Source organism: uncultured Methanobrevibacter sp. (assembly GCF_902784195.1).
Taxonomy (GTDB): domain Archaea; phylum Methanobacteriota; class Methanobacteria; order Methanobacteriales; family Methanobacteriaceae; genus Methanobrevibacter.
In genome coordinates this window covers 173,015-230,685 of the sequence record NZ_CACZTX010000001.1, presented here as the reverse complement: position 1 = coordinate 230,685, position 57,671 = coordinate 173,015, and the positions used below count along the sequence as shown (strand labels likewise).

Genomic DNA, 57,671 nt, shown 5'->3' with positions numbered 1-57,671 from the left:
ATTAATAAAAGATTCATAGTTTCACCTACGATAATTTGTTATATAATTATTACAATCATTTGATTTATATTTGAAAATCATTCAATTAATTGAAAAGATTTGGGTCCAATAAATCAAGATTATAATTACTATGAAAATATTTATTTTCATTTAAATATTTATTCTTTTGTATTTAAATTTAATGATAATTAATATTTCTTTAAAAAGTAAAGTATACTTGATTAAAAATTGATATAAAAAAAGGACAATTTATTAAACTATTTTTTAAGTGCAAAGAATGCTATTGGCAATGCAAGCAATGTAATGAATGATGATATGAAGTAAACGGGAGCATATCCGCTTGCAGCACTTACAAAAGATCCGAGCAATGCAGGGCCAAATCCCATAGTTCCATCACAGAATATGAAGAATGTGGATATTGCATATGGACGGCGATTTGCTGATGTGTCCCTTGTTACAATGGCTGTGCAAGCTGAATTCAATGTACCGAAACCAAGTGCAGCACAAACTGCACAAATGAAAACAGTTATGGCAGAAGGCATCCAAGCGATTAGAAAGAGCCCGATGGCTTGTGCAATGATTCCAGTGAAACAGACAATCTTATCACCATAATTATCCTGAATTCTCCCTGCAATAGGTCTTGAAGCGACAAGAACAATGGAATAGATTATAAAGAATAGTGAGAATGCACCTACCAAATCAACTTCAACAGCATACAATCTGTAAAATGACAATATGGAAACATATCCAAGGCTTGTAAGTCCTGTAAATAAGGAAACAGGTATAGCCGGAACTTCAAATATCTTATCTATAACCCCTCTGATTCTTCCTTTTTCTTCTAAAATAGCATTATTAGGAGTTTTATCTCTGTCCATGCTATTTTCAATCTCACTATTATGCTTAATTTCATATTTGCTTATATCCAAAAGAAGTATGCATAACAATCCAAGAAAAGCAAAGGCGGTTGCAAGAGAGAAAGAGCCAAAGGAACCCCAATTGTCATAGAAAAATCCTGAAATGTAAGGGCCTAGTCCAACAGCAATTGTAGTTCCAAGCATAAAGTATCCAAAAGCCTCTCCAAAGCGTTTCTTAGGCAATATTGCACTTGCTATAGTAACAATAGCATTTGCAGAAGCACCAAATCCAAGCCCATGAATGAATCTTACAATCAAAAGCAAGCTTACATTATTTGCAAAAAAGTAGAAAATGCATGCTAAAAAGTGAATGCTTAAGAAAATAATGGCTAATTTCTTCCAATCCCTTCTCTCAAGTGCATTTGCAGAGTAAATTCTTGAACAAAGTCCTCCAAAGATGTATATTCCAGATACAAGACCTGCTATGGTAGCGCTTGTTCCCATAGAAGTTGCATACTCAGTAACTGTAGACATCAATGCATACATTACAAGAGCTGAAAATAGCAATGCACCGAAGATTAAAAAGAAGTCTATGGTGAATATCTTATCCCCGTTTTGATTGGAAGTTTTTATAGCGTTCATTAAATATTATTTATATTTTTATTTATTTAAAACTTTTAATTATCTTTTAAAAAATTTTTAAATTAAAAATTAATTTCATAAAAATGCTTTATTTAATTATTTTTTAATTAAATAATTATAATATTATATTTAAAGTGTAAATTATACCTTAAATGAAAAATTAACATCGTATAGAAGATTAATTAAATATATAAACGAAAAATCATAATATTAACTTATGGATTATATTTATATTGATGAAAGCGGGGATCTAGGGGAAGATTCAAAGTATTTTATTATTTCTGCAATAATTTCATCCAATAAAACCGATTTAGAAAGGATAATCAATAAAATTAATAGAATATTTAAAAAACAACTACGTAATTCTAATGAAATTAAAGGAAATAATACGCCTAATTATATTATTAAAAAAATTTTAAAAAGACTTGAAAATATTGACTATGAAGCCGTGATAATAGTATTTAATAAAGAAAATAAAGATAAAATTAAATATTCAAATAATAATGAATTATATGATATAATTGCATCAGAATTGGCTAAAATGATTACTATTAAGCAAAAGACCAGCATTATAATCGATAAATCAAAAACTAAACATAGTGATATTAAACTTTTTGACAAGTATTTTATTGAAAACTTAAATAATAACTTAAATTTTCCTATTGAAATTTCTCATCTTTCATCAACTAATTCAAAAGGATTACAAATTATTGATATAATTTCATGGTCTTATTTTCAAAATTATGAAAAAAACAATGAAGAATTTATAAAATTAATTAAAAATAGTAATGTGAAAATTTTATTTGAAAGATAAAAATAAAAGAAAAGAAGAACCTATAGGGAATTTACTCGCCCCAATTGGGACAATCCCTAATAGGGATACGTTTACCTTTCAAATCTTATAAAATATTATTTGTACTTCATTACTTAAATATTTTATTTTCTATTAAATTAAAAAGACTAACTTTCATCTTCTCTTGGGCTTAATCTAGTTAAAATGATACTGAATGCTAAAACAGCCACCATAATGATTGAATCAACAATCAACTCGAATGCCGCTGCACTCATGAAAAGATCATACATACCGTAAATCCACATTGCAAAGAGAACAAAAGGCAATAGGTACTTGATTATGAATTTCCAGATTTTGCCTACTTTCAAGTGTCCATTCTCATTCAATACAGGAACCAAATCATCAAGCTTATAGAACCAAGCGAATATTACACATTGGACTCCAATCAATAGAAGGATACCGAATTGGTTTACAAATGAGTCAATGATTCCAACAAGATAACTGCTGATTCCAGTAGTCAAGAGGACTGAAAATGCACATCCAACTATTGAAAGAATAGCTGCAGTCTTTTTTCTGCCTAAATTAAACTTAGCGCTTGTAGAAGAGAGCATTGGTTCAAAGAATCCTAATGCAGAGGTTATTCCTGCAAATAAAATAGCCAAGAACAGCAATGGTGCTAAAATCCTACCGATTGGACCCATGATATTAAAGATCATTGGGAAAACAACAAATACAAGCCCAGTTCCTTCAGTAACCAATTTGGTCATTGCCATACCTGAATGGAGTGACATGTAACCAAGAATTGAGAATACACCAAATGCAGTGAATATCTCAAACAAGGAGTTTGAAGCAACTACAATAAGCACATTGTCTGTTAATTTTGAAGCCTTTGGCAAGTAGCTTGCATAAGTCAAAGCGATTGCCTGACCCATACTTAAAGAGAAAATAATTTGAGCAAATGCCGCTAGCCAAATATTGATATCCAAAAGCATTGACCATCTTGGCCTTAAAAGAGCATCAACACCTATCATATGTCCAGGCAATGTCAATGCATAAAAAACAATTATTCCCATTATGACAAATAAGGATGGAATCAAGACTTTTGAAACCTTACCGATACCTTTGTCAACATCCTTATGTGAAATGTACCATAAAACAATCCACATCAGGATTACACAAATGGTTGTAGGGACAAGCAAGAATCCTGCACTAGCCAAATCAGAGCTTCCACCTACAGTGGTTGTGAAGTAAGCTGCTGTATCAGCACCCCAACTGAATGTGAAACTGCTTAGAAGATATACCATATCCCAACTCAGGATAACCATATAATAAATTGTAACAATGAAAACAAAGAGAACAAGAGCCCAAGCTATATACTCGAACCGCTCATTGATATCCTTTAAAATCTTCGAAAAGGATTCCTTAAAACTGAATCCCACACCATATTCAAGTATTAAAAAAGGGATTCCCATAATTGCTATAGCAGTGAAATAAGGAATAAAGAATGATCCTCCACCGTTGGAATACAATACATAACTGAATCTCCAAATGTTTCCAAGACCAACGGCAGCTCCAATCATAGCAAATATAAATGATAGGGAACTATCCCACTCTAATTTTTCACTCATGTTATTAAATCCTAAAATCAATTATTAATATTTTTATAAATATAAATATAAAAACTTAACTTCATTATTTTAATAATTATCAAAAATAAGAAAAATTGATAAAATTTTTAGAAATAAAATTAAAAGAATAAAAAAAGTAAAAAAATAGATAAAAATTCTTAAAAATAGATAAAAAGAATAAAAGAAGTTAAAAAATAGATAAAAATTCTTAAAAATAGATAAAAAGAATAAAAGAAGTTAAAAAATAGATAAAAATTCTTAAAAATAGATAAAAAGAATAAAAAAAGTTAAAAAATAGATAAAAATTCTTAAAAATAGATAAAAAGAATAAAAAAAGTAAAAAAATAAAAAATGTAAGGTACTACCAACTGAGGATAGAATTTTGGTCCAGGTTTTCGCTCCGAAGGAGCGGAAAAGCTGGGATTAGTAGTTAGAAATAAGATGTGATATCCTATCAGTTGTAATGAGACCTTTTAAGTCATCTCCATCAACAACAGGCAAGCATGAAATATTGTATTTCTTCATCAATCTTGCGATATCCTCAATCTCATCTGTTGATTTACAGGTTCTGACATCCTTAGTCATTACTTCTCTCAATTCACTGCAATCCTCTACAATGGATTTGGACAAGTCCCATGCAGTAACGATTCCTGCTAAAGTCTTATCATCGTTTACAACAGGCAAATGAGTGATCTCATTGTCAAACATGATAATTGCAGCTTCCTTAACGGTTGAATCAATGCAAATTGTAGGAACTTCTGTTTTCATAACATCTCCAACATTATGCTCAGATAGGAAATTAGATAAAAGGAAGTTCATTTGACCGTTTTCAAGCAAGAATGCATCGTGACCATAGTCAGACTTGACTTCATTATAGATTACATCCACATCATTGGTTTGAAGTGCAGCCAAAAGGTCTTTAGACTGGTCTACAGGATATAACCAATCAGAATCTACAGCAATGACCTGTATCTTAGCCTCAACATCCTTTAAACCTTCAGCCAAGTTACCGTCTACTGCCAAATCAAAGTAATCAACTGCTTTTGTAATGTATAAATAGGAATTAGCATCAAAGCGTCTTACAAAAGTCTCACCTTGGTGGTGCAAGTAACTTTCAACCTCAAAATCAACAGTGAAGTCATAACTGAGTTCTGTCTTGTCCTGCAAGTCTCTTCCAAACTTCTGATACATTGAAGCATCACTGAGATATGTGATGTGTCCTATCATACGTGCCACTGCAAGACCTGATCTTGGAGCATATTCCTGATCATAGTAATTTCCCTTATTCCAGTTATTGTCTAGAATAATGGATTGCCTACCTACCTCATTAAAAGCGATTTGCTGAGGGGAAGACCTTGCAGTTGTAGCAATTATACTTGCCTTTTTCATCATATTAGGATAAGAGACAGTCCATTGCAAAGCCTGCATTCCACCCATAGAACCTCCAATAACTGCATATAATTTGTCTATGCCTAAATGTTCTATAAGCTTTTTCTGTGCATGAACCATATCTTCAATGGTGATTATTGGGAAGTCAAGCGCATATTTCTTTTCGGTTACAGGGTTGATTGATGCAGGACCGGTTGAACCTTTACATCCACCTAAAACATTTGAACAGATTACAAAGTATTTATCTGTATCTAATGCCTTTCCAGGACCAATAACCATCTCCCACCATCCTGGCTTCTCATTCTTGTTGCCAGTGTACTTACCTGCAGCATGTGCATCTCCAGTAAGTGCATGGCAGACTAAAATAGCATTTGATTTAGCGGAATTCAATTCACCATAAGTTTCATAAGCAAGTTCTACATTGCTAAGGGTCTTGCCAGAGCTTAACTTCAAATCCTCTTCAATAGAGAAGTATTTTGTTATAACTCTACCAACAGTATTTTGTTTCATTTTCAATTACCTTTAAAGTTTAAGAATACTGAATTTTAAATAATTCAGCATACTATTCAACAGCTAGCTAGTATTTATAAATTGAATAAATATTATTTCAGTTTTGTATAGTTAGTTCATAATAACTGAATATTTTCTTAAAGTATATAAGTATTATGCATTATTAATATATATTCTAATACTATTTATATTTACTTATAAATGTTTTATATAAAAAATAGCAAATATTAATATATATAACCCATATATAATCATTTAACAATAAAAATAAGGAATTATCTCATGACAAAAGAAAATCCAATTGAATTTGACAATACTGATTTATTGATTGAATTATATGAACTCTTGTTCAATGATGGAATTACCGTTGAAACAAGCAAGATAGTGTCTAAAATCATCATGGACCTAATTGATAATCATGAAATAGATGAGAATAAAGTCATAAATCACTTCAATGAAAAAAATCCGGAAAACATTAAATTCGATATAAAAGAAGATTTGAAAACAATCTATGAGATTTGTCTTGAGATATACGAGGAATAGTTTAACTATTTTAACAATCTATTCTTTAATAATCTTTTTTTAATAAACTATTCTTTAATAATCTATTTTTTAAAAAATATGTTCTTTAATAATCTATTTAACAAGTTATTTTTCTATTTTTAGCTTATCAATAGCTTTACATGCAGCCAATTGCTCTGCATCTTTTTTGCTTTTACCCACACCATGACCGTAATCAACGCCATCAATCAAGATCCTCATTACGAATGTCTTGTCATGTGGTGCACCATGCTCTTCAAGCAATTCATAGCTAACCTCTACACCTTCAGCATCTCCATACTCCTTGATAGTGGATTTGTAATCATAGAAGAATATGGTTTTTTTCTCAATATATGGGAAAACTGTTTTTTCCAGGAATTCCTTCGCCTTGTCTATTCCTTGATCAAGATAAATGGCTCCTAAAAAAGACTCAAAAACGTCGGCAGTTATTGAAATTACCTCATTGTCAGTGAGCGCATTGTCTTCCAGGTTCAATCTGATGCATTTATCCAAGTTATTTTCATGGGAATATACAATCAAAGCGTTCTGACAGACATAATTAGCTCGAAGCTTAGTCAATTTCCCTTCACTAAAACTAGGATGCATATTCTGGAGGAATTCTGAAGTGAGCATATTCAAAACGGAATCTCCAAGAAACTCAAGTCTTTCATAATCATAATCCAAGTCATGTTTGGCACTGTATGAAGAATGAGTAAATGCAATTACATATAAATCTTCGTTATTAGGTACAATATTAAACTTTTCCAATAATTTCATTTTAATTCACTCAATGATTAATTTATTTAATATAGTTTTAAAAATAGCGTTTAGTGAATTTAGATGAATTATTATAATAATTTAATATTACCCCATATATCATTCAATAAATTAATATTAAATTATCATAACAGCACTATCATTTATCTGCATAAAACTATACTTAACTAATTATTTGTTATCCTTAATATATAAATCTTAAACAATTGTTATGTAAGATTAACTATTTCTAAACAAAAATTAAACATATTTGTCAAAATATTAGTTTTCAAATGCTCTCGAATAATCCATTTATAAATAAACTAATATAATATAATCCAACAAGCATAAAACCTATTTTTAAATAATGTTAAATTGCTGAAAATCAGGTTTAAGTTTCGGCTTAAAGATTTAAATCAGAATTTAAAGAACATTAGCATTTTATGTTTTTTTTAAATAATATATTTTTAATCCCTTTTTAAACGAACAAGGCAAAATTATAGCTAATTTCAATATTAATATAATTTTTATCTTGGATTTTATTAAAATTAAAAGACATATTATAACAAAAAATCAATTAAAATAAAATAAAATAAAATAAATTTAATATTATGCTTTTGGAGAATGAATATGCTTCTTAATTGGTGTGAAGAGATAACAAATATAGACCCTTCAATAAACTTTAGAGCTATAGGCGGATGGGTAAAAACCGTCACAGGATTAGATAAAAGTGTGTTGAATGGATTTTCCCTTGTAGGGGAATTTGTTAAGGCAGGAGACTATAAAACCGAGTTTTCAGATGGATTATATCTTGACTGCAATAAGGAAGGAAAGAAATCCAATCCAAAACAAGACTTTAGATTGTTTAGACTTAAAAACGGCAAATTGACACTGATTGATCAAGTCTACAACGGCAAGAAAAACTGGGCTGTAGAGCTATGGGATAGTGTCAGTGAAGAGATAGATCCAAACTATCAAGAGAATGAAGTTGATAAGATAATGACCATTATCCTGGATAAGACTGGAAAAAATGTGAAATTGTTAAAAAAGCTTCAACTGGAGTTAGATCAGGTCATTGCTGATTTTCAATAATCATTAAAACTACTTTTTTTAAATAATTCTTAATCTAAAAACTCTTCTTTTAAAATATTTTAAAATTAATTTGATGTAAATCTACTTTTTTTATAAAAACTATTAGTTAGTTAAAAATACCTCAAATAAGCTAAATAGATTAAAAAATAAGATATGAAATACCTAAAATAGGCTAAAAAGATTAAAAAATATAATATAAAATACCTAAAATAGACTAAATGAAATAAAAATAATAAAAATAGTAAGTGGTTTTGAGATAATTAGCTTTAATAAAAAAGTTTTGATCAAACTTTTTTAAAAGTTTGATTGGATAATTCGCTTTTATTATCTCAAATAAATTTTATATGCTTAAAAACTTTGGCAAACCTATACTAATCTTTGACGAGTGGTAGGTTTTTTGTTTTGCCAACTGTATCTTCTTATTTTACTGGATTTACCGAATCCACAAGAAGCACAAACTTTCTTACGTACGTGGTATGAGTTTTTACCACATCTTCTACATCTAATATGGGTCTTTTTATTCTTTTTACCCATTGATGGAGTTCCTTTCACTTCTATCTCCTCCTAAATTAATAACAACAATAATCGTAAATTTTATCGAATTCCGTAGAATTCATAAATGGTCTATAAAACAGTCTTATTTGAAATAAGAACATAAAATAGATAATTAATTAAATTAATTCATAAAACAAACTAATTTAACTAATAAATAATAATTCAATAATCTTTATTGAGTAGAACAAAGAAAAACTAATAGAAAAAATAAGAAACTAAGTTTCTATGGAGAAATGTATACAATATTGTCTCCTCTAATGAGAACAGTACCTAATCTTCTCATTATTTCTCCTTTTTCTAATTCTTCAGCATCATTAAGTACTAAGTTCATGTGTAAGTCAAAACTTTTTAAGATACCTCTGAATTCTCTTTCTCCTTTGAGTTTAATCAAAACTGGAGAGTTTACTGCTTTTCCTAATGCGTCAAGTGGTCTTTGAACATTTTGTTGTCCGCTCATGATTATCACCTATACTATATTAAATATGTTCGTATAATATATAAACTTAACTATTTTTCCTATTCAAATAAGGAAAAAAAGCCTCTTTTTAAAACAAATATCAAGCTATAATATTTATTTTAAGATATTATACCAGTAGTTAAGGAATTTTTTAGAAAAAATAAAAGACAATATGTTTTAGACACAAAATCTCTATTATTAGAATTTTTCTAAAAATTAATAAATTAATAAGATCAACTATAAAATTAAAAAACCAAAATTATCTTAAAAATTATTAAAAATTATTAAATTCCAATAAGATTTGAAAATAATCAATAATAATATAGCTAAACCAAATTAATATTAATATAATATATATTTTAAATAGTATATAAAGGTTTTTACCTAAATAGCCCAAATAGTTAATATTTATCCCTATTTTCAAATGAAAATAAATAAAATTATTCAATATGGAAAAAAGAATAAAAAATAATTAGTAAATTAAGAAAAGAATAAGAAATAAGAAAATAAAAAAAGATTAGGATAATAAAAATATGAAATAATTGATAAAAAATTAGAAAAATTATAAAATATCCTTTATGTCAAGAACAGGAGTTCCATTAAGCATGTCAACTCCAGTGAACTTAATTACATTACCATCAATTTCTGTTATCCTTATTGTAGAGACTCCAATTGGATTTGGCCTATTAGGGGCATGAGTTGAAAACAATCCCTTTATTGGACCGTCTCCCCTAAATGGGACTCTTTGCTTAAATCCTTCTGACTTATGGAAATGGAATAATACCATATACTCCTCACCGACTTCCATGCTGGACATGCTTTCAAGATACTCTTCATTTATGATCATTTCAGCTTCCACATCACCTGACTCCCTAGTGGATTTAGGCATATTCTTCACATCTTCATATGGAGACTTGATGTATCCAATCGGCTTAAAAATAATTTCTTCATCCATATAATCAATCCTAAAAATAATTTACAATGTCTAATTTAAAAAATAAAAAAAAATAAAAAAGAATAGAAAACTAATTAAAAATCAATCAAAATCAGTATCCATAATGGGAATCCAATTGCTTTTCAACATCAAGCAATACAGAGTTAATTGCTAACTTCAAGAGTTCATTTCCATAAACTTCATCAACATAAACGCCGTTTTCTTCAATGTCCATTGCACCTTCTTCAATGTTAGGGTCATTTTTTCTTGCTTGGCCAAACATGTATAGGCCAACTTCACCATATTCGCTTAAATCAGTCTGATTCTTGACTTCATCCTCATTGATGATACCTAAAACCTTTGCCATGGACAATTCACCGGAACCTCCATGTGGCCCTTCAGATTCAATGATCTTGCTGTTTAATGTAATGAGAAGGCCTGTTTGCTCTTCAATATCATATAATTTAGTAACTATAGGCAAATTGCCACCATGACCATTTACAATCACTACACTGCTGATTCCCAAATGCTTCCTTGCTGATTTCAATACATTAACGATTTCATCTGTCAAGTCATCTAAGGAAACATGTATTCCATGATTGATCTCCTTTATCTCATGAGCAGGATAAATTACTCCCAAGAACTTGGCTCCGCTTTCCAAAGCAGCATGGAAAGCTATATATGAAGCTATCTTAGCATCTGTATCAATAGGAAGTGCAGGACCATGATTTTCAAGATGTGATCCAAGTGCAATTATTCCAATCTTATGAACATTTGGATTCTTAACATTTCCAGCGTTTACTCTCAATTCAACCATATTATCACTTAAATAAATAAAATTAACATTAATAGCTAAGGATTAACTCTTAAATAGTCAAATAGCTATAAAAATATTTTACACTTCCAAATTCCAAATTGCATCTCCAACATAATGAAGTGATTTGATAGCTTTTCCTTCAGAATTTTCAACCATTTCAGGACCAGTTATCAATGCGATTCCCATTGCTAAAGGCTTATTATGTGTTTCCTCAACAATGATTACAACATCATCTTCCACAATGGATTCGTCCGCATCAACAATACCAGGGCTCATTACATCTGCACCCTTGGTTACAAACCTTACTGCACCCATATCCACTACAACCACCTTGCTGTCCAATTCTATATTCAATGCAGCCTTAAGTGTAGGATATGGCTTGCCGTTAATCATAATGATGTAAGGCTCTCCATTGACTAGAATGAAATCATAATCCTCTGCTTCCAACATCTCAAGAGTGTCCTTGTTGTTGATGAAGGACCCGTAATCTCCAAGCTCTTCCTTAATGGCTTTCACTTTCTTTTTCTTTAGGAAATATCTTTTTTTTATTTTCAAAACCAGCACCTTAAAATTTTATAGTAGTTAATTTCATTAAAAAAATCTTATGATTATTTATGTACTTTATTTTAATAATATTTTACTAAAATTCAATAAAATCATTCAATGAAAAATACAAATTAACATAGTATAGTTTTTATATTTTGGAATACAATATAGTAATATTAAATTAATTTAGAAATAATCTTTAAATAAGTTAAAATGATTATTTAGAAGATTAAAGTGTTCTATTTTTCAATTTAATCAATTAATTTATTAAACAATTTTGTGATTTTTTATGAGTGATAAAAACGAATGGGGCAGTAATCTATCATTTGTTTTGGCAATGGTAGGTTCTGCTGTAGGACTTGGAAACATATGGAGATACCCATACGTTTTATACAGCAATGGTGGAGGAGCATTCTACATTCCATATATCGTTGCTATATTGCTGATGGGAGTTCCATTTTTAATCTTGGAATATGGTGTTGGATATAATTTCAAATCATCCTTTCCAAAGGCTATTCGTAAAATACATGCAAATTATGAATTTTTAGGATGGCTCTTGCCTATTTCCGTATTCATAATTATGATCTATTATTCATGTATACTTGGATGGGATGGAATATATGTAATTTTGAGTTTCTTTAAGGGATGGGGAGCAGACCCTAATACCTACTTTGCAACAACCTTGCTTCAATCTCAGGAAACCTTTAGCGGAATAACTAACTTCATTCCAATCATTGCTACAGCAATGCTTGCAAGTTGGGCAATTATATGGTACATTTCCCACAAGGACCTTGAGGAAGGGCTTGGAAAGGTAAGTAAAGTTCTTGTTCCTTTATTGTTTATAATCATGATTGTGATTGTAGCTTTCTCCTTAACCTTACCTGGTGCAATGATAGGATTGAATGAGCTCTTTTCACCTGATTGGAGCTTGCTCTTGGACTTTGACATATGGATGGCCGCATTCGGTCAGATAATCTTCTCATTAAGCCTTGGTATGAGTATTGCATTCACTTATGCAAGCTATACCGGAGAGGAAGGGGACTTGATTACAAACACATTATCCATTGCATTTGCAAATTGCGCATTTGAAAACTTCTGTGCATTAGGGGTTTTCTCAATCCTAGGATACATGTCACTTCAAAGCGGTACAGCAGTTGCAGACCTTGTAGCACAAGGTACAGGATTGGTATTCGTAGCTTATCCAACTGTTTTGAATGTATTAGGCCAATATGCAATCATCATTGGCCCTTTGTTCTTCTTGACAATTTACCTTGCAGGACTTACAAGTATCTTGTCCACTATCGAGCCATTGGCATTCAGTATTCAAAACAAGTTCACATGGTCCCGTAAGAAGACCATGACCGTCCTTTGTATAATAGGAGCTGCCTTATCCATGATGTATGCAACCTCCTACGGTGGAACACTCCTTGGATACGTTGATGCATATATCAATCAAATAGCTATTCTCTTCGGAGTATTATTGGAATGTAACCTATTTGCATGGACTTTCAATTGTGAAGAGCTTATTCCAACTTTAAATGCACGTAGTAAAACCATTAAATTAGGCAAATGGTGGATTTATATAGTTAAATATATTTTGCCATTAGTGATAGCAATTGTATGGATTGGTGGAGTATTGGACATTATAAATACCGGTTCAATGCATGAATTGATCGTATTTGGTGTTCTTACTGTCATATTGATTGCATTAACTGCAATATTCACCAAAATGCCTGCTACTAACGAAGACTGGGATAAGACTGAATATAGATTATAATTTATTTTAAATTATTTTCTATTTTCTTTTTTATTTTTTTAATAATTTTTTGAAAAATTAATCTTTTTTTTCTTTTTTTAGAAATAGCTGCATAATATAATCATTAAAAATCAGAAAAAAATAGTCAATTAATTAGAATGAATTTAGAATCCAATCCATAATAATGGATTAAGATTCAAATCATCCTTCAATACCTATATTGCAAGATAAATCCTGCAATACACCCTATAGATATTGAAAAAAACATATATTAAAAGTTTGGAATAAAAAGTTCAAACAGAACTTTTTAAACTCTAATAATGATTATGAAATAAATAATATTTAAAGGTTTTTAATGATTTAAGATTGTAGGAAGTGACATTGCAAAGAAAACGAAACTCATAACAACAGGGTTTGGTTGTTAAAAAACAAAAGTTTGCAATATTGTTTTTTCCTACAATCTAAAGGAGACATTATGGCATCATAACAGTTTAACCATTACCATTATGATGATAAAGGTCATAAATCCCAAGTAAATGAGATATAAAACCAGTGCCATCCAAATCTTAGATTGGGCAGAAATAATGGCCCCTCCTTTTAATATATGTTTTACCAAGTGTGAGTTTTCATTAAAGATACAATTCTTTTTCCAACTCATGGCAATACTATAAAAATACATAATATCACCTCCTGGACTTAAAGAGTTTACGTTTTGGTATAAAAATATGTAATTCTTATTATTTATAGTTTATTTTTAATATAAAAGATTATAAATACTTATTTTTTAATAATATTTATTAAATATCGAAAAAATAAAAAAATAGTTAAAAATATTAAATTAAAACAATATTAAATAATTTAAAAAAAGAAAAAATTTTAAAAATATAAAAAATCAATCTATTTTTTCCAAGAATCTGCTTCCTAAATGCTCTATATTTACTACACCCGCTAATTTTTCCTGAATGTTTTTAATCATGTCCTCATTATTGGAAGCTACAAAATAAATCACATTTGCTTCATACTGCTTTTCAACAACAGCCAAATTCTTTGACCTGATCTCATTGTCAATTGTCTTTATATGCTGATATTCGAAGCTGAATCTGAATATCTCATAGAGTTCCATATCAACAATCTCAGCAATTGAAAGGGTTTCAAGAACTGATTTGCTGTAAGCACGAACCAAACCTCCTGCACCAAGCTTAATTCCTCCGAAATACCTTGTTACAATAGCTACAATGTTTTCCATCTCATTTTTCTTCAATACATTTAGCATAGGCCTTCCTGCAGTTCCTCCAGGCTCACCATCATCATCAAATCCTTCCCCATCGCTAACTACATATGCAGTGCAGTTATGTGTTGCATCCTTGTACTCTTCAGATATTTTATTGATGATCTCTTTTGCTTCCTGTTCATTCTGTGCAGGAAATAGTCTGCAAATGAATTGAGATTTCTTAATATCTATGGATGTTTGGAAAGGTTTAGCTATTGTTTTCATAGTATCAATGCAATATTTTGATTATTAGAAAATGTTTTATATTAATTATTTTATATTATTAACATATACATTTATATGTTTAATGATATAATATTAATTTTGATAAGATTTATATGACAACGATTATGTAAAAATAATCAAAACATAAATTAGATTAGATTAAAATCATCAAAAAGTATCAAAAAAATTATAAATCATCGAGGTGAAATCATGGAAGATAAGAAAGCGAAGTTTATAGTATACATTGTTATAGCTTTGATTGCTTTTATTGCAAGCAGTGCAGTTTATTCTATGACTGGCGGTCTTTCAGATTGGATTGCAACCAGCGATTACGATGAGGATAAAAATAATAACGGTTACTTAGACAGTTCTGAAAATGGAGGAGGATTCTTTTCACTTTTCAATTCTAATGATAAGAGCGACAATAGCGACAATTATAATGACGATGGAAGCGATTGGTCTGAACTGATTGATAAGGGAATGAACAAGATATTCAATTCAGAAGGTTCAGATTCAAGCTCAAGCTATTACTCAAGCTCAAGCTCTGATGACAATCCAGACCTCTTAGCAAGACTTTTAAGATACTTTATAAGCAATGGATAATTAGAGAAAATTCTTTAATTACTCCAATTCTCTTTTTTCACTTTTTTATTTGAATTCAAAAATTTCTTAAAAATACCCGTTTTTTCACTTTTTTATTTGAATTCAAAAATTTCTTAAAAATACCCGTTTATTTTTTTCACTTTTTTATTTTTTTAAAATTCTACTTTTCTAAAAAACCTATTTTAACTTATTTTCCAGATTCCACTATTTTCATCAATTTTTCTGAAACCTGCACTATATCCTTTTTACCAAATGCCTTAGCTATTCTCCTTATTGCATCCAGATTCCTTACATAAGCATCAAGCCAAGAGAATATGTCTCCAGGATATGTTTGGATTTGATATTCCTTAAGAAGAGAATTGGAAATGTCAATTGGATCCTTACCATTCAATCTCTGATTGATTATGTAATATGAAATACCCCTTTGCAGGCATTCACAGAATGGCCTTTCATTGCAGTCACATCTTAGGAAATCTATTTGAATCTTAAGCAATGCATCCTGGAATTTCTTGTCAATCTTTGAAATGGCCTCTCCAGATGATATGATATCCAATGTGGATTCAGCAAAGAGCCTTGTTGAGAAGTTCATCTTCAATGCACTAATGATTTGCTTATGAACAACAGGAGCCAAATAAGCGTTTTCAAACAATTCCAAATCAAGAGCTATTGATTGAACTTTCAATAAGTCATTTGAATTGACTTCATCTTTAGACATCTTTTCATGAATGTCTGCAAAGATGTTTTCCTTAAACTTGATCTGCTTGACTGCTGCAGCATTATTGTTTTTATTCTTTTTATTCTTTTTAGACTTATTTGAAGTCTTCTTATTATAGATTACATCTGACTTATTATCTTTAGATTTATCCTTTTTAGAGGATTTATAATCATTCTTTTGATTTGAAGAGCCAATATTATCACTACTTGAAGACTTATAATCCTTAGATTGATTCAATCCATTGAAATAATCAGCAATATTATCAATATACATGCTGGTCTTTGATTCCTTCTTAGTCTCTTTTTTAACAGGTTTTTCTTCTACATCCTCTTCAACAATGAACTTAATTCCAGAGCTTTGATTATTATCATTATCTTTATTCTTATTCTCATTAGTCTTAATAGGTTTTTTAGGTTTATCCTTAGATTTATCCTTATTTTTAGACTTATCTTCATTATTTTTCTTATAACCTTTTTTAGACTTATTTTTCTTCTTATTGTCCTTATTGTCTTTTTTATCTTTTTCTTTAGTCTCTTTCTTATCTTTTTTATCCTTTTTAGAACTGTCTTTAGACTTAGACTTAGATTTATTTTGAATCTTCTTATTCTTCTTTAAGGCATTCTCATTGCTTTCATCAATCTTTTCAGAAAGAAACCTCAACTCTTTAAGATTTGTCTTAAAGAACGGCTTTTTATAATAATAGCTTAAGTAATGTGGATCGTTAATGGAATCCTTAATGATAACACCATCATCCACAGATAAAAATGACATTGCAACTGCCCTACCAAATCGAGTTGTATCAATTGTATCATCCGCATGTATATTTATTGCATCCTTATCTTCAAGTTCATCAAGTGCTGTCATTATATCCATTGGAACTGGAATATTTTGATAGAATTCCTCAACATCATTCACTTTCCTTAAGGACTTTGATGATATATCGGTAAGTATCTGTTCAAGTGATCCATCCTCTGTATAATCCACGAAAATATCCTCGACATCACTTTCAAGAAGGTCAAGTGCAACTGCCTCTTCACTTTCATTATCAAACTCACTTCCAATCTCTGGAACGAGATAGATAACACCTCTGTCATGGTATGTTGGCCTACCTGCCCTACCTAACATCTGTGAAAATTCATTAGGAGTGATCCATTTGTTACCCATAAGCAATGATTCAAAGATAACTTGTGATGCTGGGAAATCCACACCTGCTGCAAGGGCTGCAGTAGTGACAACTGCTGCAATCTTGCCTTTGGAAAAGTCCTTTTCAATCTTTTCCTTCTTGAAGTATGACAATCCAGCATGATATGCTGAAGCGTTGATTCCCTTACCAGACAGGAAATTCGCTATCTTATGGGTTTTTCTTCTTGAGTTTGTAAATATCAATGTTTGACCCTTGAATCCTTTAGAGGAAGTGCTGTAATACTCCCTTTGGACCAGTTTTCTCATGATTATTCTTCTTTGAACATCTCCCCTTACAAAGACAATATGCCTTTCAAGAGGAACAGGGCGCTCCTTGTACTGAACCAGTTTCATATTGAAGTCATTTGCCAAGTCCTGAGGATTCTTTATTGTAGCGGACAAACCTATTACTTGAGTCTTAGGGAAGATATGCTCAATCCTTTTTATCAATCCATTTAACCTTAATCCCCTTTCCTCATCTGAAATGGTATGGATCTCATCTATCAAAACAAGTCCCAAGTCATTCAATGCAGCAGAATCTCCAGACCTTAGCATAAAGTCTATTCCCTCATAGGTACCTACAACAATATCTGCATCCTGAATGTTTGAATTAGGTAACTTTAGCTCTCCTTTAGCCTTGATACGGTTCATACCCACTTTAATCGCTACTTTTAGACCTAAAGGTTCATATCTCTTTTTGAAATCCCTATACTTCTGGTTTGCAAGCGCTACAAGTGGAGTTAAAAATAAGAATTTCTTGCCGTTCAATGCCTTTGGAATACCTGCAAGCTCTCCAACCAATGTCTTTCCACTACCAGTTGCTGAGACAACCAATAGGTTTTCACCTTTCAATAATCCTTCCCTAATAGCTAAATATTGGACTGGAAGGAGATAATCATTTTTCTCTTTTAATATGACTTGCTTGAACTCTTCAGGTATCTTAAGCCTTTTCATGGCTATTTTAGGAATCTTATCGTCATGGACCTTGACTCTATCAAAGAGTGTCAAGTCTGTGTGGGCCAGTGGGTCAAATCTTGGTGAAAGCATTTCCAAAACATCATCCAGACTGCCTGTCTTTTCAAGCACTCTCTTGAAGTTCCTGAATACCTTCTTGTCATATCCCCTAAGCTGAAGCTCCCTTTTAATTGTATTTTCAGCACAGGTCTTGCAGATCAATTGGTCATGATAGAGATATGAAAAGTCTGAATTGATTATGGTGACTTCCCCTTCAAAACTGCAATGCTGGCAGATATTAGTGAATCTGACCTTGATGTTGTTCTGCTTTAGGAAAGCTTCCAGCTTATCATCCTTCTCTGCCAAGAAAACAGCTTGAGAACGCAATATATTAATTGCCTTTGAAGGAGGATAGAGCTTGTCTTCCTTTTCATCCTTGATTACAAAACGGTTTATGGAAATTGAGCCTTCCTCATCTTCCTTGAATTTCAATACACCGATGAATTCAGGCTTTCGCTTTGTATTCAAAGCTCCTTTAGGGCTTCCAATAGGGTACATTTCCCAAGTCTTTTTTCTTTTGTTTAATACTATCATTGATAAAATTCCCAATTTTTATTTAAAATATTATAGTTTAAATTATATTTTTAATAGTTTAAAAAGATTAAGACAAAAAGAAGAAAATTGATTGAAGAAAATAAAAATTTGTTAAAAATAGCTAAAATTAAAAAAATTAGATAAAAAAAGAGCAATTAAACTACTCTTCCAATAAAATAATGTTTTTAGGATCTACTTTAAGATAATCAGGAATAGCAAACTCATGTTGATGGATTTGTTTGTCATATTTCCACCATAATCCATTTGCCAAGGTTATCTCCCATTCAAAAGGCATTTCTATCTTTGTTGAACCTAATGTATCAAATGCATTCAAGTCATCCTCCTTAGCAGAAGAGAAATCGTGAGCCCTTATTCCAATATGAGTGATATTAGGTGAGAGCTTTTGAGAGACTTCAAGCTCAAGTCCCCAATCCAATGACTTTACATGATAGTCATCAATTATTTCAATTCTAGAGATGTTCTTACAACCTGTAAGCCTTGCAACCTGAACCTTTCTTGGATTTTCAAAGACTTCATGAGTGTCTCCTTTCGCTATGACCTTACCCTTATCCAATATTATTAACTCATCACAGAACTGGAACGCCTCATCACGATTATGAGTGACCATGATTGAAAATCCATCAAAATCCTTTAAAGAATTGACAAGCTCAAGACGCAACTGTTCCTTTAGGAAAGTATCCATAGCACTGAAAGGCTCATCAAACAATATTACATCAGGACCATAAGCCATTATACGAGCCAATGCAACCCTTTGCTGTTGACCTCCAGACAACTCTCTAGGATATCTCTTTTCCAAACCGTTCAAGTGATAGCGCTTAATTATTTCAGACAAGTGATTCTTGTCATAATCCTTTCCCAATCCTATTGCAACGTTTTCCTCCACTGTCATATTTGGAAACAGTGCATAATTCTGGAACAGGTAACCTACATTTCTCTTTTGAGGTTTTAAGTTAGTTTTATTGCTTGAATCAAAATAAACAGTGTCATTTAAGCTTATGAAACCATTATCAGGATTTACAATACCTGCAATGGATTTCAATGTCATACTTTTTCCACAACCGGAAGGACCTAAAATACCTAAACATCCCTTTTTCAACTCAAAATCAACATCCAAATCAAATTCCTTAAGTTCCTTTTGGATATTTACCTTCAATAACTTAGTCATAATCCTTCCTCGTGAATATAAAAATAAAATTAAATTAAATAAATTACATTTTCAATCAAATAAACATAAATAAACAAATAAATAAGAATAAAAACATTATCTCCATTGCTTTTCCTTACGTAAAGTGACATAATCCATGATGAATATCACAATGAAAGCTATGAAAACAATGAATATTACATAGCCAAATGCATCTCCCATATTACCTGCAGCCACTTCTGAATAAACAGCCATTGGGAGTGTTCTAGTTTGTCCTGCTATGTTTCCTGCAAGCATAGCTGTAGCACCGAACTCACCTAATCCACGTGCATATGCAAGAATTCCACCACTGAGTATTCCAGGCAATGCGTTTGCAAATGCAACTTTCCAAAAGATCTTCCATTCAGACATCCCTAATGTACGTCCTGCATCCAATAGGTTGGAATCGATTTGCTCAAATGCACCTCTTGCGGAACGGTACATCAAAGGAAAAGACATCACTACTGCTGCAATTACAGTTGCAGGCCATGAGAAAGCTATTTTGTATGCAAAAAAGTCAATGAAAAAACTTCCTATAGGCCCTCTGACACCAAAAATCCATAATAAAAAGAAACCCACTACAGTAGGTGGCAATACGAGAGGCAATGTGAATATGCCGTCCAATACAATTTTTCCAGTGTCATTTTTCATCTTAAAAAGACCCCAAGCAACAATCAAACCTAAGAAAAAGGTTATGAAAATTGATACGCTTGCGGTTTTCATTGAGATGAAAATTGGGGACCAATCTGTCATGTAATATTCTCCTTAATTAATATTAAATCATTCATCGGTGTGATAGATAATATATTTCTTTTTAATTCTTATTAATATTTGCATAATAATTGCATAAAAATTTTAATGAATAATTTAATATTAACTAAAAATTTATAAAAAAAGTGATTATTCACATGAATAATCAAATATTAAATTTCCTTAAATCATTTCTTATTCACATGAATAATGGATACTGAATTTATTCGTGAAGAGTAAATCCGTATTCTACGAATTTGTCTTTAGCTTCTTGGGTTTGCAAGAAGTCCATGAATGCTTTTGCAGCATCTGCATTTTTAGAATCTTTGATTTGAGCTACAGGATAGATACATGGAGTGTCTAATGCATCATCAGGAGCTTCACAAATGACTTTTACATCATCAGTGGATTTAGCATCAGTAGCGTATACAATACCAGCTTCAGCAGATCCTTGACCTACTTGGTTCAATACTGCAGTTACGTCAGTACCTAAAGAGAATTTGGATTCAAGTTTGTCCCAAAGACCGAGGTTGGTTAAGATTTCTTTAGCGTATTGTCCTGCAGGTACAGATTCAGGGTCACCGATAGCAATGGTTCCATCAACATTTGCTAAATCTTCAAAGGATTTAATGTCGGAATTGGAATCAGCAGGTACAATCAATACGATTTTGTTTTCCAAGAATTGGAGGTTGGTAGTATTATCAACTATACCTTCATCAGCTAAAGCGTTCATTTGTTTGTTAGCAGCAGACATGAAAACATCTGCCTCTAAACCGTTTTCAATTTGAGTTTGCAAGTCACCGCTTGAAGCGTAAGTTGGCACTACTTTTACACCAGGATACTTTTCTTCAAACATAGGGATCAATTCATCATCATATACATTTTTTAAACTAGCTGCTGCAGCTAAATTAACAGTTTGTCCGTTTAAGTCTTGTTCACCGCCGAGGAAGTCAAACCATCCAGCAGAGCATGAACCTACACTAATAACCGCTATCAATGCTAAAACAGCAATAATCAAAGCTTTTCTATTCATTTTCATTCTCCTTTTTAATAATAAAATCACAATCACACATTAAATCAAATCAAATTAGATCATATAGCAAAACAAATTATTTCTTTATGAAATAAGTTTCATTATCGAATGATAATAAATTTCATTTTTACTTTACTTCGTTAGATAAGGATTTAATGTTTTTTGATTTGTAATTATATTTTATTTTTTACTGATATATAAATATTTTCATATCGATTTTGAGAATAATTTCATATCGATAGTTGAAAAATAAAAATGCAAAATTAGAAATAAAATTAATAAAATAATTTAGAAAAAAAGAATTATGAATAAAAAAATTAAATATAAAACAACCATTATTCACCCTTATAATGGAAAATAGACTCTAAAAATCCAGTGTTTTTATAAGTTGCATTATCACTTGAATTTGGAATTATTATTCCATAGCCGTCATATTCCCCCTTTCCAGCATAAATGAGAATTGGGTCTCCATCTGAAAGATCTGTTGAATAGACTTGCCTTTGTGAAGGAGTTTCAAATTCGCATTTGAAAATGTCCAATACATACCAGTCATCATCATCCACATTCACGTAATAGGTTTCATATTCTGTGATGTTGAATCCATCTGATTCAATGTTGTATGAATGGTTTGAATCTATAAGTTGAACCTCACCTTCACCGCTGAGATATGTATTCCTATCTACTGAAATTTTATAAGGGTCATCACCCCAAGATTCATGAGGATTGAAGCTATATTTGTTTTCATCTACAGATATGTTATCTGCACTATCCTCTATGACTGAAGTGTCATAATCGCTTGAATTGTTGTTATCATAGGAAAAAAATGTTATGATTGAAAACAATAGCAATAGAATGAAAAGAGCAATGCATACCTTTTTAAAAGGAAATTTTTCTTCATTTCCTATGCTTCCTTTATCATTTCCAGAACTCTTTGATGAATCCTTTTTGGAAGAGCTTTCAAAAGGATTTGTAGAACTTCTGTTATCAAAATCATCAAATGGCCCGTCAAACTCTTCTTTTGCTTGTGAGTTTGAATAGTGATCTGCCTTGTACCTTGGAACGTATTCCCAACCGCAATTAGGACAGAACTTTGCATTATCAGAAAGTTCCCTGCCACAGTTTCCACAATATTTTGCCATTTTCAACCCCCTTAAACAAACAATCAACAAAATACAATTAACTAATGAATATATAATTATAAAAAAAGATTTTCAAAAATATTAAAAAAAATATAAAATTAAAACAAAAAAGTAAAGAAAAGAGAATAATAAAAACTATTTATTCTCCTTAAACTTCATCATCTACTTCAATACCCATTTTAGCAGCCATTCTAGCAAGAATGATGGTTACAACAACAGCTAATATAGTTACAATAATAGCATATATGAATAATCCGCCAAGTGCATCTCCAGTACCTACTAAGGTTTCAATTAACTTTTGGATTGCATCGTTCCATGCTAAACCTGCAACTAAACCGAATGCAGTGGTTACTAAGGTAATAATAGTTTTCATAACAGTTTTTGCTACCATAATATATCTCCATAATATTTTTAAAAAAACAACTAAAATTAGCAATTAACTACAAATTTAACTTAAATAAAGAAATTCACTCATAAAATTTCAGTTAAATTGAATTGACTAATTTTTAGTTATTTAATATTATGCAATTTATCATATATAAAGTTATTACTAAAATACAGTTATAATAATACATTAAAATAAGATTTGCTTAATTTTCAGTTAAGATTTTGAAAATAAGTGAAAATTATAAACATAAATGAGAAAATAAAAACATTAACTAGGATAAATTATAAAAAATTGGTAAAAATAAAAAAAGAAAAAATAAACATTAGTCACTAAGACTAATGCTTTCATTATCAGAAGAATGTCCAGCCAAGTATTTCACTTTAGCTCTGGTAAACATCTTCTTGAACCAATCATACAATACCACTAAAAGCACTGCATTGGTTACACCGTGGGTTAAGTCATAGCTTACACCATTAAGGTATAATGCAATGATTGGAGTTATCTCCAAAGCGGTTCCTGAATAGAAAATAGCTGAAATGTCTGTAATCCAACCATAGAGGAATCCCCAAAGAAGCCCAAATACTATCCTGAATCCTACACTATCAAATCTGGAAGCGAGGAATCCTGCACTGGCTCCCATAAGCCCCCAAGCAAGCATCTGGAACAGGACCCAGTATCCCATTCCCATAAAGAGACCTGATACGAATGCAGTCAATGCTCCAACAAGGAAACCTTCCTCCTTGCCAAAGACTACACCCACCATTATTATAATGAAAGATGCCAAGTTTACAGCAGGAATTGACATGAGAATTATACGCCCTACAACAGCAATAGCTGTCAATACAGCAATCAATACGATAGATTCAACCGGTGGCTTTTTAGCCTCATACATCTTGAATATTGCATAAAACACACCTACAATGAAAAGGATTAGGAAAATCACCATAGTGATGGTAAATATCTGACTATTCACCACCGCATTTCCACTTGTAGTCATATTTGTTAACATTTGATCCATTGCACTCATTATTACACACTCTTAAATTAGAAAATAATCATAAAAAATTATCACACACTCTTAAATTAGAAAATAATCATTAAAAATTATCACACACTCTTAAATTAGAAAATAATCATTATTTATTATCACACAGTCTTAAATTAGAAAATCATTATTTATTAATTAAAACTTTTTTTTTACTCCAAATTCCATTTATCTTTCAAGTCATCCAAAGTGACTATTTCAGGAACATAATCCTTTACCATCCTATTTACAAAGGTAGTATAGAAATTATTCTCAGCAAATATCACTTTAGGATCGTCATCAATCTGGATATCCTTGTCAAATAGCATGAGACATCGCTTGCAATTGTTTGCAACAAAGTCCAGATCATGGCTTGTCATAAGGATTGTGATTCCATTGTCCCGTAGAGAATTCAATATATTTGCAAGATTCTTGCTTGATATTGGGTCAAGGCCCTTGGTAGGCTCATCCAATACCAATACATCAGCATTTTGAAGCAATGCCTTGACAATCACTATCTTTTGCTGCTCTCCTCCACTGCAATCGTAAGGATGCTTGTCAATCAAGTCGCAAATGTCAAAGAATTCAATCAGTTCCTTGAACTTGAACTCGATTGAGTCAAATTCCAAGCCATTCAAAACATCTGATTCAATGAATTCCTCATTAGACATTTTCAATAGATCGTCATAAGTTTCCTTATTGAATCCAACTGAATTATTTTGCAAAAGCTTTGATTCGAGAATTGATTCCAGAAACTCCTCCTTTACATTGTCCTTGGAAAAGTGAATCATAGGATTTTGATGAACATAAGCCCGTTTTATTCCTTTCTTATACTTCACCTTACCCTTAATCGGCTTCAATATTCCAACCAGCAATTGAAGGAATGTTGACTTCCCAACTCCATTTCCACCAATCAAGCTAACGAAATCGCCTTTTTCGAGTTCAAAATCAACATTCTTCAAAATCAGATTTCCCTTTTCATATGCAAAGTATATTCCATTCATGTTGATTAGTGCATTTTTGTTTCCACCTAATGAAATCTTATCTAAAATGCCTGATTTTTCTTGAGAATGGTATTTTTTATTTGTGATATGTAGATTATCATGATTCAAATTAATGGAATCAACATCATCATTGCTTATTTTAATTAAATCATCATGGATTGTATTAAGACAACGTCTTCCTTCACGAATGCTTAAAGGAGTATTCAATTTAATTAAACTTGGATACTTGACGGAAAGTGAGTTGTATATTTTGGTAACTGCTGGAAGGTAATTTTCAAATATCTCATCATCAATGACTTCACTGCAGATGTTATGTGCATTGTCCACAAACTCAATTTTTCCTTCCTTGAGGAACACTGCCTTGTCAATGAATGGGAATATGCTGTCTGCCTTATGCTCGCTCATGATCACTGTTATTGAAAATTCCTCATTTAACCTTCTCACGATTGATAGGAATTCATATGAAGCGATTGGATCAAGCTGTGACATAGGTTCATCTAAAAGAAGCACCTGTGGCCTTAGGACAAGGAGTGAACAAAGGTTGACTAACTGTTTCTGTCCACCGGATAGCTCATTCACATTCTTGTGAAGTATGTCGTTTATTCCAAAGAAAGCCACTATCTCGCTTATTCTGTTTCTTATCTCTTCTGTTGGAAGTCCAATGTTTTCAAGAGGAAATGCAATCTCCTGAATTACAGTGTCTGTAACTATCTGGCTGTCCGGATTTTGGAAAAGGTATCCTATATCGCAAGCAGAGGAAATCTCATCCATATCTATTATCCTTATTCCATTGAACTTGATTTCACCGGATCTTCTGCCTGCAGGCATCAATTCCTTCTTCAAGTTAGTTAGCAAAGTGGTTTTACCGCATCCTGATGGTCCGCATAACAGTACAAAGTCACCATAATCAATTTCAAGGTTAATGTTGTCCAATGACTTGACCTCTGATTCGCTTCCATCTGAATTCATGTATGCAAAGCTGAAGTTATTGAATTCAATCAATGCCATGGATTCTCCTCCATTTGGATACGCATCATCTTAATTTCTAATTTCTCCATAGGATACGCTCCTTGATTTCTAGATAAATTAAAGGTAATAAGAATACTATAAATGCCAAATAATAGATATTGATTGGCAAATTGCTGAATCTAAAGTCAATTGAAGGGTAAATGTTAATCATTCCCACTCCATGAAGCAATCCTACAATGATTATTCCAACTGTAACAATTATCAATGCTATAAAAGCATAATCCGCATTTCCAAACTTGTAGGATAAATAGCTTGTTCTCTCAGTTGCATTGTATCCTCTTGCCTTCATGGATTTTGCTGTAAACATTGATTCCTCTAAAGACCATGAAACTGTTATTCCCATGATCTTACCAAGTGTTTTTGCTTCCTTAATGATAGCTGCCACTCTCTTGTTTGATTTTAGCTTGTTTACAATCTTGGAATCATAATCAGTATTGATGTTTGAATTGAATTGATCCAAATCCAAAGAATCAGAACCATCATAACCTTCAGCATCATTAGCATCATCACTGCCCATTTCCATTTCGATTCCATTGTTCTTAAGGTTATTCAGCTTTTGAACTTCAATAGCTCTTGAATTGATGAGCGGAATGAATCTCAATGCCATAACAATAATCATGGAAATGATAGGCAATTTCTTAGAGAAAATATATAGCATTTCCTGATAGGAAACTGACCTGTTGTAGGATGAGAACACCAAAATCACTATAAGAAGAGCTAAAGTCATTAGAACCCCATATGCAATGGCTTCATAAGTTACAAAGAAGTTGGACCAAAGGTAAATCTTATGGGCTCCAGTTCTGTTAAGCAAGGGATTTAGAATCAGTATAAGAATGCTTAATGGAATATAGAACTTCAATATGTTCTTCAGTTCGGAACTTACTCCCTGAAGGGCAATCAGAACAAGTATCAAAGCAAGGAAAGTAACTACAAAATATGGATCGCTGAAAATGAATGCAAAGAGAACCATTATAAAGTAATAAAGCAAATAAACCCCTGGATGAATTGATGTAAGTTCCATAAGCAGTTCCCCATATATTTAAAATTCAAAATAGATTATTCAATAGCTAATTTCTTATATTATAAAAGAATTAATAGTTATTTCAATTGGCTTGATTTCTTATATTATATAAACAATTTATATTTTAATTTGTAATCTATATAAAGTTTTCTTTATAAAAGGTAAAATAAATTTGATTTAAAGGCTTTAAATTGCTTAAAAAAATAAAAAAAGGGGAAAAGGAGAAAAAACTTATGAAACTATTTGAAATAAAGAACAAATAGCTATGCTTTAGGAAAATAAATAGCAATTTTTTTCCTTATTTTATAATCTAGCAAATTTAAATAAGGAATCCATTACCTTAATTTTAGGATATAGTTCCCAAAGCATAGTCCTCAACATAATCCATTATTTTATAAAATATATTTTATAAAAAATAAATTATAATTGATAATAATATTATGTAATAACATGCTTATAAAATTTTTCATATTTTTGTAAAAAATTATAAAAAAATAGATAAAAAACTATTAAAAATAGAAAAAATATCGAATAAATTAAAAAAAATAGATGAAAAATAAAAAAAAGAATAAGGCAAAAATGCCTTAAAAATTATTTAAATTATTTTATGTCCCTTTTGGAACGTTTTATAAGTTCTGCCGCACATGCAAGTATAAGCAATATCAATATTATAAGCACAGGAGCATTCATTCCACCTAATGACAATGAACGAGCAGCTGCAGGATCCTCATCAACATTCAAGTTGTATGCAGTAGCTGATTCAGTTACTGGAGCAGATGAGGAAGTACCTACTGTGTTTCCATCCATCACTGTTGAATTTGACTTGATTCCTGTTCCATCCACAGTGGAATATCCAGAATTGCCGTTTCCATTTCCTTCTCCACTGCCATTTCCATTGGAACTGCTAGAGCTTGAACCGTTTCCTGAATTGCTTCCACCAGAACCGGAACCGCTTCCGCCACTTGAACCACCATCTGAACCCCTTACAACATTGTTGTCAAATGTATTGTTCTTACCGCCAATATCATCAAACAACTGATTCTCCGGAGAGATCACATCTGCGTGACTTGTAGGCTCATAGTCAAGAAGATCCAATAGATTATAGTCAGTGCCGTCCTTTCTCACAATCATAGGAGAGTTTGCACTTTTATATATGATGTCCTCTTCAGTGAATATCACTGGACTTTCAGGATATTTCATTTGCCATATTCTATTGATTTCCTTTACAATGCGAGGAATCAGTGGCTTCAATGAAGGAACGCTATTGTTTGTAACCCTGTTATTGTTGGAATTGTACAATGCAACAGCCCTTACAATCAATGCCTTATCGCCGTAATCTATATGATTGTCATAGATTCTGCTGTTATCAGCATCGTATCCTTCAACCAGGTAATTGATTCTGGAATTGCAAGTGACATTGTTCTTGTAGAACTTTGTATCATCAGCACCTTCAAGTATTGCACCATAGGACACATTATTTGACTCGCAATGAATCTTGTTTCTTGCCATTGTAGTGTTTATGGAGTTGTAACCTGCAATGATTCCTGCTGCATAATATGTTCCACTTACAGAAATATCATTATCTGTAAAGCTGTTGTTTGCAGAGACTTGGTCTCTCTTACCGGTTTCCGCTCCCAAAACACCTAATCCATAAAGATATGGGTCCTTAGCTGTAACATTGACTTTGTTGTGATGAACCTTGTTGTTATTGCTTTCATAATACAAGTCGATTCCTACAATGGAATTTGTTGATTCCTTGATAGCAGTGTAGTACTTGTCAACACCAGAAGTTGCACTTACATTATTGTATCCAATATCGTTTGAAGATGAATAGAATAAAATAATGCCGTAAGTCTTATAGACCTCTGGAATAACCATACCTTCCGCTTCATAGTCATCAACGCTTATGGAACTGTCCACCTTAATGGTTGAATCATAAAGATGAGGCTTGTTTGTACCGTTTACGAAAATATCGTTGTTTTTCAATGCATTATTGTTTGAATCGTAAAGCATTATTCCAAATGTCAATGCATTTGCCTTTGCCTTAACGGTATTGCCTGAAATATTACAATTGGATGACTCTGATACATAGATTCCATATCCATTGTCATAGCTTTCCAATTGAATATTGTTGTTTGTTACATTAACGTTCTTGACATTGTCCAACAATATTGCAAACCTATGGTTATCAGCTGCATTTCCTGGATTTGAATTGATTATTATGAATCCATCAACAACCACATTGTCAGATTCAATCTTGATTACAGAATCCAATAGCTTTGCGCCTTCAGACTTTAGGATTACAGGACGATTCAAAATGATTCTCTTGTCATTGAAGTTGCCTTTGAAGATCAGTTCATAATCCTCATAATCTGACTTAAGATAACCATTGTCATCAAAGCATGTATAGAAATTATCCTCAGTTACAATGAATTGGTTTCTTAAAACGTTTATTTTAGTTGAAACCTTGCATGGATTGAAAGTGTCATCTCCTGCATAACTTATACTCATTGCATAATTGCCAACATTTGCATTAATTTGCAAGCTTGCTTTACCTTCTCCATCAGTGGTTCTTACATAATTTTTATTCAATAATGTGAATGTAATGTTTGCTCCACTGATTGGATTTCCATTCTTATCCTTCAAGAAAACAACTAGCTCATTACCTTTGATTATGGAAGTGTCTGTAACAGTGATTGTTGTATTGACTTTGGAGTCACTATATGTTCCTTCATCAATACCTGTACCTCCACCGCTTGTACCATTATCTGTGCCATTTCCTTCATCATCCCTTTCAATCTCGGATGGATCAGTCATATTCACAACTTGACCGTTTATGGTATTGTTGTAGATTGCATTATGACTTGGAGTTATCGGATTCCTATTGGTGTATTTCAATACAGCAATGGCATCAGAGTCTCCAGAAATGCTTATCCTATTGTCACAGACCAATGTATAGCTGACATTTCCCCTTAGCACAATGGCGCTTTTATCGCTTTCAAAGTCGTTGTTCCTTATTGTTATGTTTTCTGCAAGCCTTGATGTAAAAATCATGACTCCTGTTGAATTGACTCCAATTAGAGTGTTGTTTTCGATTTTCACATTGGATTTTGTAGTGTTGATGCCGTTTGCAGATTCAGTATATATTGTATTGTTTGCAATTACTGCATTTTCACCAGTGCTCAATATTGAATCTGAACCTACAGACCTTAATGTATTGTTAGAGATTACATTGTTTTTGCCTGTATTTTGAATGGCTACCACATTTCCATCATCATTCCAATCATGGACATCTGTATGTTCAGTTGAGATGTTGTTATTTGATACAGTAATCCCTGAACCTGTAGTTAGAATAGCTGCAGGACCTCCAATGCTTGATATTGTATTGTTGTATATCAAGGTGTTCGGAGCTTCAACAATGATTCCATAGAAAGCGTTTTCTATGGTGTTGTTTGCTATCACTGCACCATTTCCGCTTGCAGTTTGCATCAGATAGATTGCATAGCAATAGGAATTGTATGTACCGTTTCGACTTTTAAGGTAATTGTTTGCTATAATGTTTCCACTGCAGACTTCATCTTCAATCGGCATGAAATCTCCATTTCCATAGGCACTTTGATAGACCATATTGGTGTATTCGGACTCTATGTAATTGTCTCTGATTTCATTGTATGATGAAGCTGTCATCGGAATTGTTGAGCTTAGACCAGATATTAGCGTATTGTTGATGATCTTGTTATAGCTTGCATTTGACATCATTATTGCAAAGCACTTATGGACACTCACATTGATTACAGAGTTCCTTATCGTGTTCTCTGATGAGTCAATTATGCTTATTCCAGACAAATAATAATTTGAACCTGCAATCTTTTCCTTTGTATTTATAATCCTGAGATTATCCAATACAGAGCCAGAACTTCCCTTTACAAGACGTATAAGACAATTTGATAAGCTTGCACCATCATCACAAATGATGTTCAATCTCTTATCTATTGTAAATATCTTGTCAGAGATGCTTTTGATTTTGATTGTATCTCCATCTTTCAATGTTCCGGATTTGATTTTTCCATTGGAATCGAAGTATTGTGAATAGCTTGAACTGTCTATAATGATTGGTCCAGCAGATAATGTATCTGGCTCTTCATAAGAGCCTCCAAGCTTTTCAGATTCCTTTGGAGAAGCAGTTTCATCATCCAAATCATTTGAATCATCAATTTCTAGATTGGAATCATTGAAACTCTCTGTTAAATCATTATTTGAACCTGATATTGCTATTGTATCATCAATTGCACTATCTGACGAGTTAGTCAAATCAGCGATACAATCCCCTGCATCACTTGCACTAACTGCACTCAAAGATAAGAATATTATCACTATTAAAGCAAGAATAGAGGGCAATTTCATTTTATTCGTCATTTCACCTCCATTCAAATTCTTATGGTTTATTTTTTATTGTACTTATTATATAAAACTATCCAAATAAGTTGAAAAAAAGTAAAATATAGTTAATTTAATTTGATAAATAATTAAAATGAGATTTAAAAAAATAAAATAGAATAGTAATTGAAAAATTAATTTATAATAAATAAAAAGAAAAAAGTAGAGAAAAAAAGATAATGATAAGAAAATATCTAATGGTTAGACATAAAGTCCAATACTGCATCAGACAATACATCCAAATTAGATAAATACTCCTCATACCATCTGTTTCTTAGCTTTGAAATAACGTAAGCCACTGCACCTGATCCAATACCTACAACAGTTGTATCGAATGCTACAATCAATGATTGTGATAAGGTGTTTACGTCCCCTGAACCAAGTGCTGCAAGACCTGTTCCAAGAGGAATCAAGGTACCCATCAAACCTAAGGTAGGTCCAATACGTGTGATGATATCAGTCACTTCAAGAGACTTGTCAGTTAGGTTTTCCTCGTTTTCAATCAATTTACGAGCAAATGCCTCTCTTGAAGCATCAGTTAAGTTTTCTGTGCTTGCTATCTTTACCAAAAGATTCTTTTGAGACTGTGGAAGTGGAGAGCCATTGATTTTTGCCTTCAATGAATCAACAGAATCTGAAGCGGAAATGCCAAGAATCAGATTGGAGACTTCATCTACAGAAACCCTTGTTCTAGAGGTGTATTCGTAAATGAGTCCACCTAATGAAACCACTACAACCACTACAAAAATCAATAGTATGATAACTACCGGTATCAAAAGACTTTGTGAAATCAAATTGAGTCCAGTGGTTAAGAAGTCACCACCGGGAATTGCCATTGCCATTAAATCACCTATAAATAAATATCGTAAATAATAAAATTTTTTTAAATAATCAACACTATAAACTTATTTTAACCTATTGTTTCTCTTTTTGAATAATGCTCCAATGCCAAGACAAATAGCCAATAGGACTATAAGGGCTATTCCTGTATTAACTGGCATTAAAGTCAATTGTGTAGATGGATACTCTAACACCTGGCTTATTGTAGGCACAAAGAATCCAAATACAACGAATATGAATGCGAAGATCACCATCATGCTTCCATAAATGATAGGATATTGAGTAATACGGTAATCTTCGATGAAATCTGAAAATCTATACGCTAAAAAGCTTATTATCATCAATAAAACCGCTATAATGATAGCCAAATGAACTGTTGAGATAGTCATTGAGAAATTGGCTGTGTCAAATACAAAGCTTGGAGACAATGCTGCAGATGACATTAGAAGCAAACCATAGGATACTGGTATGAAATCAAAGTACAATAATCCCTCTAAGAGATTATCGTATTGCTTATTCTTATCCCAATAATAGAAAGTGAATATTCCTAAAATCAATGCAATTATTGCCATGAATATATAGAAGAAGAAATTATTCACTGTCAATCCTATTAAGCTTTCATAAAATGGGCTAAATGCAATTATTATTAAAGCGATTGCTATGGAAATCATCAATGAAATTATCAAATGTTTCCTTAAGTCATTCCTAAAGAAATTGGATAACAATCCAGTTCCTATACCTAGTAATAGGATAGCTGCTAGAATAATTGCGCCAAATAGACTAACCAATAGATTCATTCTATCACAATTTTATAATGTTTTAAAGTTCAACTAGTTTTAATAAATTATTAATTCAAAAACAATAGAAAATGATAGGAAATCATCCTTCTACCATAATCAGGTTACCCGTTTTCGAATCCTTATAAACTTTACCCTGTTCTACATAACCTTCTCCAGAGCTGTTTGAAGTGTCTGGAGTTTCGTTTAACTTTTCACCTTGTGTTACATTAGTGATGTCCTTGATTGACTCCATTGTAGCCTGTCGCTCCTCTGGAGACATGTCACTGAAAATAACACTTTGCAAGTTCCAGCCTATAACGGCAAAAATCAGGAAACCAAGCGCAAGAACAAGCATTGCATCAACAAGGTTTGTTGTTCCAGCCATAGGATCCTCTTCCTGTCGTTTTCGGCGTCTAGATTTTTTTCTAACCATTAGAAAACCTTCTTTAAAGTAATAAAAGAATAATTATGAAAAATTTTTTTAATAAACCTGAATTAAAAATTTTCACTATAATATAATATATAAAAAAAGATTTATAAGTTTATCTAACCAGTTTGAGAAAATATAAAGTAAAATTTAATGAAAAATAGTGTTTTGATTAGAAAAATGCTTTTCTAATCTTCTAAAATGTAGTCTAAAATAAGCTTAGATGAATTTGGCTTAAATTCACCGAATTGGAATTTCAAGAACTCATCCATCTTCTCCAATCTGAAGTCCTCTTCCTTGATTGCTTCTATCAATTCATCGATATTGTAAACTATCTTTCCCGGAACCATTTCCTTATAGTCAAAGTAGAAACCGCGTTCCTTATTGAGATAATCCTCCAAATCATAGGTAAAGAGTATTGCAGGCTTTTTCAAGATAGTATAATCTACCATGATTGAAGAGTAATCAGCAATTAAAATGTCTGCCAATAGCAAAAGTTTTTGCTCATCCTTGAATCCGGTGAAGTTGATTATATCATACTTATGGGTCAAATCCTCCAAATCAATGTCGTGCTCCTCATCACAGAATCTCTTATAATTAGGATGAAGACGAATGGCTAAGGCATATTCATCACCTAATTCATTAAGGAACTTTTCTACATCAAAGTAATCGAAAACAGCATTGTTTTTAGGATCTTCCCTAAATGTAGGTGCATAAAGAACCAATTTCTTGCCAATTAATTGAGGATAATCCTTTTCAAATGATTTTTTTAAATTGTTAATATGCTCAATATCTAAATGCTCATCATTATAGAAATCATTACGAGGAACACCAAAAGCCTTGACTCTTGACTTATCCACAAGGAAATTCTGCGCATAGATATCAATTACATTTTCACTGCTTACAGATACCAAGTCTATTTTAGGAGCAAACATTTCCATGACTTTCTTATCTTCATCATTCAATAAATCATAACCAAATTTCTTAAATATGCCTGTGCCATGCCATAATTGCACCCATTTCATACCATCTGTGTTCATAAATGCCAAAGGGAAGAAATTATCTACTAGAATAACATACTTTGAAGATGCAAAATCATAGAGTTTCCTTAAAGACAATGAATCCTTTTCAACAAAAATGTATTCATAATCCTCCCCGTCTTTTGTCTTTCTACTATCCAATTCATTTGCAATATAAATCAAATTGCTCTCAAATGAATGATTTCTGTTTGTTAAAAGAGTTACCTTATTACCCTTTTGAGGAAATTTCCTAAATAAATTAAATATTGCAGCATAAATTTTATGTTTTAAATAAATTTTAACAACCCCTTTAACTCAAATAATAGTTTTAAAGATATAATCTAATTTTTAATATGAAGTTTTATAATCTTTTCGATTAATTAAATAAAAATTTTTGCCTTATCAAACCCTACTTTGAATTAGTAATACTTATTCAACTCTACAAGCTCTTTACAAACTCTTTTACAATTATTTCTATCAATGTATTTAAAGAAATCATCGACTCTTTCCTTATAGACATCTTCCATTTGACAATCTGAATCAACATAACTCTTAATATTGTTGATTAAGTCATCATAATCATTTACAACAGGCCCGAATCCCATTTCATCATATTTAAAGTATCCATTTTCACTGTCAAAATGATAGTCATTATCATAATGATAATAGATCAATGGCTTTTTAAGATAAGCGAAATCAAATGAAACAGAAGAGAAATCTGTAATGATTAATGAAGAATGATTAAAGATATCACTGTATCTTCTTGAAGAATATCCTTGATAATCACTATTCAGGTCATTCAAATCAAAATCCACTCTTTTATCCTTATCAAACAGCTTGATGAATTTATTTAGATTAGGATGTGGCTTAAAGACTAGTTTATAATCATTCTCTTCCAAATAATCAAGTAAATCCTTATCGTTAATTAGTTCATTAAATGTTTTAAAGAAATTAGATTCCTTAAACTCATCATCTGTAAAGTTATGATACTGTCTTCTCCAAGTAGGCATTACAATGATTTCCATTTTATCATCAAGAGACTCCAAATAATCGAATCTTGGGAATCCCAATACTTTTACAATTTCTTCATCATAACCATAATTTGAACTTAGGAATGACTCCTTTTCACTTTCAGACACTGTAACCAATAGACTTAAGTTCTTTTCATAGCTGTTTAACCATGAGGAAACGTCATCCTTTGTAACTCCATGCTGCAGGAAGACTGTCTTTGACTTGACAAGACCACAAATGTGAGGATAATTTCCCCAGAACGGATAAATGATATTATTGTCTGGATGGGAAGAGATAATCAGTTCAGCATACATTGAATAAAGCCTGTGCTTCAATGATTTATAAGGAATTACATTGCCTATCTTACTGATTTCATCATATTCCTTACTCGGCTTATCCAATCCCAATAATTTTTTAATCTTATCCCTATTGGAACTTGCCATATACTCATTTTCCAAACTTAACATATTATCATAATGACTTGAAGATTTTTCCAAAGTGAAATAAACTTTAATTTTTCTTAAATCCTTTAATTCCTCTTTGGAAATCTCTAATTTATCATATTCATTATCATCTAATCCATTAATATACTTAAATAACTGTAATCCATTGTCATCTGCAGAATATGGTAGATCCATAAATATCCATATTCTCTTGTTTCTAAGGAATGGATAGGACAATAAATACAATCCCCTTAAGAGAAAACCTGTACGCCATCCTTCCCTTTTTTGACTAAATATGTTTCTTAAGGTAAGCAATTGATTTTTAAATGAACCAGAAGAAGTTCTTTTTTTAACCAAAATAGATTTTCCTTGGTCATAGGAAATGTAATCCTTAGATAATTTGAATTCTGAAATCCTTGATAATCTTGAAGTCAGGTTATAATCTATCAACAAATCTTCATCAAATATTCCCAAATTAGAATATGAATCATTAATATCTGCTCTAAATGAAATTTTTGTATTATCATGTTTTATTGGAATTTTAACTTCAAAATTATGATTAAATCCATAATTGAAATTCAATGAATAATTGTCCCTTTGTGGGAAATTCAACTTTTCAGCTTCAATTATCGTTTCATTATCATTTATTACAGCTTGAACATTAAGTTCCTTATTAAATAAGCTTGTAATCATACCTGATATGTATAATTCATTTGGATTCTTGAATTCAAAAATATCAATATAAACTGTATTAAGAGATAATTTTTTTATTAATGAATCCAATTCTCCTTTATTAATTTTTGGAACTATATTATTTTCATTTTTCAAAAACTTTTCATCAATTTCTTGAATATTGAATGTCTTTGTTTCTAAATAATTCCAGCCAAAATATTTTAACAAGATAATATGTGCCTTTAGTGTGGATGGAATGGACCTTTGATTCAATATCACCTCATCTCCAATGTAAAATAGAAGTGAAAAGACCTTTTCATAAAGCTCCCTAATCTCTTCCTCATTTAAAAGATTGCTTACATCTTTTATCTCCAAAATCCATTGGAGGTCATACATGATAACATTTTGAATGAATTCAGGAACTTCATCATATAAAGATAAGGAATCGTTGATTAATTTAAAGAAATAATTGTCAACACGTGTAGTGAAATAAGACTTATTGTTTGCAGAGTTGGATATGAGTGAATTTTCAACATCATTCTTTCTGTAATGATATTCACAGTCAGATAAAACACCATATTTTGGATTTTCTAGAAAAAGTTGATTTAACAATAATGCATCCTCAGATACATTGAGGTTTTCATTGAAGTTTTTACCTTCCAATATAGAGTATCGAATAAATGAAGAGGCGGCTGATAATTGTATATTATCAGGTTCTTCCATTAAGTTTACAACACCGTTTCTTTTAAATTTGTAATTCAATGGATGATTTCCTCTTTTGTGGCCGAAGAAATATATCGGAATTGATACAATATCAATAGTTTCGTTATTTTCAAAGAACTTATAAACCTTTTCAAAGGCATTTTTTGAAATATGATCATCACTGTCAAGGAAGTTTACATATTTTCCTTCAACTTCACTTAATCCCCTATTTCTTGTGAAAGCCGGGCCTTTATTTGTTTCATTGCTGATTAGCTTAATGTTATTTGGATACTTTTCCACATAGGATTCACAAACATATTTGGTATTGTCTTCACTAGCATCATTTACGATAATAATTTGAATATTCTCTTTAAAGCCTATGGATTGTCTTATGATGGAATCCAAGGATTCTTTTATGTATTTTTCAGCGTTATAAGCTGCCATTACGACTGAAAATATGAATGTCAAATTATTATCCCCTGATGTTAATTTAAAAAAATAGCTTTTTATATATCTATATATTTTAAAAATATAAATAGATAACTTAAAAATTAAATACTAAAAATCATAAAATATTAAATTAGGTGAAAAAATAATGAAAAAACTAATTATTTTATTATTAAGCTTAATCTTAATTTACATGTGTGTCAATATAGCATATACTATTTACAATCCAGATGAAGGATTTACAAGCATATTGAATCATGAGGAAGAAGAAGTTATAGGCAACAATACAATTACCTTTGGTTCAAGTGCTTTTGCAAGGTTAGAGAATTTTGAAAACAGTAGTGTTGGCAGCAATGCAGTAAGATTAGCGGATTCAGGACAAAACTTAACTATAGATGTCAGTGAAATAGATGATTCACTATCATTGCCAGATACTGTAAATGACTTATTGACAAATGATCCTGCAATTACTTCCAATCAAACACTTGATCAAAATGGAGTGACTGTTTATTACTTATATGAAGAAGGGTCCGATTCATACAATGCTAATATTTACTTCAATAAGAATGATAAGAACTATTTGATTAGTGGAAATAATATTAGCTATGATGGCAGTGATTACTTCATTAACAATTGTAAAAACATTATTAACTCTATGGATTTAAAAAAAGAGGAAAGTAAAGGATTTAGTAAATTCTAATAGTTTCTTTTTAAAAATTATTCTTTTTTTATTTCATTTAAATCCCTAATTTTTTTATTCGACTGTGACACATTTTGCTAAGTTTCTAGGCTTATCAGGATCCAAATTACGTGCTACAGAAACATAATAACTTAATAATTGAAGTGGAACAATATAAACAAGCGGTGCCAATACATCATTTACCTCACTATCTATTAAAAATGTATAATCAGATTTCAATACCAAATCCTCATCATCTATTGCTCCAATTCCAATAATATCTGCTCCTCTTGCCTTGACTTCTTCCAAATTGCTCATAATCTTTTTATGGTCTTCTCCAGGAGGAGCAACTACCACAACAGGAACATTTTCATCTATCAATGCAATAGGACCATGCTTCAATTCTCCACCAGCATAAGCTTCGGCATGGATATAAGATATCTCCTTAAGCTTTAAAGCACCTTCTAATGCAATTGAATATGAATATCCACGTCCGATGAAGAACATATCTTCCACATGCCTAAAGTTCTTATCCAATCCTTTATAAGCATTAGGACTTCCAAAAACAGGCTTAAGATATTTTGGAACCTTATCTAATTTCTTAAACTTATAAGCAAATCTCTTGATTTCATCCTGATTTTTTAAAACCTCTTCAATATAAGCAGGCACTTTTTCCAAATCTTTTAAGATTTCTTCTTTTTCTCCAAGCAAACTTGCAAGCAAATAGATTGCAACAAGCTGGCTGATATAGGTTTTAGTTGCAGCAACCCCGATTTCAGGTCCTGCTTGAGTGTAAATTGTATAATCTGCCCTTCTGGTTGCAGAGCTTCCCCTAACATTCACTATTGCCAGAGTCTTTGATGTTTCATTTGCCACATCCAATGCCTTAAGGGTATCTGCAGTTTCACCAGATTGTGAAATGAATATCACCAATGTCCTTTCATTCAATGAGCTTGCAGAATATTTGAATTCTGATGCGAGCAATACCTCTGTCTGTATTCCAGCAAGTGATTCTATTAGATATTTGCCTGTCATGGATGCATGATATGATGTTCCACAGGCTACAAAAAGAACTTTATCCACATCTCCCTTAATCTCATCCACTATTGATTTTACCTTATCCCTTTCACTAAGTGTGTTTTTGACTGCAGATGATTGTTCATTGATTTCTTTTATCATGAAATGAGGATATCCTTCCTTTTCAGCCATATCAGGACTCCAGTCATTGACTTCAATCTCCTTTTCAATAGATTCATCATCTGCATCAAGGAAACTTACTCCATCTTCATCAAGAACAACTATTTCACCCTTTTCAAGATAAGCGATATTCTTTGTATACTTTAAAATAGCAGGAGAATCAGATGCAACGAAGAATTCCTCTTCGCCAACACCAACAATAAGAGGGCTGTCCTTACGTGTTGCAACAATACGATTAGGTTCAGAAACAGTCATTGCAGCTAGAGCATATGCTCCCTCGATAACAGTTATTACCTGACGTACAGATTGTGTTAAGTCAAGGCCGGTTTTCATATATTTGTCTATCAGATGAGCTATCACTTCTGTATCAGTATCTGATACAAATTCATAACCTTCTGATTCCAGATTATCTTTAATGGACAAATAGTTTTCAATAATGCCATTGTGGACGATTGCTATGGTCTCATCTTTGTTTAAATGTGGATGTGAATTGGTTTTACTTGGATCACCGTGAGTGGCCCATCTTACATGTGCAATTCCATAATTACCTTCTAAATCTCTAAGATTAAGTTTAGAATCAACTTCTGCAATTTTACCCGCATCTTTTTTAAGATTAATTTGATTATTCTCTACAGTAGCTATTCCTATTGAATCATATCCCCGATATTCTAATTTAGATATGGAATCAAATAAGATAGGGGCCACATTATCATTTTTTAATACACAACCAACTATTCCACACATAATATCACATCTAATCAAAAATTTCAATACTAAATTACTCTAAAAAATTTAATTTTAAGTTTTGAAAAGAATCTTTTTATTATAAAATATAATTTATCAAAGTCTTTAAACCATTTAACTGTGAACGACAATACATGCCAAAATTACCAGAAATATTTCTATTATACTCATTAAAAAACTCAAGTAATTCTAAATAATTCATTATTAAAGATTTACTGTCCTCTTTACTCAATTGAGAACTTAAAAAAAGATTCGACCAATAATTTAAATGATTTGCTAAAGGCCAAACTAATGAAGGGTTAAATTCTTTTAAAAGTTCAAATGCTTTTTTATAAGTAAAAAGATAACCTTCTAAACGTACCTTAGAATTATCATTAGAAATTGCCTGCTGTGAAGAATCTTTATCCCTTTCCCTATAATAAAGAATTGGAATATTGATAAAAACAGTGAGATTAGATAGTAATAAACTTTGATAAAAGAAATACAAATCTTCAGCAGGTTTATATTCTAAAAATTTTAAGCTATGACCACTTATAAAGGATCTTTTAAATATTTTTGTCCAAATAGCAGGAGGCAAAGCCAAAACCTCTTGATTTTTTACAATGTCATCTATTACTAATTCATTATCGCTTAAATTTAAAATATCCCAAGATTTATCAATTTTTACATTATTTTTTATTTGAATAAAATTTCCAGATACAAAATCGGCATTTTCTTCTGTAATTTTTTTATATAATACTTCACATGCATTTGGTAAGTATTCATCATCCGCATCTAAAAACATTATATAATTTGATAATGCATATTTTAAACCAATATTACGAGGTTTCCCAGCATTCCCACTATTTTCATCAAGATAGAAATATTTAACATTATAATATTTTTTCTTATACTCATGTATAATTTCTTTAGTATTATCTGTTGAAGCATCATCAACAAATATAATCTCAAGATTTTCAAAACCTATAGTTTGATTTAATAAAGAATTAAAGCATTTTTCCATAATTTCTTCTGTATTAAATACTGGAATAATAACGGAAATTAAATACATAATATCACCATTTAATGTTTAAAAATCCCATTAAAACTCTATTAATTTTTTAGAAACAATGAATTAAAGAATATATCAAATCTCATAATTCCTTTCAATAGAAAAAAGTATTAAATTTTAATTCTTTCAATTTAATAAATTTTTTAATGATTTAATATCCACTCATAAACTCTTTTACAATTATTTTTATCAGTGAATTTAAAGAATTTATTAACTCTATTTTTATATTCCTCTTCCATAATACAACCATTATTAATATAATCTTTAATTTTAGAAATTAAATCATCTTCTTCATCAAAAACTTCACCAAATCCCATAGTATCAAAATCAAAATACCCTTTTTGATAATTATACTCATCAGCATATTGGTAATAAATTACTGGTTTCTTTAAAAATGCAAAATCAAAGAAAACAGAAGAATAATCTGTGATTAAAATAGAGGAATCTCTAAATAAATCTTGATATGATTCTTTAGAAACATCAAAAGATAATCTAATATTACTATTAATTTTTAATGAATCAATAAACTTAAAAACTTCTGGATGAGGCCTAAATACTAATTTATAACCTTTTTCATTTAAAAAGTCATTTAAATCTGGATTATTTAAAAAACTATGAATCTTTTCGTAGTATTTTGAATTTACAAAGGAATCTTCATCATGTATTCCTATTCTCCAAGAAGGCATAAACACAATTTGTTTTTTTGATTTGGAATCATCATATAAATTATCATATCTTGGGGGGCCTAAAACTTGAACAACACCTTTATCAAAATTATATCCTTCTCCTAAATAGGATTCTTTCTCTAATTCTGAAGCAGTGTTTAGAAAACTCAATTTATTTGAAAATTTATTTAACATTGAAGAGAAATTACCTACTGCTATCCCATGCTGTAAGAAATATCTTTTAAATTGAGCTAGGCTTGAATATAAATTATAATTTTTTTCATAAAAGGGGTTCATATAAATTTCATTTGTAAATGAAGTAATATATTTTTCAGCAAACATGTACATTATTTCATGTTTTAATGAACCAAAATTTAAAACATTGTTTGAGACTTTTTTCATATTAGCATAATCTTCACTTTCTTTTTTAATAACAAAATACTTCTTTATGCCATCATTTTGTTTAATTGAGTATTTAAACAAATGGGTAGCATTATCATCCGCAAAAATTGGCCTATCCGAGAATAACCAAATTTTTCTATTTTTCATAATTGGATACAAAATTAAATAAATAACTCTAATTAATAAAGCATGCTGATACCCATTTGATTTATCATTATATATTTTCTTTAAATTAGAATATTCAAATCTTAACATATTATGATACTTATAAGGCATTAAAATAAAATTATTATGTTTGAATAATAAAATTTTTGAGTCTTTTACTAAATAAGCACTAGAATCAGAGAAATTACATAAGAATGAAAATTGAATTTTAGGATTATATGTAAGATAATGAGAACCCTCATCAAACTCTAATTCGAAATAAAATTTAGAATTATTTATATTAGACACAGGTGCTTCAACATCAAAATTAAATTTATAATTCCAAGGAATATCTAGGAATATACTATTTTTTCTACTATTATGTGTATAAAATTTAAGATCTGACTTAAATTTTTCCTTACTTCCATTTTCATCCTCTTTAACAAGATAAATATTATATGAATCTGTATTAAAGTAAGAGCTAAAAAGACCGGATATCCTCAAATATCCATCTCTAATTTCTACTATATCCAACCACAGCCAATGATTCTTAAATTTATCTATAATGTAATTTTTTGTTAACATTATAATATCATCATTTTCTTCTTTCAATTCATATTCTTGATTTCTTAGAAACATGAAAAATGCATATAATCTCTTATCTACTTGATGATTTTTTATTACAGTTTTTTCCCCGATATTTTTTATAACATAATTAAAATAATGCCAAAACTCATCTTTTTTTAAATCAGTTTCTAAAATATCTAATGAAGGTTGTCTTAATATCCATTGGAAATCATAAGCTAATAAATATTGTATGAAAACCGGGACATCTCCCTCTTTTTCTTTACAATAATCAATCAAGTATGCAAAAAAGTATTTTAACATATGAGTAAAAGATTCTTTTTTAGTAGATAAATTATCAATCATTGATGTAGTATTATATCTTTGCCTATAATAATAATTGCAAGTATTAATTACCCCATATTTTTTCTTATTTAATAGAATTTTATTTACTACTAATGCATCATAAGCGTGTGTTAAAGTTGTATCAAATTCTAAATTTTTAAAACATTCCCTTTTTACTACTGAAGATGAAATTGATAATTGGGGATTATTTGGTTCTTTAACTAAATCTATCACCCGAGTTTCTTTAAATTTATAATTTAAGTTATGTGGACCATTTTTTCTCTCAAAAAGTATTAAAGGAAGAGCTACTAAATCAATCTCATTATAATGTTTTTCAAAAAATTTATAAACTTCCTCAAAAGTATTTTCAGAAAGATAATCGTCACTATCTAAAAAATTAATATATTTCCCATGAATATATTTGAGTCCCAAATTAAATGCACTTGCTTGCCCTCCATTTAATTTAGAAAAAATATTAATATTATTAGGATATTTTTCTTGATATTCAAGTGCAATATCTTTAGACCTATCCGGACTTTCATCATCAATAATAATTAATTCTATATTTTCCTCAAACCCAATTGTTTGATTAATTAAGGAATCAATAGCTTCAGACAGATATTTTTCCACATTATAAATAGGCATTACAACAGAAAAAAGGAATTTTTTAGTAAACTTTAAAGTATTATCTTTTATTTCTAAGGAATATTCTTTAAGACTTTCCTCATCAAAATTTTTTAAAAAGATATTTGGAACATCATTTAGATAACTATTTTCTAAACATTTAAATAAGAATTCTAATTCAAAACTTTTATTTGATTCTAAAGGAATCTTTATTTTAAAATTATAATTCAAAAAAGATAAAAAAGTATCTTGTTTATTAGTTTCAATATCATCAATTTTATAAAATTTTTTTAAAACCGTACCATTTTCCCCTTTTTTAATGACTTCCAAAGTAATATTATCTTTTAAGTAAGGTATAATAGAATTAGCAGATATAGATAAAACATCACCATCTATTTCAAAATTATTTAAAATTAAATTATTCTCAAAAAAATTTTCTTCATTACGAGAGACTATATAATTATTCTTATCATCATCAATATGGAAATCATTATATTTTATTAACTTAAAAAGATTTTTAGAGAAAAATTTTTCTATATCATATAACTCCAAAATATCATCATCAATATAAGACAAAATTTTTTTAAAAATATTAATCATTAGTTCTCCCTGCATTTTTGAATCAAAAATTAACTTATCTCTAAGTTTAATAAATTTTCTTAAATTGAATGATAAAATGTGCTTTATAAAAATAGGGATCTCATTTTCTTGATTAAGAGAGGAATTAAATAAATTTAAGAAAAAACATTCTAAAATAGTATTTTGAAATCCATTTTCAAAAATAATTGTTTCATGTAATGAATTTTGACTATTTCTTTGCCTAAAATAATACTTTGCAGAGTTAATTACACCATATTTCTTTTTGTTCAATAAAATATTGTTAATATATAATGTATCCTCAAAAGAATTTAAATTCTCATTAAAAGTATATTTTTTTGCAATATCTGATTTAATAAATGTTGAAGAAACAGAATTTTGAATAAAATCTGGTTGAGAATCTAAATAAATTATTTTATTACTACTAAATTTATCATTTAATTCATCTTCTAAATTATTACGTTCAAAATTATAAATAGGAATTGAAACAACATCAATAAAATTTTTTTGAAACTTAAAAAAATCATAAACATCTTCTAATGTATTTTGAGAAATATAATCATCACTATCTAAAAAATTAACATATTCCCCCATAACATGTTTTAATCCTAAATTACGTGCACTTGATACTCCTTTATGCTCTTGAGATAAAACTATAATATTATCAGGATACTGTTCTTGATACTCTAAACAGATTTTCTCAGATTGATCTATACTCCCATCATTTACTAAAATAAGTTGTATGGTATCTTCAAAATTTAATGATTGATTAACAACAGAATCAATAGCTTTTCTTAAATACAATTCGGAATTGTTTACTGCCATAACAATTGAAAACTTAAAAGAAAGATTACTGTCTTTTACAATTTTTTTATTCAAAATAAACTACCCCTAAATATGTTTATTATACTTTTTAAGAATCATAAAAAAATATTATAATTATTATTTATAATAATATCTTTAAAAAAATATTTAAAATTTACTATAAATATAAATAACTAATTCAATAAATGATTTTCAATGCTCTAAAATCCATTTATAAACTCTTTTACAATTATTCCCATCAATAAACTTAAAGAAAGAATCTACATTTTCTTTAAATTTTTCTTCCATTATACACTCATTTTCCAAATACTCTTCTATCCTTTTAATTAAATTTTCTTCATCATTTAATACTTCCCCGAATCCCATGGATTCATAATCGAAATATCCATCATCATAATGATAATCATCATCACTCTGGTAATAGATCACAGGCTTCTTAAGATATGCGAAGTCAAAGAATACAGATGAATAATCCGTAATAAGAAGAGATGAATCTCTAAAAAGATCCTGATAAGAGTCATCTAATGACAAATATACATCCTCACATATATCTATCAAGTCAATGTATCTCATCAATTCAGCATGTGGCTTGAATACTAACTTATAGCCATGTTTATTCAACAACTTATGCAATTTCCCATTATTTAATAAACCCTCTAATGAATTAAAATAATCCGAATTGACAAAGGACTCATCGCTGTCAAATTGGAGCCTCCAGGTCGGCATAAATAGTATCTGTTTATTGTCATCACTATCAGTTAAATTGTCAAATCTTGGGAAGCCAAGAACTTGGATAATATTCTCATCATAATTGTATCCTTCATCAAGGAAGGATTCCCTTTCCAAATCTGAAACTGTTACAATAAGAGAAAGGTTGTTATTGTATTTCTTTACAAACTTGGAGATGTCATCCTTTGTAACTCCATGCTGCAAGAAGAGTCTTTCGCATGTGAAGAGACCTGCATACAGATCCCTGTTATCATGTTCAAAGAAAGGATTTACAAAATCCTCATTGGTAAAGGAACTAATTGCCTTTTCAGCAAAGAGATACAGTATCTTATGCTTTAAGCTAGCAAATGGAAGAATTGAACTGCCATAATCATCTTTCATCTCCTTAAAGCTTGGGCTATCCTCATTTACAACAAAATACTTTTTAACATCATCATTTTGATTGATTGCATATTTGAATAGATGTTTAGCATTGTCATCTGCAAATTGAGGGCGATCCGAAAATATCCATATTCTTTTATTCTTCATAAATGGATATTTGATATAATAAATTAACTTATTTGTTAGAGAAGACCTATAGAATTTAGGCTTAAGTCTTAAAGCCCTTTTAATGTTGCTGTATTCATATCTTAACATAGATAGATAACTATGCTTTACAATATGCAATCTTAAGTCCTTATATAAAACAATGAATGGTTCTTTAGGGAGAAATGCACTATATTCAGATAAGCTCAGACTATGATTGGTTCCAATCAAGGCTTCAAATGAACTTGAATTTGTTCCGTCATCATAATCGATTATGAATTCCAAATCACTCTCTTCTCCTATTGTTAGAGGGATTTCAACATCAAAATTAGTTATATATTTCCATTCATAGCCAAGGTATTTTCTGGTCTTTCTCTCAGGAGTGTTGTAATTGACCTTTCTGCAGATGAACTCCTCAATATTGTTATCTGTTTTCTTTAAAACCTTAATGGAGTAATCCTCATCATTGAAATTGGATATGAACATTCCAGAAATGCTTAATGCATTGTTCTTAATTTCAATTACATCCAACCATATTCTATGGATATTAATTGTATCAATGATATAATCGTTGGTTTTCTTAATTATATTGTTATTTTTGTCTAATTCAACGTATTCCTTATTAGTAAAATTATTTAAGTTATCATTATTCATTAAAAAGACAAAAAAGGATTTAGAATCTTCTTCTATGTTTTCATTGCCTATGACAACATCCTTTTCAATATGATGAATTACAAAATATAAATGTTCCCAGAACTCTTGTATTTCTTCTTTAGTGTCAAAAACCTTCAGATTAGGCACTTTCAATAGCCATTGAAGATCATAAGCCATCAGATATTGGATAAAATTGGGGACCTTTCCCTCAAGAGAAATGGAATAATCTATGATGTTTTCATAAAAATCAGCCAGCCTGTCAGTGAAATATCCTTTCTTTGCTTTTACCTTATCTACTGTAGAACCTCTAATGCTCCTTTGCCTATAATAGTAATTGCAGGTATCTATAACACCATATCTTTTCTTATCCAACAATATCTTATTTATTATCAAGGCATCTTCAAGGTTTACAAGATCTTCATCAAATTCATAACCCTTAAAGGATTCTGCTTTAATGAAAGAGGATGAAGAGGATAAAAGCGGATTATTAGGTTCCTCCAATAAATCGATGATTCTGTTTCCCTTATCAAACTTATTGTTCAAACGATGAGGGCCTTCAGCCCTTTCAAAAAGAATCATAGGAATGGTTAAAATGTCAATTTCTTCAGTATGCTTTTCAAAGAACTTATAGACTTCCTCGAGAGTATTTTTGGAAATGTAATCATCACTGTCTAGGAAGTTCAAATATTTTCCTTTGGCATATTTTAGGCCAAGATTACGTGCACTTGCCTGCCCGCCATTTTCCTTTGATAAAAAAAGAATATTATTAGGGTATTTTTCTGCGTAAGCTTTAGCAATGTCTTTAGATTTGTCAATACTGCCATCATCAACAAGGATCAATTGGACATTTTCCTCGAATCCAATTGTTTGATTGATGATTGAATCAATGGCTTCATTCAAATATTTCTCAACATTATAAACAGCCATGATAATTGAAAATTTGAATTGGTAGTTTGATTTCTCATTCATCTAAAAACATCCCATATTTAGACTTTCAAGTGAAAAAATAGAAAAACATTTAAAAAAAAATAGATCATAACCTAAAACTTCTTAATTGAAAACCTGTTTTTACGCTTGTTTCTTACAAATAGTTTTTGAATAAACTCTAACCTATCCTCTACAGGCAAACTTTTAAGTATTTTGTCAATATTTTCCATTGATAAAGTCTCATTGCTTACAAAATCATAGATAAATAAATCTGTATTATACACTGAATTGATTTCAGTGTCTTCAGCGGTAAATACCCCTACAAAGTTTTTTGTGAAAAATACGTCTTTCTCAACGGTTACAACTGGGTTTCCAATCACATAAGTGTTTGAATAAACAGTAGCATATGGATGAATGAAACTACGAACCCCTACAATAGCTCCAGAACCTATCTTAACTCCTCTTGAAATATAAGTGAAATGATCAATCCATACATGATCTCCAATAAAGACGCTTTCTGAGTAATTAATTCTTTCTTTAGTATTCATATCATAAATCGGATAAGTGTCTATTGTTCTTACAAAGACATCATTTCCAATTACATTATCCTCTCCAATAATTAGATTTTGGGATTCTTGAACATTAATCTTAAAAGGAGCTCCTAATTCATTGTTTTTTCCAATGAAAATAGTTGAATCATGACGCACATAGACCTCTAAAACATAATCCTTATCAGTGTAAGACAAATAAACTATAGAATTGTTTCCAACAAAATTTATATTGGATTTCTTCAATTTAATGCCAGAATCACAATAGAATATGTTATTTACACCATAGAATTTTATTTCAGACTTTTCTAATGTAATTTCCCCAATTACTTTATTTTCTTTTAAATTTTTTATATCTTCAGGATTTTTTACTGTCTCCATACCAATCCAATCCCTAAAATAACTAATCTTAAATTAAAATTATCTAAATCTAATATCTTTCAATTGTTCCTTAGTTGCCTTTTCAGCATCTTTAAGGTAATGATTACATACTTCATTCACTTCTCCAATTTCAACTATCCTTCCCTGATCTATCCAAATTGCTTTGTCACATAATTGTCTTATCTGCGGAATTGAATGAGAAACAAGTAGAACTGTAGTACCTTTATCCATTAAAGATCTGATCTTATCACTGCTCTTTTTTTGGAAGTTTACATCTCCAACACCAAGAACCTCATCAATAATCAATATATCTGGCTCTACAATGGTAGCTATTGAGAATCCTAATTTCGCAAGCATACCAGAAGAATAGTTCTTTACAGGAAAATCAATGAATTCCTCAAGTTCCGAAAATTCTACTATTTCATCATATTTTGATTCAAGGAACTTTTTATCATAACCTAAAATAGCCCCATTCAAGTAGATGTTTTCACGTCCAGAATAATTATGATCAAAGCCTGCCCCTAAAGCAAGGAGAGGGGATATTCTTCCATAAGTTATAACTTCCCCACTTTCAGGAGGATAAATACCTGTAATTACATTTAAAAGAGTGCTTTTTCCAGCACCATTATAACCTATGATGCCCACCTTTTCCCCTTTATAAATTTTAAAATTAATATCTTTTAAAGCTTGGAAGTGAGTTCTTTTTTCCTTATTACGTTTTATTGAACGGATAACATACTCTTTAAGATTATCGATTTTATCATTTCCCACTTCAAAACTTAAAGATATGTTTTTAACTTCTATAGACAATTCCTTATTGGTATCCTGAATTAGATCTGAAATGAGTGAGTCAACATTAGGTTTTGGTTTTTTAACTTGAACTTCATTAATTATTTCATTGTTATAATTAGTAGATTGATTATTTTTAATTTTAGAATTAACATATTTTTGATTTTGAATTAGTTGAATAGGTTCTGAAACTTCTTTTTTCACCATTTCTTTATTTTTTAATGCAGGTTTGGCAATAGGTTTTTTTAAAGCTTCTTTTTTCTTATTTTCAACATGAATAGGAACTATTACATCCTCATCATCATTTTCTTCTATAAATCTTTTAACTTTAGGAGTATCATTTCCTTTTTTTCTTTCTTCTCTTACTTTCATCTCAAGTTTTCTTAATGTAAATTCAGCTTCTTCTTCAGTCATATTGTATCTATTCATTAATTCAAGCTTAGCTTTAATTCTCTTATCTTGAATTCTATTTGCATTAAAATTTGGACTATTTGAAGCTCTATTGTATGTTTTTGGATTATTAACAGAATCCCAGTCCACTGATTTTCTGAATTTTGGATTTTTTCTTTGACTCATTTAACCAACCCTTAGAATTTTAATGTAAGTTTTTTCTCATATCTCTTAAATACAATTACTCCAAGTACTAATATAATTGCAGAAAGAAGAACTAAATTTATCATATTCATCCGGCTTGGAATGGTTCCCCAAAGCACAAGAAGCCTAAATTGATCAATCACCCAGAATACAGGATTCAATATCATATAACTATGGAATGGCTCCGGAATAATATTCATTGGATAAAATATCGCAGAAGCATACATTAACATTAAGGTGATTACTCCCCATAAATGTTGAATATCTGAGAAATATACACATAAAACTGCCAATATCAAACCAGTACCAATAATCATCATGATTAAAGATATTATAGGGAAGATTGCAATGATAGATGTAAATAAATGGAATGGCGCTTTTGTAACAATCATAACACCAATCAAAATTATTAATGTGATAATGAAATTAATAAATTCGGAGATAACCCCTCCTAATGTGAATACAAATTTTGGAGCAGCGGTTCTTTTTAAAATATTAATATTTCCCTTTAAAGACATCATTGATACATTAGTTGCAGCAGTGAAAAAATCAAAAATACATTTCCCAGATAAGAAATAAACAGGATAATTGTCAATGCTACCACCAAATAAATTAGAAAATATGATTGTTAATAAAATCATTATAAGCAATGGTTTTAAAACACTCCATAAAATTCCTAATACTGATCCTTTATATTTTGCTGCAAAGTTCTTTTTAACTATTTCCTCTAATAAAAAAAGAGTATTATCATTAACCAAACTCATAATATTCACATTAAATCCTAATTTTTTAAAAAACTTTATAATTATACTAAAATATATTTTTTCTAATATATATTATTTAATAAGTTAATTATGATATAAAAAATTTTTATTGGTTTAATTTTTTCTTTTGAAATAGAATAGCAACAAATATTTATATTATAATTTATTAAACTAAATATGAAAAGTTTCTAATTTCTTTTTAAAGGTTTTATTATGGTTAGCAAATTTACAGTATTTGGTTCATGCACCTGTAGAGATGTCTTTTATAGTGAAATAAACAAAAACTATAAAGATTTCTTTGAAATTGGACCTACAGGCATTAGGTTATCCTTTATAAGCATAATGCAAGAACCAGTGAAATTTGATGAAAAGGATATAGACATATTTCCAAAAACTGGAAAAAATATTAATTTTACAGCTTGGATAAAGAAAGATTTCAAAAAAACATTCCTTGAAGATTTAAAAAGAGAAAGGTTTGAATATCTTTTAATGGACACTTATTATGATACTAATTTTGGAATAGTCGATATTGGAAACAACAGTTATGTTACAAACAATATTCGTTTAGATGAAACTGCTTTTTATGAAAAGCTGGAACATAAAAGAGTCTTAACTATCTATGACAATACAGAAGAGTACTTTGAAATATGGAAAAGACATTGCGATATGTTTTTTGACTTCTTAAAGGAAAACTGTCCTGATACTAAAATAATCTTAAACCCTAGTAGACATGTCTATCGCAAAATGGATGAAGATGGTTCAATTATAGAATCTGATAGATTTAAACGTGAATGCAAAAAATTCAATCAATACAGAGACCTTCTTGATGAATACATTATCAAAAACTTTGATGTGGATGTCTTATATTTTGATGAGGATACAGTAGCCAGTGAAAACCATTTCTGGGGATGTTCCTCCCTTCATTATGCACCACAATACTTTGAAGGAATAAACGACCAATTGAATCTGATCATTGAACGGGACAAAAGCAATGATGAAACAGCCAATGAAGAACTGAGAAAAGAAAAAAGAGAAAAACTATTGGCCATAATCGAAGAAAGAAAAGAAGAAAGAAAAAGAAAGGCTGCTAAAGATAGAGAAAAACAGCTTTTAAGAAAAGTTAAAAACAAGATCCAAACCAATAGAAGAAGTCATACAAGAAAATTAGTGGAAGACTCTACAAAACGTGTTGAAATAGAAAAGCAAGTCAATATAGAAAAAGTGGAAAAATAATCCTAAATCCTATTCTTAAATCTTTTCCATAGTTTATAATAAACATTTGGACTTAATGAAAACAAAACCAATTTCAGCTTGAACTTCCAATCATCTTTTGAATAGACCTTGAACTCTTTCAATTTATTGAATAAGTCAAGCTCATCCATTTTATTAAATATCTCATCCTTATCGTAATCATTGTAGAAGAAATAATTCATATTGCCGAATACGAACTTAGGAAGTCTGGAATGGACCAATTTTTGACTTAAATCATAAAAAATAGGATTATCATAAGAAAAATCATTGAAATAATCATAAAGCCCTTCAAATAGTTGAACAGATTCAAACCTCTTTAAAGAACTGAATCTGCTGATTGACTCTTCCATTTGATAATAGTAATAAGTGTATTTATTAACGAATTTTACCATATCACAATTAACTAAATACCTAATGGCAAATTCAGTGTCTTCACCATAATCAAATTCTTCATTGAATCTAATATTATTTTTCAAAATGATATCTTTTTTATATAAAAGCAATACAAAAGAAAATGGAATCTTCATAAGTAGCTCCAGATTAATTATATCCACAGCCTTAATAATATTGCCAGTCTTTCTAGATAAGTCTAATAAAGGATCAAATCTATCCACCTTAAAATCAAATAGATTTCCTTCATTATCCACCTTTAATCCTTTAACAAAAACAGAATCATGATCTTTAATATTATCATAAAATGTTGACAGATGGTCTTCCCGGACAATGTCATCACTGTCAATGAAAACTATATAATCACCACTTGCCTTTTCCAAACCTCTATTTCTTGAATATCCTGGTCCCTTATTGGTTTCATTTACAATCAAATTATAAGCAATATTTGAATTTTCCAATGTATTGACAATTACATCTACAGTATTGTCACTGGAATTGTCATCAATAAAAATAAGTTCAAACTCCTTGAAGATTTGATTTGATAATGAATGAATTAACCTTTCTATTGTATTTGAAGAGTTATAAGTAGGCACTATAACACTTAATTTTATTTCACTCATTTAAATCACTGCACATTATTAAAAAAGAGTTAAATTTCCCATTTCATAATGGTCTTACCAAATCTAAGGTTCTTATCCGATTCAAAGGCATGATTAATATCATCCAAAGTATTTATTTCTATTACCTGTGTAATAAGGCTTTCCAAATAATGAACCATATCCTCATTTTCTTCAAGTAAATCGATGACCGTTTTGAAATCTTCTCTAGTGCTTCTATTGGTTCCAAATATTCTAAGCCCCTTTTCAAGTATTTTTCTTGTATTTACGGAAATGTTGAACTCAGAAACTCCTAAAAGGGATACTGTTCCTTCAGGATTGATGGTTTCGATTATCTGGTCAATTGCATCATTTGCACTTGATGATCCTACACATTCAAAAGCATGATCTATGCTGATATCCTCAGGAAGCTCGCTTGCCAGGAAAGTTCTGTCTGCAAAAGTGAACATGCTCAACTTTTCCTCATGCATTCCTACAACAATTATTTCAGACTCTGGAAACATGATCTTCAGGCAAAGGGCTGTTATATATCCAAAACTTCCGTCTCCCCAAACTGCAATGGTGTTTTTGCGCTTGTGGGAAAGCTTTAGGAATCTGCTTATCGCATGAACACTTACGGAAATAAGCTCAATGAAGGAAGCAACTTCCAAGTTGATTTCATCCGGAATCCTTACCAATCTGTCTGCTGTAAGGGAAACATACTCTTCCATAAATCCATCTGAACCGCTTGATCTGAATTTGCTGGACTGCCTATAATTTTCTCCAATAAAATCATCCGCTTTCATTGGCAGATTTGGAATCATTACAACGTTGTCTCCAACATTATAAGTTCCCGTATTATCCTTTACAACTGTACCTATGGATTCATGGATTAAAGCCATAGGCAATTTCTGTTCAATGACTTCCGGTGCTCTTTTACCAAAGTAATACCTTTGATCCGCTTTGCAGATGGAAAGATAGGTAGGTCTAACGATAACTCCTTTTTCCAAATCCAAATCCGTGTAAACCTCTTCCAAAAGCTTTGGAGCCACTAACCTATATACAATATTTATCACAATAAAATCCCCACTATAAATACATATGTCTTAAACCTTATTCATAAATAATAAATATTTATAAACTCAACTACAAATCATAATTTTAAAAAAAAAATTAAGTGCTGAAATCATATAAATTTACTGTTTGTTCACTTGATTCAGCATCAGACACATTTAATTTAGCATCTTTTATAATGCTATTTGCCACTTTCAAGTCATAAGGATAGGTAATTTTGATGTTAAAGACTTCTCCTTTAACAATAGCTACCTCTTCACCATTCAGAACAAATATCTTTGCAGCATCAGTTAAAGTACTTTTTTCCTCGTCAGACAAATTTTCATAAGTTTCCTTAAGCTTTAAAATCTTAAATGTCTGAGGAGTCTGTCCCTGATACATGCAGTTCCTATTTGGTATATTGGAAATTAGCCCATCATCTTCAGAAACAACAATTGTATCTGTTGCAGGGATTACGGTATCACATGCACCAAATTCTAAAGTCTTTTCAATATTCTCCATAATAATCCTATGTGTAACAAATGGTCGTACTGAATCATGGGTTAAAATGATATCATTCTCGCTTATTTCAAAATTTTCCACTATATAATTAATTGCATTCATAATTGTATCATTACGAAGTTCTCCACCTTCAATTACAACTATATTAGAAGAATTTGGGAAATATTGATTAATCAAATCTTTTGTATGATTTAACCAATATTTATGAGACAATACAATTATCTCATCAATTTTACTATTCAAAGAAAACTTTTCAACGGTTTGAATAATGATAGGTTTATCACCTAATTTTAAAAACTGTTTAGGCTTATCCACTTCACCCATTCTGTTTCCATCGCCACCTGCTAGAATAGCCGCAAAAATCATATTTTTTCTCCCATGTGTCATGATAAAAAGTCCTAAAATTTGCTAGAATTATCTATAATTACCCAGAACTTTTTTTTAGTAAAAATTACTATCAAACTTATAATATATATTATTTAATATATTATAAAAAATTAACTATATTAAATTAATTTATAATTAAAAAGTTAATCACTAAAAAGAAAAAATAAAATTAATACAAAAATAATTAAAAAAAAAACGAAAGCACTAAAAACAAAACAAAAATAATTAAATTTAATAAAAAATAAATTATATATGGTAAGCTTTAAAGTGATTAATATGAATATAAAAAACAATATCATACTTGCAATGGATTTAATGGATTTGAAGGAAGCGGAAAAGGTATGCGAATCAATCAACGAGTACATTGATACAATAAAGATCGGATATCCATTGACCCTTGCTGAGGGACTGTCAACTATTGGATTCTTTAAGGAAAAGTTCGATTATAAGGTTATTTGTGACTATAAGGTTGCAGACATTCCAGCTACCAATGAAAAGATAGCTAACCAAACCTTTGATGCTGGCGCAGATGCAATAATTTGTCATGGATTTGTAGGTTCAGATAGTGTAGATGCATGCAAGACATCTGCAGAAGACCATGGAGGGGAAATATTCCTTTTAACTGAAATGTCTCACCCAGGAGCAATCAAGTTCCTCCAGCCAAATGCAGATGAAATAGCAAGAATGGGTGTTGAAATGGGAATCACTAACTATGTAGCACCATCCACAAGACCAGAAAGATTGTCCGAAATAAGGGATATCGTTGGAAAAGATGCATTCATGATTTCTCCTGGAGTAGGAACACAAGGTGGAGACCCAAGGGAAACATTGAAATATTCCAATGCATTGATCATTGGAAGATCCATTTACAATGCAGAAGACCCTGAAAAGGCAACTAAAGACATTGTTGATTCAATCCAATAAATTATAAATTATTAATAAGTTATAAATTAATTAATAATTACTAATTCTATTTCATTTATTTTAAGTATAAAAAGGTGTAAATTTGTTTAATATTAGTTTAGCTTTATCCTATTTCTTTTCTGGCTTCTTTATGAAGCTTTCAGATGATGAATATGATGAAAAGTCAAATAAGGCAATAGCTATTGTTCTTGGAATAGTCTGTGGACTCTTTACTGCTTATGCATGTTCAATCGATTTGGATGCCTCTTGCATCTTCATAGCAATTCTTATCGGAAATATCTTGGCTTTAAAGGTTGATGGAATTCATCATATCGCAACAATGGCTTCATTCATAATAGCATTCCTATTTCTTGGATTGCAATCTTTCACATATCTTTCCATTATCACAATTATAATATGCATGATTGGAGCAATTATCGATGAAATAGGAAATGACAATGATAAAATCTATTCAAAAAGCAAGTTTTTAGAGTATTTCTTCGATTATAGGTTTGCATTAAAAGTAGTGATTCTATTGCTTGTTTTAATTGGATTATTGAACATTTGGAGCTTTATCTATTTCCTATGCTTTGAAATAGCTTATGAAATAGCTAGAGTATTCTTTGAAAATTATATT

The 57,671-nt window shown here is 30.4% G+C and carries 45 protein-coding genes (2 of these 45 running past the window's edge); 9 read left to right on the top strand and 36 right to left on the bottom strand.

The genetic code is table 11. The features are described from left to right. A protein-coding gene (locus QZU90_RS01100; RefSeq protein WP_296854993.1) for a LemA family protein crosses the window boundary here: on the bottom strand, positions 1-17 show its beginning. 538 nt of this gene lie to the left of the window's left edge; the window shows 17 of its 555 coding nt (coding positions 1-17); the start codon lies at positions 15-17; its stop codon lies off the left edge, out of view. Positions 18-257: 240 nt separating this feature from the next. Then, a complete protein-coding gene (locus tag QZU90_RS01095; RefSeq protein ID WP_296854992.1) occupies positions 258-1,496 on the bottom strand; it encodes an MFS transporter in 1,239 nt (412 codons plus the stop codon). A gap of 217 nt (positions 1,497-1,713) precedes the next feature. Here QZU90_RS01095 and QZU90_RS01090 point away from each other — a divergent pair, with 217 nt between their 5' ends. Continuing rightward, a complete protein-coding gene (locus QZU90_RS01090; protein WP_296854990.1) occupies positions 1,714-2,310 on the top strand; it encodes a DUF3800 domain-containing protein in 597 nt (198 codons plus the stop codon). A gap of 146 nt (positions 2,311-2,456) precedes the next feature. Here the strand turns inward: QZU90_RS01090 and QZU90_RS01085 are convergent, their stop codons facing one another. Together QZU90_RS01085 and QZU90_RS01080 are read right to left on the bottom strand one after the other, a co-directional pair. Continuing rightward, entirely contained in the window at positions 2,457-3,917 is a 1,461-nt protein-coding gene (locus tag QZU90_RS01085) for a sodium-dependent transporter (RefSeq protein WP_296854988.1), read from the bottom strand. Between the two features lie 423 nt (positions 3,918-4,340). Next, complete coding sequence (locus QZU90_RS01080) at positions 4,341-5,816, bottom strand: homoserine O-acetyltransferase (RefSeq protein ID WP_296854986.1); 1,476 nt, start codon at positions 5,814-5,816, stop codon at positions 4,341-4,343. Positions 5,817-6,098: 282 nt separating this feature from the next. On the opposite strand from QZU90_RS01080, the gene QZU90_RS01075 reads away from it, so the two are divergent. Then, positions 6,099-6,359, top strand: coding sequence for a hypothetical protein (locus tag QZU90_RS01075; protein ID WP_295605085.1), 261 nt, complete (start codon positions 6,099-6,101; stop codon positions 6,357-6,359). Between the two features lie 105 nt (positions 6,360-6,464). Here the strand turns inward: QZU90_RS01075 and rnc are convergent, their stop codons facing one another. Then, positions 6,465-7,133: a ribonuclease III gene (gene rnc, locus QZU90_RS01070; RefSeq protein ID WP_295605083.1), complete on the bottom strand. Its 669-nt coding sequence runs from the start codon at positions 7,131-7,133 to the stop codon at positions 6,465-6,467. Between the two features lie 609 nt (positions 7,134-7,742). On the opposite strand from rnc, the gene QZU90_RS01065 reads away from it, so the two are divergent. Beyond that, positions 7,743-8,204: a hypothetical protein gene (locus QZU90_RS01065; protein WP_295605081.1), complete on the top strand. Its 462-nt coding sequence runs from the start codon at positions 7,743-7,745 to the stop codon at positions 8,202-8,204. Positions 8,205-8,570: 366 nt separating this feature from the next. Here QZU90_RS01065 and QZU90_RS01060 read toward each other — a convergent pair whose 3' ends face one another. The 5 genes from QZU90_RS01060 to QZU90_RS01040 all read right to left on the bottom strand — a co-directional run bounded on the left by QZU90_RS01060 (position 8,571) and on the right by QZU90_RS01040 (position 11,528). After that, on the bottom strand, positions 8,571-8,756 hold the full coding sequence (locus QZU90_RS01060) for a 50S ribosomal protein L37e (RefSeq protein WP_292775557.1): 186 nt from the start codon (positions 8,754-8,756) through the stop codon (positions 8,571-8,573). Positions 8,757-8,982: 226 nt separating this feature from the next. Beyond that, the gene (locus tag QZU90_RS01055; RefSeq protein WP_067146527.1) at positions 8,983-9,216 is read right to left on the bottom strand and encodes an LSm family protein; all 234 of its coding nucleotides are present in this window, start codon (positions 9,214-9,216) and stop codon (positions 8,983-8,985) included. Between the two features lie 562 nt (positions 9,217-9,778). Beyond that, the gene (gene tsaA, locus QZU90_RS01050; RefSeq protein WP_295605076.1) at positions 9,779-10,171 is read right to left on the bottom strand and encodes a tRNA (N6-threonylcarbamoyladenosine(37)-N6)-methyltransferase TrmO; all 393 of its coding nucleotides are present in this window, start codon (positions 10,169-10,171) and stop codon (positions 9,779-9,781) included. Positions 10,172-10,262: 91 nt separating this feature from the next. Beyond that, positions 10,263-10,967 (bottom strand): 2-amino-5-formylamino-6-ribosylaminopyrimidin-4(3H)-one 5'-monophosphate deformylase, encoded by a 705-nt coding sequence (gene arfB, locus QZU90_RS01045; RefSeq protein WP_295605074.1) that lies wholly within the window; start codon positions 10,965-10,967, stop codon positions 10,263-10,265. A gap of 78 nt (positions 10,968-11,045) precedes the next feature. Then, the gene (locus tag QZU90_RS01040; RefSeq protein ID WP_295605355.1) at positions 11,046-11,528 is read right to left on the bottom strand and encodes an RNA-binding protein; all 483 of its coding nucleotides are present in this window, start codon (positions 11,526-11,528) and stop codon (positions 11,046-11,048) included. 274 nt (positions 11,529-11,802) lie between these two features. On the opposite strand from QZU90_RS01040, the gene QZU90_RS01035 reads away from it, so the two are divergent. Next, complete coding sequence (locus tag QZU90_RS01035; RefSeq protein WP_296854982.1) at positions 11,803-13,290, top strand: sodium-dependent transporter; 1,488 nt, start codon at positions 11,803-11,805, stop codon at positions 13,288-13,290. Between the two features lie 871 nt (positions 13,291-14,161). On the opposite strand, the gene QZU90_RS01030 is transcribed toward QZU90_RS01035, so the two are convergent. Then, positions 14,162-14,764, bottom strand: coding sequence for a YigZ family protein (locus QZU90_RS01030; protein ID WP_296854980.1), 603 nt, complete (start codon positions 14,762-14,764; stop codon positions 14,162-14,164). Between the two features lie 210 nt (positions 14,765-14,974). Here QZU90_RS01030 and QZU90_RS01025 point away from each other — a divergent pair, with 210 nt between their 5' ends. After that, entirely contained in the window at positions 14,975-15,367 is a 393-nt protein-coding gene (locus QZU90_RS01025) for a hypothetical protein (protein ID WP_296854978.1), read from the top strand. Between the two features lie 187 nt (positions 15,368-15,554). Here QZU90_RS01025 and QZU90_RS01020 read toward each other — a convergent pair whose 3' ends face one another. The 15 genes from QZU90_RS01020 to QZU90_RS00950 all read right to left on the bottom strand — a co-directional run bounded on the left by QZU90_RS01020 (position 15,555) and on the right by QZU90_RS00950 (position 38,202). Continuing rightward, a complete protein-coding gene (locus tag QZU90_RS01020) occupies positions 15,555-18,812 on the bottom strand; it encodes a DUF5814 domain-containing protein (RefSeq protein ID WP_296854976.1) in 3,258 nt (1,085 codons plus the stop codon). A 160-nt stretch (positions 18,813-18,972) separates the two neighbouring features. Then, complete coding sequence (locus QZU90_RS01015) at positions 18,973-19,998, bottom strand: sulfate/molybdate ABC transporter ATP-binding protein (RefSeq protein ID WP_296854974.1); 1,026 nt, start codon at positions 19,996-19,998, stop codon at positions 18,973-18,975. A gap of 96 nt (positions 19,999-20,094) precedes the next feature. Then, positions 20,095-20,769: a molybdate ABC transporter permease subunit gene (gene modB / locus QZU90_RS01010; RefSeq protein ID WP_296854972.1), complete on the bottom strand. Its 675-nt coding sequence runs from the start codon at positions 20,767-20,769 to the stop codon at positions 20,095-20,097. 220 nt (positions 20,770-20,989) lie between these two features. Beyond that, positions 20,990-21,799: a molybdate ABC transporter substrate-binding protein gene (gene modA, locus QZU90_RS01005; RefSeq protein WP_295605060.1), complete on the bottom strand. Its 810-nt coding sequence runs from the start codon at positions 21,797-21,799 to the stop codon at positions 20,990-20,992. 335 nt (positions 21,800-22,134) lie between these two features. Then, entirely contained in the window at positions 22,135-22,938 is an 804-nt protein-coding gene (locus QZU90_RS01000) for a zinc ribbon domain-containing protein (RefSeq protein WP_296854970.1), read from the bottom strand. A gap of 148 nt (positions 22,939-23,086) precedes the next feature. Continuing rightward, positions 23,087-23,329, bottom strand: coding sequence for a DUF5654 family protein (locus QZU90_RS00995; RefSeq protein ID WP_296854968.1), 243 nt, complete (start codon positions 23,327-23,329; stop codon positions 23,087-23,089). 319 nt (positions 23,330-23,648) lie between these two features. Continuing rightward, a complete protein-coding gene (locus tag QZU90_RS00990; protein ID WP_295605054.1) occupies positions 23,649-24,353 on the bottom strand; it encodes an ECF transporter S component in 705 nt (234 codons plus the stop codon). A gap of 170 nt (positions 24,354-24,523) precedes the next feature. Further along, positions 24,524-26,362, bottom strand: a complete 1,839-nt coding sequence (locus QZU90_RS00985; RefSeq protein ID WP_296854966.1) for an ABC transporter ATP-binding protein — start codon at positions 26,360-26,362, stop codon at positions 24,524-24,526. Between the two features lie 37 nt (positions 26,363-26,399). Beyond that, positions 26,400-27,404, bottom strand: a complete 1,005-nt coding sequence (locus tag QZU90_RS00980) for an energy-coupling factor transporter transmembrane component T (RefSeq protein ID WP_296854964.1) — start codon at positions 27,402-27,404, stop codon at positions 26,400-26,402. 600 nt (positions 27,405-28,004) lie between these two features. After that, a complete protein-coding gene (locus QZU90_RS00975; protein WP_296854962.1) occupies positions 28,005-31,808 on the bottom strand; it encodes a right-handed parallel beta-helix repeat-containing protein in 3,804 nt (1,267 codons plus the stop codon). A gap of 227 nt (positions 31,809-32,035) precedes the next feature. Continuing rightward, complete coding sequence (locus QZU90_RS00970; protein ID WP_296855320.1) at positions 32,036-32,677, bottom strand: MotA/TolQ/ExbB proton channel family protein; 642 nt, start codon at positions 32,675-32,677, stop codon at positions 32,036-32,038. 69 nt (positions 32,678-32,746) lie between these two features. After that, a complete protein-coding gene (locus tag QZU90_RS00965) occupies positions 32,747-33,478 on the bottom strand; it encodes a DUF2162 family putative transporter (protein WP_296854960.1) in 732 nt (243 codons plus the stop codon). Positions 33,479-33,560: 82 nt separating this feature from the next. After that, a complete protein-coding gene (locus QZU90_RS00960) occupies positions 33,561-33,893 on the bottom strand; it encodes a DUF2149 domain-containing protein (protein WP_296854958.1) in 333 nt (110 codons plus the stop codon). 182 nt (positions 33,894-34,075) lie between these two features. Continuing rightward, positions 34,076-35,173, bottom strand: coding sequence for a CDP-glycerol glycerophosphotransferase family protein (locus QZU90_RS00955; RefSeq protein WP_296855319.1), 1,098 nt, complete (start codon positions 35,171-35,173; stop codon positions 34,076-34,078). 152 nt (positions 35,174-35,325) lie between these two features. Beyond that, positions 35,326-38,202, bottom strand: a complete 2,877-nt coding sequence (locus QZU90_RS00950) for a CDP-glycerol glycerophosphotransferase family protein (protein ID WP_296854956.1) — start codon at positions 38,200-38,202, stop codon at positions 35,326-35,328. Positions 38,203-38,329: 127 nt separating this feature from the next. Between QZU90_RS00950 and QZU90_RS00945 the strand changes: the two genes are divergently transcribed. Beyond that, a complete protein-coding gene (locus QZU90_RS00945) occupies positions 38,330-38,881 on the top strand; it encodes a hypothetical protein (RefSeq protein WP_296854954.1) in 552 nt (183 codons plus the stop codon). A gap of 54 nt (positions 38,882-38,935) precedes the next feature. On the opposite strand, the gene glmS is transcribed toward QZU90_RS00945, so the two are convergent. The 7 genes from glmS to QZU90_RS00910 form a co-directional block, all read right to left on the bottom strand. Further along, entirely contained in the window at positions 38,936-40,801 is a 1,866-nt protein-coding gene (gene glmS / locus QZU90_RS00940) for a glutamine--fructose-6-phosphate transaminase (isomerizing) (RefSeq protein WP_296854952.1), read from the bottom strand. Positions 40,802-40,880: 79 nt separating this feature from the next. Further along, positions 40,881-41,852 (bottom strand): glycosyltransferase family 2 protein, encoded by a 972-nt coding sequence (locus QZU90_RS00935; RefSeq protein ID WP_296854950.1) that lies wholly within the window; start codon positions 41,850-41,852, stop codon positions 40,881-40,883. A 143-nt stretch (positions 41,853-41,995) separates the two neighbouring features. After that, positions 41,996-46,072, bottom strand: a complete 4,077-nt coding sequence (locus QZU90_RS00930) for a glycosyltransferase (RefSeq protein ID WP_296854948.1) — start codon at positions 46,070-46,072, stop codon at positions 41,996-41,998. A 138-nt stretch (positions 46,073-46,210) separates the two neighbouring features. Beyond that, a complete protein-coding gene (locus QZU90_RS00925) occupies positions 46,211-48,895 on the bottom strand; it encodes a CDP-glycerol:glycerophosphate glycerophosphotransferase (protein ID WP_296854946.1) in 2,685 nt (894 codons plus the stop codon). A 71-nt stretch (positions 48,896-48,966) separates the two neighbouring features. Continuing rightward, on the bottom strand, positions 48,967-49,782 hold the full coding sequence (locus QZU90_RS00920) for an acetyltransferase (protein WP_296854944.1): 816 nt from the start codon (positions 49,780-49,782) through the stop codon (positions 48,967-48,969). Between the two features lie 39 nt (positions 49,783-49,821). Beyond that, positions 49,822-51,147, bottom strand: a complete 1,326-nt coding sequence (locus QZU90_RS00915; protein ID WP_296854942.1) for an ABC transporter ATP-binding protein — start codon at positions 51,145-51,147, stop codon at positions 49,822-49,824. Between the two features lie 11 nt (positions 51,148-51,158). Beyond that, positions 51,159-51,929, bottom strand: coding sequence for an ABC transporter permease (locus tag QZU90_RS00910; RefSeq protein WP_296854940.1), 771 nt, complete (start codon positions 51,927-51,929; stop codon positions 51,159-51,161). 213 nt (positions 51,930-52,142) lie between these two features. On the opposite strand from QZU90_RS00910, the gene QZU90_RS00905 reads away from it, so the two are divergent. Continuing rightward, a complete protein-coding gene (locus QZU90_RS00905; protein ID WP_296854939.1) occupies positions 52,143-53,162 on the top strand; it encodes a DUF6270 domain-containing protein in 1,020 nt (339 codons plus the stop codon). A gap of 2 nt (positions 53,163-53,164) precedes the next feature. Here QZU90_RS00905 and QZU90_RS00900 read toward each other — a convergent pair whose 3' ends face one another. From QZU90_RS00900 to QZU90_RS00890, 3 genes are all read right to left on the bottom strand, one after another. Further along, on the bottom strand, positions 53,165-54,193 hold the full coding sequence (locus QZU90_RS00900) for a glycosyltransferase family 2 protein (protein ID WP_296854937.1): 1,029 nt from the start codon (positions 54,191-54,193) through the stop codon (positions 53,165-53,167). Between the two features lie 29 nt (positions 54,194-54,222). Continuing rightward, positions 54,223-55,245, bottom strand: a complete 1,023-nt coding sequence (locus QZU90_RS00895; RefSeq protein WP_296854934.1) for an alcohol dehydrogenase catalytic domain-containing protein — start codon at positions 55,243-55,245, stop codon at positions 54,223-54,225. Between the two features lie 97 nt (positions 55,246-55,342). Next, complete coding sequence (locus QZU90_RS00890) at positions 55,343-56,110, bottom strand: 2-C-methyl-D-erythritol 4-phosphate cytidylyltransferase (RefSeq protein WP_296854932.1); 768 nt, start codon at positions 56,108-56,110, stop codon at positions 55,343-55,345. A gap of 297 nt (positions 56,111-56,407) precedes the next feature. Between QZU90_RS00890 and pyrF the strand changes: the two genes are divergently transcribed. Both pyrF and QZU90_RS00880 read left to right on the top strand, forming a co-directional pair. Then, the gene (pyrF, locus tag QZU90_RS00885; protein ID WP_296854930.1) at positions 56,408-57,055 is read left to right on the top strand and encodes an orotidine-5'-phosphate decarboxylase; all 648 of its coding nucleotides are present in this window, start codon (positions 56,408-56,410) and stop codon (positions 57,053-57,055) included. A gap of 82 nt (positions 57,056-57,137) precedes the next feature. After that, positions 57,138-57,671, top strand: the 5' portion of a protein-coding gene (locus QZU90_RS00880) for a hypothetical protein (protein WP_296854928.1). The gene runs 6 nt beyond the window's last position; only the first 534 of its 540 coding nucleotides appear in the window; the start codon lies at positions 57,138-57,140; its stop codon lies beyond the right edge, outside the window.

Excerpts from the sequence above, each read along its gene's own strand:
- QZU90_RS01095 (WP_296854992.1), bottom strand. The coding sequence starts at position 1,496 with ATGAACGCTATAAAAACTTCCAATCAAAACGGGGATAAGATATTCACC.
- QZU90_RS01090 (WP_296854990.1), top strand. The coding sequence starts at position 1,714 with ATGGATTATATTTATATTGATGAAAGCGGGGATCTAGGGGAAGATTCA.
- QZU90_RS01085 (WP_296854988.1), bottom strand. The coding sequence starts at position 3,917 with ATGAGTGAAAAATTAGAGTGGGATAGTTCCCTATCATTTATATTTGCT.
- QZU90_RS01080 (WP_296854986.1), bottom strand. The coding sequence starts at position 5,816 with ATGAAACAAAATACTGTTGGTAGAGTTATAACAAAATACTTCTCTATT.
- QZU90_RS01075 (WP_295605085.1), top strand. The coding sequence starts at position 6,099 with ATGACAAAAGAAAATCCAATTGAATTTGACAATACTGATTTATTGATT.
- rnc (WP_295605083.1), bottom strand. The coding sequence starts at position 7,133 with ATGAAATTATTGGAAAAGTTTAATATTGTACCTAATAACGAAGATTTA.
- QZU90_RS01065 (WP_295605081.1), top strand. The coding sequence starts at position 7,743 with ATGCTTCTTAATTGGTGTGAAGAGATAACAAATATAGACCCTTCAATA.
- QZU90_RS01055 (WP_067146527.1), bottom strand. The coding sequence starts at position 9,216 with ATGAGCGGACAACAAAATGTTCAAAGACCACTTGACGCATTAGGAAAA.
- tsaA (WP_295605076.1), bottom strand. The coding sequence starts at position 10,171 with ATGGATGAAGAAATTATTTTTAAGCCGATTGGATACATCAAGTCTCCA.
- arfB (WP_295605074.1), bottom strand. The coding sequence starts at position 10,967 with ATGGTTGAATTGAGAGTAAACGCTGGAAATGTTAAGAATCCAAATGTT.
- QZU90_RS01035 (WP_296854982.1), top strand. The coding sequence starts at position 11,803 with ATGAGTGATAAAAACGAATGGGGCAGTAATCTATCATTTGTTTTGGCA.
- QZU90_RS01030 (WP_296854980.1), bottom strand. The coding sequence starts at position 14,764 with ATGAAAACAATAGCTAAACCTTTCCAAACATCCATAGATATTAAGAAA.
- QZU90_RS01025 (WP_296854978.1), top strand. The coding sequence starts at position 14,975 with ATGGAAGATAAGAAAGCGAAGTTTATAGTATACATTGTTATAGCTTTG.
- QZU90_RS01020 (WP_296854976.1), bottom strand. The coding sequence starts at position 18,812 with ATGATAGTATTAAACAAAAGAAAAAAGACTTGGGAAATGTACCCTATT.
- QZU90_RS01015 (WP_296854974.1), bottom strand. The coding sequence starts at position 19,998 with ATGACTAAGTTATTGAAGGTAAATATCCAAAAGGAACTTAAGGAATTT.
- modB (WP_296854972.1), bottom strand. The coding sequence starts at position 20,769 with ATGACAGATTGGTCCCCAATTTTCATCTCAATGAAAACCGCAAGCGTA.
- modA (WP_295605060.1), bottom strand. The coding sequence starts at position 21,799 with ATGAATAGAAAAGCTTTGATTATTGCTGTTTTAGCATTGATAGCGGTT.
- QZU90_RS01000 (WP_296854970.1), bottom strand. The coding sequence starts at position 22,938 with ATGGCAAAATATTGTGGAAACTGTGGCAGGGAACTTTCTGATAATGCA.
- QZU90_RS00995 (WP_296854968.1), bottom strand. The coding sequence starts at position 23,329 with ATGGTAGCAAAAACTGTTATGAAAACTATTATTACCTTAGTAACCACT.
- QZU90_RS00990 (WP_295605054.1), bottom strand. The coding sequence starts at position 24,353 with ATGAGTGCAATGGATCAAATGTTAACAAATATGACTACAAGTGGAAAT.
- QZU90_RS00985 (WP_296854966.1), bottom strand. The coding sequence starts at position 26,362 with ATGGCATTGATTGAATTCAATAACTTCAGCTTTGCATACATGAATTCA.
- QZU90_RS00980 (WP_296854964.1), bottom strand. The coding sequence starts at position 27,404 with ATGGAACTTACATCAATTCATCCAGGGGTTTATTTGCTTTATTACTTT.
- QZU90_RS00975 (WP_296854962.1), bottom strand. The coding sequence starts at position 31,808 with ATGAAATTGCCCTCTATTCTTGCTTTAATAGTGATAATATTCTTATCT.
- QZU90_RS00970 (WP_296855320.1), bottom strand. The coding sequence starts at position 32,677 with ATGGCAATTCCCGGTGGTGACTTCTTAACCACTGGACTCAATTTGATT.
- QZU90_RS00965 (WP_296854960.1), bottom strand. The coding sequence starts at position 33,478 with ATGAATCTATTGGTTAGTCTATTTGGCGCAATTATTCTAGCAGCTATC.
- QZU90_RS00960 (WP_296854958.1), bottom strand. The coding sequence starts at position 33,893 with ATGGTTAGAAAAAAATCTAGACGCCGAAAACGACAGGAAGAGGATCCT.
- QZU90_RS00945 (WP_296854954.1), top strand. The coding sequence starts at position 38,330 with ATGAAAAAACTAATTATTTTATTATTAAGCTTAATCTTAATTTACATG.
- glmS (WP_296854952.1), bottom strand. The coding sequence starts at position 40,801 with ATGTGTGGAATAGTTGGTTGTGTATTAAAAAATGATAATGTGGCCCCT.
- QZU90_RS00935 (WP_296854950.1), bottom strand. The coding sequence starts at position 41,852 with ATGTATTTAATTTCCGTTATTATTCCAGTATTTAATACAGAAGAAATT.
- QZU90_RS00925 (WP_296854946.1), bottom strand. The coding sequence starts at position 48,895 with ATGAATGAGAAATCAAACTACCAATTCAAATTTTCAATTATCATGGCT.
- QZU90_RS00920 (WP_296854944.1), bottom strand. The coding sequence starts at position 49,782 with ATGGAGACAGTAAAAAATCCTGAAGATATAAAAAATTTAAAAGAAAAT.
- QZU90_RS00915 (WP_296854942.1), bottom strand. The coding sequence starts at position 51,147 with ATGAGTCAAAGAAAAAATCCAAAATTCAGAAAATCAGTGGACTGGGAT.
- QZU90_RS00910 (WP_296854940.1), bottom strand. The coding sequence starts at position 51,929 with ATGAGTTTGGTTAATGATAATACTCTTTTTTTATTAGAGGAAATAGTT.
- QZU90_RS00905 (WP_296854939.1), top strand. The coding sequence starts at position 52,143 with ATGGTTAGCAAATTTACAGTATTTGGTTCATGCACCTGTAGAGATGTC.
- QZU90_RS00900 (WP_296854937.1), bottom strand. The coding sequence starts at position 54,193 with ATGAGTGAAATAAAATTAAGTGTTATAGTGCCTACTTATAACTCTTCA.
- QZU90_RS00890 (WP_296854932.1), bottom strand. The coding sequence starts at position 56,110 with ATGATTTTTGCGGCTATTCTAGCAGGTGGCGATGGAAACAGAATGGGT.
- pyrF (WP_296854930.1), top strand. The coding sequence starts at position 56,408 with ATGAATATAAAAAACAATATCATACTTGCAATGGATTTAATGGATTTG.